At 48.6% G+C, this 57,671-nt stretch carries 43 protein-coding genes and 1 pseudogene (1 of these 44 running past the window's edge); 25 read left to right on the top strand and 19 right to left on the bottom strand.

Features of this window, described 5'->3' with window-relative positions; translation table 11 throughout:
• The 4 genes in view from AAHB90_RS25820 to AAHB90_RS25805 are tightly spaced (at most 38 nt apart) and all read left to right on the top strand, a layout consistent with a single transcriptional unit that may run on beyond the window.
• Positions 1-1,300, top strand: partial view of a SusD/RagB family nutrient-binding outer membrane lipoprotein gene (locus AAHB90_RS25820; RefSeq protein ID WP_342088118.1) — the 3' portion only. The gene continues 302 nt to the left of window position 1, outside the view; the window shows 1,300 of its 1,602 coding nt (coding positions 303-1,602); its start codon lies off the left edge, out of view; the stop codon is at positions 1,298-1,300.
• A gap of 38 nt (positions 1,301-1,338) precedes the next feature.
• Positions 1,339-1,962, top strand: a complete 624-nt coding sequence (locus AAHB90_RS25815; protein WP_342088117.1) for a hypothetical protein — start codon at positions 1,339-1,341, stop codon at positions 1,960-1,962.
• A 24-nt stretch (positions 1,963-1,986) separates the two neighbouring features.
• A complete protein-coding gene (locus AAHB90_RS25810) occupies positions 1,987-4,770 on the top strand; it encodes a M14 family metallopeptidase (RefSeq protein WP_342088116.1) in 2,784 nt (927 codons plus the stop codon).
• Complete coding sequence (locus tag AAHB90_RS25805; protein WP_342088115.1) at positions 4,767-7,520, top strand: M14 family metallopeptidase; 2,754 nt, start codon at positions 4,767-4,769, stop codon at positions 7,518-7,520. The genes AAHB90_RS25810 and AAHB90_RS25805 overlap by 4 nt, the downstream gene beginning before the upstream one ends.
• Before the next feature lie 178 nt (positions 7,521-7,698).
• Here the strand turns inward: AAHB90_RS25805 and AAHB90_RS25800 are convergent, their stop codons facing one another.
• The 3 genes from AAHB90_RS25800 to AAHB90_RS25790 all read right to left on the bottom strand — a co-directional run bounded on the left by AAHB90_RS25800 (position 7,699) and on the right by AAHB90_RS25790 (position 11,155).
• Positions 7,699-8,535 carry a helix-turn-helix domain-containing protein gene (locus AAHB90_RS25800; protein WP_342088114.1) on the bottom strand — a complete coding sequence of 279 codons (837 nt, stop codon included), beginning with the start codon at positions 8,533-8,535 and terminating at the stop codon, positions 7,699-7,701.
• Between the two features lie 203 nt (positions 8,536-8,738).
• Positions 8,739-9,731 (bottom strand): SDR family NAD(P)-dependent oxidoreductase, encoded by a 993-nt coding sequence (locus AAHB90_RS25795; protein WP_342088113.1) that lies wholly within the window; start codon positions 9,729-9,731, stop codon positions 8,739-8,741.
• A gap of 164 nt (positions 9,732-9,895) precedes the next feature.
• Positions 9,896-11,155: an amidohydrolase family protein gene (locus AAHB90_RS25790; RefSeq protein ID WP_342088112.1), complete on the bottom strand. Its 1,260-nt coding sequence runs from the start codon at positions 11,153-11,155 to the stop codon at positions 9,896-9,898.
• Between the two features lie 10 nt (positions 11,156-11,165).
• On the opposite strand from AAHB90_RS25790, the gene AAHB90_RS25785 reads away from it, so the two are divergent.
• From AAHB90_RS25785 to AAHB90_RS25770, 4 genes are all read left to right on the top strand, one after another.
• Complete coding sequence (locus AAHB90_RS25785; protein WP_342088111.1) at positions 11,166-12,299, top strand: helix-turn-helix domain-containing protein; 1,134 nt, start codon at positions 11,166-11,168, stop codon at positions 12,297-12,299.
• A gap of 201 nt (positions 12,300-12,500) precedes the next feature.
• A complete protein-coding gene (locus AAHB90_RS25780) occupies positions 12,501-12,674 on the top strand; it encodes a hypothetical protein (RefSeq protein WP_342088110.1) in 174 nt (57 codons plus the stop codon).
• A gap of 8 nt (positions 12,675-12,682) precedes the next feature.
• Entirely contained in the window at positions 12,683-13,555 is an 873-nt protein-coding gene (locus AAHB90_RS25775) for a helix-turn-helix domain-containing protein (protein WP_342088109.1), read from the top strand.
• 74 nt (positions 13,556-13,629) lie between these two features.
• Positions 13,630-14,046 carry an ester cyclase gene (locus AAHB90_RS25770; RefSeq protein WP_342088108.1) on the top strand — a complete coding sequence of 139 codons (417 nt, stop codon included), beginning with the start codon at positions 13,630-13,632 and terminating at the stop codon, positions 14,044-14,046.
• Positions 14,047-14,142: 96 nt separating this feature from the next.
• Here the strand turns inward: AAHB90_RS25770 and AAHB90_RS25765 are convergent, their stop codons facing one another.
• Together AAHB90_RS25765 and AAHB90_RS25760 are read right to left on the bottom strand one after the other, a co-directional pair.
• Positions 14,143-15,060 carry a helix-turn-helix domain-containing protein gene (locus AAHB90_RS25765; protein WP_342088107.1) on the bottom strand — a complete coding sequence of 306 codons (918 nt, stop codon included), beginning with the start codon at positions 15,058-15,060 and terminating at the stop codon, positions 14,143-14,145.
• Between the two features lie 60 nt (positions 15,061-15,120).
• On the bottom strand, positions 15,121-15,921 hold the full coding sequence (locus tag AAHB90_RS25760; RefSeq protein WP_342088106.1) for an SDR family oxidoreductase: 801 nt from the start codon (positions 15,919-15,921) through the stop codon (positions 15,121-15,123).
• Positions 15,922-16,487: 566 nt separating this feature from the next.
• Between AAHB90_RS25760 and AAHB90_RS25755 the strand changes: the two genes are divergently transcribed.
• The 4 genes from AAHB90_RS25755 to AAHB90_RS25740 all read left to right on the top strand — a co-directional run bounded on the left by AAHB90_RS25755 (position 16,488) and on the right by AAHB90_RS25740 (position 22,682).
• Complete coding sequence (locus AAHB90_RS25755; protein ID WP_342088105.1) at positions 16,488-19,028, top strand: tetratricopeptide repeat-containing sensor histidine kinase; 2,541 nt, start codon at positions 16,488-16,490, stop codon at positions 19,026-19,028.
• Between the two features lie 219 nt (positions 19,029-19,247).
• Positions 19,248-19,802, top strand: a complete 555-nt coding sequence (locus AAHB90_RS25750; protein WP_342088104.1) for a TetR/AcrR family transcriptional regulator — start codon at positions 19,248-19,250, stop codon at positions 19,800-19,802.
• Between the two features lie 24 nt (positions 19,803-19,826).
• Positions 19,827-20,237 carry a nuclear transport factor 2 family protein gene (locus tag AAHB90_RS25745; protein ID WP_342088103.1) on the top strand — a complete coding sequence of 137 codons (411 nt, stop codon included), beginning with the start codon at positions 19,827-19,829 and terminating at the stop codon, positions 20,235-20,237.
• A gap of 1,641 nt (positions 20,238-21,878) precedes the next feature.
• Positions 21,879-22,682 carry a recombinase family protein gene (locus AAHB90_RS25740; RefSeq protein WP_342088102.1) on the top strand — a complete coding sequence of 268 codons (804 nt, stop codon included), beginning with the start codon at positions 21,879-21,881 and terminating at the stop codon, positions 22,680-22,682.
• A gap of 521 nt (positions 22,683-23,203) precedes the next feature.
• Here the strand turns inward: AAHB90_RS25740 and AAHB90_RS25735 are convergent.
• Complete coding sequence (locus tag AAHB90_RS25735) at positions 23,204-23,599, bottom strand: winged helix-turn-helix transcriptional regulator (protein WP_342088101.1); 396 nt, start codon at positions 23,597-23,599, stop codon at positions 23,204-23,206.
• A 102-nt stretch (positions 23,600-23,701) separates the two neighbouring features.
• On the opposite strand from AAHB90_RS25735, the gene AAHB90_RS25730 reads away from it, so the two are divergent.
• From AAHB90_RS25730 to AAHB90_RS25710, 5 genes are all read left to right on the top strand, one after another.
• Positions 23,702-24,454 carry an SDR family NAD(P)-dependent oxidoreductase gene (locus tag AAHB90_RS25730; protein WP_342088100.1) on the top strand — a complete coding sequence of 251 codons (753 nt, stop codon included), beginning with the start codon at positions 23,702-23,704 and terminating at the stop codon, positions 24,452-24,454.
• 161 nt (positions 24,455-24,615) lie between these two features.
• A complete protein-coding gene (locus AAHB90_RS25725; RefSeq protein WP_342088099.1) occupies positions 24,616-25,425 on the top strand; it encodes an SDR family NAD(P)-dependent oxidoreductase in 810 nt (269 codons plus the stop codon).
• A 15-nt stretch (positions 25,426-25,440) separates the two neighbouring features.
• Positions 25,441-26,358, top strand: coding sequence for a helix-turn-helix domain-containing protein (locus AAHB90_RS25720; RefSeq protein ID WP_342088098.1), 918 nt, complete (start codon positions 25,441-25,443; stop codon positions 26,356-26,358).
• 252 nt (positions 26,359-26,610) lie between these two features.
• Positions 26,611-27,453 carry an SDR family NAD(P)-dependent oxidoreductase gene (locus AAHB90_RS25715; RefSeq protein ID WP_342088097.1) on the top strand — a complete coding sequence of 281 codons (843 nt, stop codon included), beginning with the start codon at positions 26,611-26,613 and terminating at the stop codon, positions 27,451-27,453.
• A gap of 206 nt (positions 27,454-27,659) precedes the next feature.
• A complete protein-coding gene (locus AAHB90_RS25710; RefSeq protein WP_342088096.1) occupies positions 27,660-28,577 on the top strand; it encodes a helix-turn-helix domain-containing protein in 918 nt (305 codons plus the stop codon).
• Positions 28,578-28,970: 393 nt separating this feature from the next.
• Here the strand turns inward: AAHB90_RS25710 and AAHB90_RS25705 are convergent, their stop codons facing one another.
• The 3 genes from AAHB90_RS25705 to AAHB90_RS25695 form a co-directional block, all read right to left on the bottom strand.
• Positions 28,971-29,279: a hypothetical protein gene (locus AAHB90_RS25705; protein WP_342088095.1), complete on the bottom strand. Its 309-nt coding sequence runs from the start codon at positions 29,277-29,279 to the stop codon at positions 28,971-28,973.
• A 56-nt stretch (positions 29,280-29,335) separates the two neighbouring features.
• The gene (locus AAHB90_RS25700) at positions 29,336-29,746 is read right to left on the bottom strand and encodes a hypothetical protein (RefSeq protein ID WP_342088094.1); all 411 of its coding nucleotides are present in this window, start codon (positions 29,744-29,746) and stop codon (positions 29,336-29,338) included.
• Positions 29,747-30,073: 327 nt separating this feature from the next.
• Positions 30,074-30,625, bottom strand: coding sequence for a hypothetical protein (locus tag AAHB90_RS25695; RefSeq protein WP_342088093.1), 552 nt, complete (start codon positions 30,623-30,625; stop codon positions 30,074-30,076).
• A gap of 110 nt (positions 30,626-30,735) precedes the next feature.
• Here AAHB90_RS25695 and AAHB90_RS25690 point away from each other — a divergent pair, with 110 nt between their 5' ends.
• A complete protein-coding gene (locus tag AAHB90_RS25690) occupies positions 30,736-31,626 on the top strand; it encodes a LysR substrate-binding domain-containing protein (protein WP_342088092.1) in 891 nt (296 codons plus the stop codon).
• 107 nt (positions 31,627-31,733) lie between these two features.
• Here the strand turns inward: AAHB90_RS25690 and AAHB90_RS32870 are convergent.
• The 7 genes and pseudogenes from AAHB90_RS32870 to AAHB90_RS25660 all read right to left on the bottom strand — a co-directional run.
• Positions 31,734-31,886 (bottom strand): annotated as a pseudogene (locus AAHB90_RS32870) (zinc-binding dehydrogenase); the annotation flags it as partial.
• A gap of 440 nt (positions 31,887-32,326) precedes the next feature.
• A complete protein-coding gene (locus AAHB90_RS25685; RefSeq protein ID WP_342088091.1) occupies positions 32,327-36,997 on the bottom strand; it encodes a LamG-like jellyroll fold domain-containing protein in 4,671 nt (1,556 codons plus the stop codon).
• A 96-nt stretch (positions 36,998-37,093) separates the two neighbouring features.
• Positions 37,094-37,816, bottom strand: a complete 723-nt coding sequence (locus AAHB90_RS25680) for a DUF3823 domain-containing protein (RefSeq protein ID WP_342088090.1) — start codon at positions 37,814-37,816, stop codon at positions 37,094-37,096.
• A gap of 10 nt (positions 37,817-37,826) precedes the next feature.
• On the bottom strand, positions 37,827-39,674 hold the full coding sequence (locus tag AAHB90_RS25675; protein ID WP_342088089.1) for a RagB/SusD family nutrient uptake outer membrane protein: 1,848 nt from the start codon (positions 39,672-39,674) through the stop codon (positions 37,827-37,829).
• Positions 39,675-39,694: 20 nt separating this feature from the next.
• Positions 39,695-43,162, bottom strand: a complete 3,468-nt coding sequence (locus AAHB90_RS25670) for a SusC/RagA family TonB-linked outer membrane protein (RefSeq protein WP_342088088.1) — start codon at positions 43,160-43,162, stop codon at positions 39,695-39,697.
• Positions 43,163-43,350: 188 nt separating this feature from the next.
• The gene (locus AAHB90_RS25665) at positions 43,351-44,475 is read right to left on the bottom strand and encodes a FecR family protein (RefSeq protein ID WP_342088087.1); all 1,125 of its coding nucleotides are present in this window, start codon (positions 44,473-44,475) and stop codon (positions 43,351-43,353) included.
• A 150-nt stretch (positions 44,476-44,625) separates the two neighbouring features.
• Positions 44,626-45,228, bottom strand: coding sequence for an RNA polymerase sigma factor (locus AAHB90_RS25660; protein ID WP_342088086.1), 603 nt, complete (start codon positions 45,226-45,228; stop codon positions 44,626-44,628).
• Positions 45,229-45,782: 554 nt separating this feature from the next.
• Here AAHB90_RS25660 and AAHB90_RS25655 point away from each other — a divergent pair.
• The 6 genes from AAHB90_RS25655 to AAHB90_RS25630 all read left to right on the top strand — a co-directional run bounded on the left by AAHB90_RS25655 (position 45,783) and on the right by AAHB90_RS25630 (position 54,824).
• Positions 45,783-46,820 (top strand): efflux RND transporter periplasmic adaptor subunit, encoded by a 1,038-nt coding sequence (locus tag AAHB90_RS25655; RefSeq protein ID WP_342088085.1) that lies wholly within the window; start codon positions 45,783-45,785, stop codon positions 46,818-46,820.
• A gap of 62 nt (positions 46,821-46,882) precedes the next feature.
• Complete coding sequence (locus tag AAHB90_RS25650; RefSeq protein ID WP_342088084.1) at positions 46,883-50,005, top strand: efflux RND transporter permease subunit; 3,123 nt, start codon at positions 46,883-46,885, stop codon at positions 50,003-50,005.
• A gap of 74 nt (positions 50,006-50,079) precedes the next feature.
• On the top strand, positions 50,080-51,360 hold the full coding sequence (locus AAHB90_RS25645; protein WP_342088083.1) for a TolC family protein: 1,281 nt from the start codon (positions 50,080-50,082) through the stop codon (positions 51,358-51,360).
• Positions 51,361-52,014, top strand: a complete 654-nt coding sequence (locus AAHB90_RS25640; protein WP_342088082.1) for a TetR/AcrR family transcriptional regulator — start codon at positions 51,361-51,363, stop codon at positions 52,012-52,014.
• Positions 52,011-54,350: a hypothetical protein gene (locus AAHB90_RS25635; RefSeq protein ID WP_342088081.1), complete on the top strand. Its 2,340-nt coding sequence runs from the start codon at positions 52,011-52,013 to the stop codon at positions 54,348-54,350. The genes AAHB90_RS25640 and AAHB90_RS25635 overlap by 4 nt, the downstream gene beginning before the upstream one ends.
• Before the next feature lie 18 nt (positions 54,351-54,368).
• Positions 54,369-54,824, top strand: a complete 456-nt coding sequence (locus tag AAHB90_RS25630; RefSeq protein ID WP_342088080.1) for a MarR family winged helix-turn-helix transcriptional regulator — start codon at positions 54,369-54,371, stop codon at positions 54,822-54,824.
• Between the two features lie 81 nt (positions 54,825-54,905).
• On the opposite strand, the gene AAHB90_RS25625 is transcribed toward AAHB90_RS25630, so the two are convergent.
• Positions 54,906-55,826, bottom strand: coding sequence for an AraC family transcriptional regulator (locus tag AAHB90_RS25625; protein WP_342088079.1), 921 nt, complete (start codon positions 55,824-55,826; stop codon positions 54,906-54,908).
• An 818-nt stretch (positions 55,827-56,644) separates the two neighbouring features.
• On the opposite strand from AAHB90_RS25625, the gene AAHB90_RS25620 reads away from it, so the two are divergent.
• A complete protein-coding gene (locus AAHB90_RS25620; protein WP_342088078.1) occupies positions 56,645-57,181 on the top strand; it encodes a class I SAM-dependent methyltransferase in 537 nt (178 codons plus the stop codon).
• Positions 57,182-57,220: 39 nt separating this feature from the next.
• Here AAHB90_RS25620 and AAHB90_RS25615 read toward each other — a convergent pair whose 3' ends face one another.
• Both AAHB90_RS25615 and AAHB90_RS25610 read right to left on the bottom strand, forming a co-directional pair.
• Entirely contained in the window at positions 57,221-57,376 is a 156-nt protein-coding gene (locus tag AAHB90_RS25615; RefSeq protein ID WP_342088077.1) for a helix-turn-helix domain-containing protein, read from the bottom strand.
• The gene (locus AAHB90_RS25610; protein WP_342088076.1) at positions 57,373-57,654 is read right to left on the bottom strand and encodes an alcohol dehydrogenase catalytic domain-containing protein; all 282 of its coding nucleotides are present in this window, start codon (positions 57,652-57,654) and stop codon (positions 57,373-57,375) included. Before AAHB90_RS25610 ends, AAHB90_RS25615 begins: the two co-directional genes overlap by 4 nt.
• Between the last annotated feature and the right edge of the window lie 17 nt (positions 57,655-57,671).

Below are 57,671 nucleotides of genomic sequence, written 5' to 3'. Positions count from 1 at the left end.
AATTATCCGCGAGGGGACCAAGCAGCAAGCCTGGGGCTATGTCGCTATCGCCAAACTGGAAAAGGCCTATTTGTACAGCATCATGGTGGATTTATGGGGTGATATCCCCTATTCGCAGGCAGTGGGCGATTTTACCGATCCAAGCCTGGACAAAGGGGCTGAAATCTATAACAGTCTTTTTACATTAATCGATGAGGCCTTGGCTGATATGGACAAAAGTTTCTCGGTCTCGTCGAGTTCCGACCTGTTTTATCAAGGATCAAAAATCGGCTGGACGCGCATGGCCAATTCATTGAAACTGAAAATGTTCATCCAGATACGATTGGCAGACCCGGAGCGATCAACGACGGGAATCAAAAAGTTGCTCACCACCAATGCGCCATTGATCACCGAAAACGCGCACGACTTTACCTTCAAATATGGCACAAACGTCACGCCGAATGCCCGCCACCCGTGGTTCACTTCCTGGTACAGCTCGGGCCGGGGAGGTTATGTGAGCATGCCATTGGTGAATTATCTGAAAGACAACGACGATCCCAGGCTGCGCTATTACATTTTCCGTCAGAATGCCAATGCAGGGCTGGCCAATTCGATGAACGGCGAGGGGTACTACGGCCGTGAACCCGGCGATGGGACTGCCTCCCCTGCGGACGCTAACACAAGGGCGCTGGTGGGCATTTATCCTGCCGCGGGACTCTACGACAACGGCACCATTAAAACGTTAACGGCCGGTAATGTTTACCTGAACAATACCGGTGCAGTTTCTACCACTACCTCCAACTCCTTCAAGATCCCGCTCGCTACGTCCGGCGACGGAACGGGCGCGGGGATCCTTCCGCTGATCACGAATTCCATGGTCAAGTTTATGCGCGCCGAAGCAGCATTGACGCTGGGAACAGGCGAGGATGCAGCACAGCTGACGACAGACGGCGTGATCGCCCAGCTCACGGCCGTAAGTGAACTGGCCGGCAGCAACAAGGGAACCGTGATACCAGCCGCGACGATTTCCGGGTTTTCGGATCGGGTAAAAGCAAAGTTTACGGCGGCGACCGAAGCTGGGAAAATGGAGCTTCTAATGACTCAGAAGTGGGTCGCATTGTTCGGCAACGGGATCGAGTCATACAATGACTACCGCAGAACAGGTTTGCCCAAACTGGCTGACCTGGTATCTCCGCTGGACGTGTTCCCGATGCGTTTCTATTACTCGGAAACGGAGCTTACTTCGAATGAATTGCTCATCGCAGACCGGGAAGCCATCCAACGGGCACAACAGACTACTCCGGTGTTCTGGGACAAATAATTTATCAAAACATGTCTGAATTTTTTAAACCTGCTGATATGAAAAAGTTGTTTGCGTACACCATACTAATCGCGGCCATCGCGATGGATTCGTGCAAAAACGTGGAATATGACTGGGAAAAATACACGACCGCTGCTACGCCGGATGTGACGGTCAATATTGCCAAATCAGCACTACCGACCGTGCAAACCGGAAATGTTTCTTTTTTCAATATGAAGGACCCCAACTATGCGACGGACCAGGAGTTTGAATGGACGCTGAGCTATCATGATTTCGGGAGAACAACTGTGCAGTCAATCGAAGTTTACCTGAGCTATAACCGGAAAGAATCGAGCCCGCCTGCGTATCCGATCACATTCTCGCTTGCCGGAGAATTCCCGAATATTCGTCAGTTCCCGCTGCCGAGTACGGTACAGGCTACGGATAAGCTGTTTGAAACGGTGACCACCTTTCCAAAAACATTTACGCATACGCCCGCGCAGTTAGCCGAATTTACCGGGACCAACCTGGCCAATGTGAGCGTAAACGACTATTTCCTGTTCAAATTCATATTGACGATGGGCGATGGGAGAAGGATCGTGCAATACCAGGATAACGGATGTGACGAATCCCGGGGTGAGCCTTGCGACTGCCGTGTAGGTGTCCGTTTTAAAAATCAGTAAAATTGTGAATGTCAACTGTCGATTATGATACGAAAACATCTTTATCTGCTCTTGTTTATCTTCTCTGTGTCTGTTTCCCCGGCACAGAAAATCCCTACGCCAAAAGAGCATTTTGGCTTTGATATCGGCGACGATTACGCCCTTGCCACTTTTACACAGGCAGAGGCCTATTTTAAAAAAGTCGCGGCAGCCTCGGACCGTGTGAAGTTTGTAGATATCGGCCCGACTGAGGAAGGCCGCCGCCAGCCGATGATGATCGTCACCTCCCCGGAAAATTTGAAAAAAATTGATCGGTATAAAGAGATTTCCCAAAAACTGGCACAGGCCGAAATATCCGGAGAAGAAGCACAGGCCCTGGTTTCGGAAGGAAAGCCGGTAGTGTGGATAGACGGAGGCCTGCACGCCACAGAAACCGTTGGTTCACATCAGCTTATAGAAACACTTTATCAGCTGGCCAGTCGCACGGACCCCGAAACAATGAAGATCCTCGACAATGTAATCGTCCTTCTTTCGCAGGTAAACCCCGACGGCCAGGAGCTCGTGGCAAGCTGGTATATGGGCGAAAAAGATCCCAAAAAACGGAATATGAACATTCCGAGGTTATATCAGAAATACATCGGCCATGACAATAACCGGGACTTTTTCATGATGAATATGAAAGAGACCACTAACACATCCATGCAGCAATACGTGGAATGGCTCCCGCAGATCATTTACAACCACCACCAGACGTCTCCCGCCGGCGCTGTCGTGGCAGGGCCTCCGTACCGCGACCCATTCAACCATGTCCTTGACCCATTGATCATTACCGGCATAGAGGGCGTTGCCGCTTCCATGATCAACCGCTTGCATGTCGAAAACAAACCCGGATATACCCGTCTCGCAGGTTCCGTGTTTTCTACCTGGTGGAACGGTGGGCTGCGTACCACGCCTTATTTTCACAATATCATCGGCATTCTCACGGAAATCACGGGAAACCCTACCCCTGCCACAATTCCGCTGGTTCCCGACAGGCTGATTCCGAACAATGCGAATCCGTTCCCGGTAATGCCGCAAAAATGGCCATACCGACGCTCCATTGAATATTCCGTTTCGTTGAACTATGGAATCCTCAACTACGCCCGGCGCAATGGCGACGAGCTTTTGTACAATATTTACAAAATGGGCCGCAACTCGATCGAGCGCGGCGAAAAGGATACGTGGACGCTTTATCCCAAATATGCCGAGGCCGTAAAGTCCGGTTTCGAGGCTTCGAAAAAAGCCTCACCTCCTGCTCCCCGGCCCGGGCCGGATAGCGCGGCCACCGCTCTGGTTTCAGGAGCGCCGGAATCGAACGCAAACACGATCCCGCAGAAGTTTTTTGATACAGTATATACTAATCCGGTATTGAGGGACCCGAGAGGTTTCATCATCCCGGCAGACCAGGCTGATTTTCCGACAGCCGTCAAATTTATCAACGCATTGATCAAATCGGGCATTCTGGTCCATAAAGCAAGTTCAGCCTTTACAGTGGAAGGCAAAAGTTACCCTGCCGGATCATACGTTGTCAAATCCGCCCAGGCATTTCGTCCGCACGTGCTTGATATGTTTGAGCCGCAAAACCACCCGAACGATTTCGCGTATCCCGGCGGCCCTCCTATTCGTCCGTACGATTCTGCCGGCTGGACTCTGGCGTTCCAGATGGGTATAAAATTCGACCGTGTCCTGAATGGCTTCGACGGGCCTTTCGAACGCATCCCTTATGGACAGATCCAGTTGCCTCCTGCCGTGAGCAGTCCCGCTTCCAAAGGCGGCTATCTGCTAGATCCGCGCGTCAACAACGCATTTATGGCCATCAACGACCTGCTCAAAGGCGGCGTGGACGTGTACCGGATCAAGGATAGCTCAGCAACTGCGCCCGCCGGTTCTTTTTTTGTTTCTGCAAAAGGTAAATCGATCCTGGAAAAAGCGGGAAAAGATTATGGGGTGAAAGGAACACCCATTTCTGCCCGTCCGGTCGGTTCTGTGAAGATTACTCCCGCACGTATCGCATTGTTCGACAATTATGGCGGTTCTATGCCCTCGGGCTGGGTGCGCTGGATGATGGAACAATACAATTTCCCGTTCGAGGTGATCTATCCTCAGGACATCGACAGGGGAGATTTGCAGTCCAGGTATGACGTGGTACTGTTTATCAGCGGCGGCATTCCCGGCTTGTCGGCAGGCGGCGGAGAGGGGTTCCGTGGTGGACGCCAACCGAAACCGGAAGAAGTTGCCGAAGAATTCCGCCCATGGCTGGGCAGCGTGACCACCGCCAAATCGATTCCCGAACTTAGGAAATTCATGGAAGCCGGAGGACAGGTTGTTACCGTCGGCAGCAGCACTGCGCTGGCGTACCATTTATCACTTCCTGTAACCAATGCATTGGTGGAAATCAACGGGAAAGGCGAAATTAAAAACCTCTCGGGCGAGCGGTATTATATTCCCGGCAGCATCTTGAAAGTCGCATTCGACACCAGCGTGCCTGCCAACTGGGGTATGGCCAAAGAAGCCGACGTGGTTTTCAGCAATAGCCCGGTATTCCGTCTCGGACCTGACGCTGCAATGAAAGGCGTGAAGCCGCTCGCCTGGTTTGCCACCGAGAAACCGCTCGTGAGTGGCTGGGCCTGGGGGGAAACCTACCTGAAAAATGGTGTTGTAGCGTTTGAAGCGCAAATTGGGAAAGGTAAACTCTACGCTTTTGGTCCGGAGATCACTTTCCGCGGTCAGGCTCACGGAACATTCAAGCTATTATTCAATGAACTTTATAAAACAAACCTAGCGCAATGAGAAATAACTTTAAACGATTACTTTTTGCATTATTGTTCTTAACCGGCGCAGCCCGGGCCCAGGTACCGACCCCAAAAGAACATTTTGGCTTCAACATCGGGGATGACTATATGCTGGCCAATTTCACCCAGACGGAAGCATATCTGAAAAAACTCGAAAAAGCGACCGATCGAATGAAACTGACCGTGATCGGCAAAACCGAAGAGGGCCGTGATCAGTACATGGCCATCGTATCATCCCCCGAAAATCTCAAAAAGCTCGATCGTTACAAGGAAATTTCGACAAAAATGGCGCGGGCCGAAGGGGTTACCGAGGAACAGGCCCGTGCAATGGCCGCCGAAGGGAAAGCGGTAGTGTGGATAGACGGCGGGCTTCATGCTACCGAGGTAGTGGGCATTCACCAGCTCGTTGAAACATTATACCAGGTGCTCACTCGCAATGATGCAGAAACAAAACGTATTCTTGATAACGTGATTATTCTCTTCACCCATGCCAACCCCGACGGCCAGGAGCTGACTTCCAACTGGTACATGCGGGAACAAGACCCCGCAAAACGGAAAAACGAAGGCTTACCCCGATTGTATCAGAAGTACATCGGCCATGATAACAACCGGGACTTCTACATTCAGAACATGAAGGAAAGTCGGAACATGGGTTATCAGCTTTTTGTAGAATGGATCCCGCAGATTATGTACAACCACCACCAGCGCGGTCCCGCTGGTTCTGTTCTGGCAGGCCCACCTTACCGCGACCCGTTCAACTACGTCTTTGATCCGATGATGGTTACCGGTATCGACGCCGTCGGGGCGGCGATGTACAATCGCCTGAATGCCGAGAACAAACCGGGGTTCACCCGTTTGAACGGTTCCAGTTTTTCGACCTGGTACAATGGTGGCCTGCGCACCACGACGCACTTTCATAACATGATCGGTCTTCTGACGGAGATCATTGGCAGTCCCACCCCTGAGGAAATCCCGCTTGTACCTGAGCGGCTCATCCCGAATAATGCTACGCCTTTTCCTGTAACACCACAGAAGAAGTGGCATTTCAGGCAGTCGATCGATTACTCCGTTTCCCTGAACTTTTCGGTGCTTGATTATGCCGCGCGCAACAGCGACCATTTGCTTTATAATATTTACACCATGGGCAAAAATTCTATCCGGCGAGGAAGCGAAGATTACTGGACCCCGTCACCAAAACGTGTCGAAGAAATCAACAAGGCCTATAAAGCGGATCAGGCCAAATCCAGGAAGCCCGAAGCAAACAACTCATTCAATGCGGCTTATGGAGGCAGTTTCCGCGGCGGAAGCGTTCCCGTAAAATACTATGACTCAATTTTCCAGGCTCCGTCTCGCCGCGATCCGAGGGGATACATTATCCCTTCCGACCAGCCCGATTTCCCGACTGCCGTGAAATACATCAACGCACTGGTCCGCACGGGTATCCAAATCGAAAAAGCGACCGCGGCATTTACCGTAGCAGGCAAGGCGTATCCGGCAGGCTCCTATGTGGTAAAGACCGCTCAGGCGTTCCGCCCGCATATTCTGGACATGTTCGAGCCACAGGATTACCCGAACGATTTTCAATATCCCGGTGGTCCTCCTATCCGACCTTACGATGCAGCGGGCTGGACGTTGGCTTTCCAAATGGGCGTAAAATTCGATCGGATACTGGACGCATTCGATGGCCCGTTCGAAAAGTTGCCTTACGGACAATTGCAGGTACCCATTGGTAAAGTGGCTTCCGGCGGTGCCGGCTATCAGATCAAAGCAGCGGTCAATGATGCGTTCATCGTGGTAAACGACTTGTTGAAAAATGGCGCGGAAGTGTACAGGTTGGCCGATGGCACATTTTATATCCCACAAAGTGCGAAAGCCAAAACCACCATTTCCGCCGCCGCAAAGGAATTTGGAATCGAGATCTCCGCCGTCAGTAAAAAACCGGCAGGTAGTATGCAGAAAGTTGCCCCACTGAAGATTGCACTTTGGGACACATATGGAGGTTCGATGCCATCGGGATGGGTACGCTGGATGCTGGAACAATATCGTTTTCCATTCAGCCTGACCTTCGCAAAAGAGATCGACGCAGGGGAGTTGCGTAAAAAATACGATGTGATCGTATTCGTAACGCGCGCTATTTCCGCGCCGTCCGCACGAGACTCGGCGATGGCCGCCGCGTTCCGTGGCAGAGGTCCGAAAGAAGAAGAAGTTCCGGAAGAGTATCGTCAGACCATGGGTTCAATGACTGCCGCCAAATCGTATCCCGAACTCAAAAAATTCATGGAGGCAGGTGGTAAGATTGTTACCATCGGAAGCAGCACTGCATTAGCTTATCATTTGAAACTACCCGTGCGCGATGCGATGACAGAACTTACCGAAGATGGGGACAGTCAACCACTACCAAACGGAAAATTCTTCATTCCCGGCAGCATACTGAATGTTGCGGTAGATACGACCGCAAAAGCCAATTGGGGAATGCCGGCAAACGCGGACATCTATTTTGACAATAGCCCGGTATTTACACTATCGCCGGAAGCTATCGCGAACGGCAGTATTAAACCGCTTGCATGGTTCCCGACCAACGCTCCGCTTCGCAGCGGATGGGCTTGGGGTCAGGCGTATCTTCAAGGTGGCGTCGCCGCATTTGAGGCAAAAGTTGGACGTGGAATGTTGTACGCATTCGGTCCGGAAATTACTTTCCGTGCGCAATCGCACGGCACTTTCAAATGGCTAATGAATCAGTTGTACTGACGGATGTATATTGATAAACCTGTTTGGACATTTAAAACCTGTCAAAACGAGAAACGAAGCTGTCCGAAAAGGCAGCTTCGTTTCTTATTTGTACAAGGCCTTTCTCTACCTTGAGCGGGGACGGGCTTTTTTTCAAAAATCATATTGCTTATTTCCCATCGCAAATTAATCCCCCTTGTTACATAAATTTCTTTTCGGTTACGGCAGTGGAAATAGCCAATTGGCTGGGTGCGATTCCGAACTGTTTTTTAAAGGCAAAAGAAAAATGCGACAGGTTTTCAAAGCCAACTTCATAGCATACATCCAATGGCTTTTTTCCCTTTTCTGTAAGCTGGTAATGCGCCAGCTCCAGCCGCTTTATTGTCAGCCAACGCTGCGGAGTGGTGGTGAAGGCTTTTTTAAAATCCCGCTTGAAGGTGGTAAGGCTTCTGCCGGTGAGATAACCGAATTTCTCCACGGGCAGGTTGAACATAAAGTTCTTTTCCATATAAGCCACCAGGTCTATTTTACCAGGCTCTTCAAAATTGGCAAGCACATCATCAATGTCCCCGTCGAGTGTTCTGAGGATGCTGATCGCCTCTGTTATTTTTATAGAAGCTATATCCTCCGGTATATCCTTCATATCAAAATAAGGGATGAGTGATGCCAGACAGCTTTCCAATAGAGGGTGATTGCTAAAACTGTAGATTTTGGGCGATTGCAAAGGCTTGCTTCTTACATTCCTGTTGCTATAAAAACTTCTGAGCCTGTCTACCGACAGGTGCATCACTACCGTTTTATGCGGCTGTCCGTCTTTGGGATAGTTAATAATGGTGGCCAGCTGATTTCTTGGGATCAGGAATATATCGCCTTTCTTAAAAAAGTAAGTGGCATCCGCCTGAACGATCTTGGTTTCTCCGGAAAGGAACCATACCAGCATGTGCTGGTCAAACATAAAATCCGACTTGAAAAATTTATCCTCATAACTCGACAGCTTTATGTCATCAGTAATGTACCGTGCTTTGTATTCCATCATTTAGTTTTTTAAGGAAATCAGTAAAGCAAAGATATGGCATTGCACATAGTCTACTTTGTTTAAAAGGCCATATTTTGAAAGAATTGACTGCCCGCCATCTACCAAAAAGTTTGCATCTGTTGAAAAGGGTGCTTCCTCACTCGCCAGGTATTAGACCATACTTGCCACTTCTTCGGCTTTCCCCATGATGTTTAATGGAGATGTTATAGCGTGAATTTTATCCCCGTCATTTGTTCAGTAAGCGCCCACAGCTTTTTTGCACTGGCTTCATCCAGCGAATAAGGGTTTACGCCTTGGGGTTTGGAAATATCGGCAGCCAACGGAGCGATGTCCGCATCTTCGCAATACACACCGCCAATATTGTTTAATAAAGGGGAAGTGGCACACCAAACAGTTGTGGCAGCGCCTTGCGGAATTGTTTTTAGTGCGGCGGCTACTTCGGGTAGCATATTGCCGTTCGCATCCATAAAACCCATTCTCTGAAACAGCTCTAATGGCGCTTCCCTTCCCAATTCCGTCCCGCCAATAGAGCCGGGATGCAGCGAATAAGCCCTCACATTACTGCCGCGGGCACGATTGTCCAGTTCCATTGAAAAAAGATTGACGGCTGTTTTGGATTGGCCGTAGCCCAATAATGTTTCGTATTCCCTGTGCAGGAAATTAGGGTCTTCGAAGTTAAAAGGGGCAAAATGATGCCCATGAGAGGATACATTGATCACCCTGGCACCATTGGCTTTTTTAAGCGCCGGCCATAACCTTGCGATAAGTTGAAACTGTGCCAGGTAATTGGTAGCCAATTGCGACTCGATGCCGCGCTCGTCCCAACGGAGTGGCACCCACATAATCCCGGCGTTGTTGATGAGCAAATGCAGCGGTCTGCCCGATGCCAGAAAACGGTTGGCAAAACCGTCAACGGATGCTGGGTCCATTAAATCCATCGGCATTATTTCCACATTATGAATGCCCCGCAGATTTTTTTCGGCCTTTTCTATATCCCTTGCAGGCACTATGACCGTTGCGCCTGCCGCTGCCAGTACTTTCGTTGTTTCCAGGCCAATGCCTGTATTGCCGCCGGTTACAATGGCAACTTTTCCTGTAAGATCAATGCCCTTGATTACATCGCCGGCCGTTGATTTTGCGTTGAAGCCGGAGCCTGCTGGCTGTTGTAAAGCTCCCTGATAATTGTTCTGTTCCATTTTTTAATTGTTTTGTTGGAACAAAAGTAGCACGACCCAAAAGCAACGACTTTGTTCAAAAGTCCTAAGTTGCTTTGTTTAAAAGTCCGGTTATGCTCCATTGTAGGAATTGATGAGAACCCCGCAGGTACGCCAGGATCACATGATGCTGCACGTCTATCATTTTATCTGCCCGTTGTAAACTCATTACCTTCTTTCCAAACGTGAACCAGTGAAAGTGTATCTGAGATATGCTGCGTAGGATCACCTGCCACCAGGATCAGGTCAGCTCTCTTGCCGACTTCAATCGTGCCTCGGTCCAAAAGGCCGAATCTTCTCGCTGTGACCGAAGTGGCTGCCCTAAGGGCTTCAATGGGTGTAAGACCAGCCTCAACCAACAATTGTAGCTCGTGATGCACGCTTACTCCATGTGCCAAACCACCCAGGTGCGGCACAGGTACAGATACATCCGTACCCACCAGGATATCGACACCGGCCCGGTGCAGATCCAATACGTTTTGAAAGTTATCTTCCATCTTACCTTCGGGGAAGGTGTGGAAGCAGGAGCACATGGTTTTGGCCCATTGTTCGTCAAGCTTGGGAGCAACCCGTTTATCGTGTGCGATATCACAGGCGCTTTTTCCGATTATCGAAGAGTTCAACACCAGACAGGGGGTGACAAAAATGTTGTTGTCCGCTATCGCGTTAACCAGCTCAGGTGTCCAATCAGGCCTGTCGATGAATAAGTGCGCAAGACCGTCAACACCGATCGACACAGCTGTCCTGGCAGCTTCGGCCGTAAGAACGTGAGCTATGGCCAAGAGATTATGCTGGTGCGCTTCGGTGACAGCCGCCTCCATCACCTCTTCTCCGATCATCGGAAGGCCTGGCGCGTTCATCACCGTTCCTTCTTCGATCATCACTTTGAAGTAATCCGCTCCGTTTTCTACCTGCCTCCGCACGAACTGTATTGCCCCAGTAACCGTGGTTACATCGGTCTCGCTCTGGTCCGCATGTTCTTTTTCATGAGCGGCGATGAATGCGGCTTTTTCTTCTTCGCTCATTTTCTCCATCTCTTTCAACACGAAGTCAGGAATGCCTTCACCCTTCGGTATCAACTCATCGGGGTGGCCACCGGGAGCCGTCAGCCCCATACCTGCGGAACGTACATCGGCAATATCAAAGACGTCGGCGAGCTGCGCCTCCCGGCCTTTTTTGGTAAAACCTCCCATCATTTCCAATTCGGTAGTAACGCCAAAAGAAAGCGCGCACCGCAGGCTGTCGACCGACGTATGTGTATGCGCGTCGATCAGGCCTGGTAGCAGCGTACTGCCTTTGCCGTCAATCACTTCCGCACCCATCGGCACCGGACCACCTATACCGGTTATTATGCCATCCGAAAAAGTGACAGTAGTAATTCCCAGTTGTTTGACGCCATCGAACACATTGGCATTTATGACGGCTGTAATTTTGTTTTTCACACGTTCCATTATTATTGTATTTTATACTGAATTACTGATTTGGTTTCAAACTTCTGGCAAAATTGGGTGCATAAACACGATTAAAATATCTACCTTCGAGCATAAAATAGTCCGATCCAACACAATGGTCTTTGAATATGCTGCCGGCTTGGGCAACCGGTCTCTGTTAGACGAGTTCGCCACGTTCTTAGGAAGCCCCTGTGTAAATAGTAGTATTAAGCTCCCGGAAAAACTAGGACACGGTTTGATAAAGGGTTATCGGCTAGGCAATTCGCTGAAGTTGATGACTCACAAGACAATACTGAAAGAAGATCTGGTTCTCAGGCGCATTGCAGACCGGTGGGAAGACCACGATATAGCCCTCACATTTCATTGGTACCTGAAAAGACCAGGAGAAGAAAATGAAGCAGCCGGTCCAAAGGCTTCCTATGAGGCCCCACATGTACAAATTACTTCGGCAAATATTGACTATGAAACAGTCTTTAAAGCAGACTGCGTAAATAGGGCAGTAATTATTGTGCTTCATCCCAAAGAACTCGTCAGTTGGCTTGGTCCAGCCTCTGATGGTCTACATATTCAACATCTTCTGCCTGAAAATGCGACTTATTATTACGATGAAGTATTAACTTCAAAAATGCAGGAAGTAGCAACTGAGCTGATTGACGTAGCCGAGCCAACCGGGATACGCGACCTATTACTCGAAGTAAAGTCGAAGGAGTTAATATATCTGGTACTTTCTTCTTTGTTGAAACGCAAGAACCAAAAAGCATACCCCATAAATGGTTCTGACGTAAAATCTGTCTATTTAGTACGCGATATCATAATAGCAGACCTGGCTGTCAGACCCAACCTGAGCGAACTCGCGACATTGGCAAACATGAGTGGAACAAAGTTGAGCCGGCTATTTAGACAAATCTTTGGCTATTCTATTTACGATTATTACTTGTGTATGAAGGTTAAGCAAGCCGCTGACTTGATTAGACAAAAGAAATTTTCTGTATCCGAAGCAGGGTATAGCGTGGGCTTTACTAATCTTAGCCACTTCTCTAGAATATTTGAACGTTACCTGGGAATGAAACCCAAAAAGTATTCCATGACATCTGGATAACAATTACAAAAGGAGATATCGACAAGTGTAGGCTTACCCGAAATTGTAGGCTAAACGCAGTTCGATGAACGAGGAGGCCCGCGGCCAATCACTGGATGCTACAAAATGACGGCGATTTGCATGGCAGATATATTGAGGTTATCGTAGGAAAGATGCTAGTGTGGCCTTTATTTGCCGAATGGAAACCCGGCGCCCGGACCGATGTTCGATTATAAGATGGCGTGCTTTAAGCGGTTGAAGAAACATGTGAAATACTTACTGTCGGAGGAAGTGCCCGTTCTGCTGGCGGGCGTGGATACACATATTCGCGGCTGGGAAAAATCCAGCGATCATGCACCGGCAAGGATTATCTTAGCACATGAAGATGAAACATAACCTTGGAAATGAATACTTACTATTTGCCTGATGACCTTTTAGGTAATTCTGCGCCGCGGCCGGACGAGGTTGTCATTCGGTATTACAATTCGGATCAGGATTCAGTAAAAAACAGGATCGTGTTGAATCAAAACATGATCAATCTGCTCGTCAGTGGAAAGAAAACGATCATTTATCCCGATGCCACTGCCGTAGTTAATGCGGGCGAGCTTGTCGTGCTGTCAACCGGTAACGTCCTTACTTCTGAGCTGCTGGCTGGTACGGATCAGTTTACAAGCATCCTGTTTTATTTTAGCAATGAGGTGTTCAGCCGGTTCCTGATCAAGTATGAGCATTTACTCAAACAAAACACGCCGAAGGCCCACAAGCAGCCATTTCTGATTTTCAGGCAAAACAGTTTCATTAAGCACTTTATCGCCTCATTACAAACAATGCTCGGCAGTGGCGGGACGTTACCGGCAGAAATCCGATTGCTTCGAATTGAAGAACTGTTACTTTACCTCTTCCAGTCCGATCCGGAAAGGTTTCACGCGATCGAAATCCTGACCCGAGACAAGCAACAATTGCAAATTAAGAAAGTTGTCGAAAGCCAGATCGGTCAGCCGACGACTGTGGACGACCTGGCGTTTTTATGCCACATGAGTACGTCCACCTTCAAGAGGAAATTCAGCAAGATTTACAATACATCCCCACAGAAATGGCTACTCTCTCGCAGACTCGAATTGGCGGCAGATCTGCTTAAATCATTCGATGAAAGTCCCTCCGGTATTTATATGAAGGTGGGCTATCAGAACCATTCGAGTTTTTCAGAAGCATTCCGAAACTACTTCGGAAGCACGCCAAGCGATTTCCAGCAAAAGCATTTGAACGTTACACCGTAGCTCTTGACCGTCTATCCCTAACTCCACAGCCGAGCTTGCAGGTACTTTTGAGTCATTAAATAAACATAGCAGTTATGGAAACAATGACCGAAATGAACAAAGCAGTGGTACGCCGCTTCAACCAGGAAGTAATTGGCGAGGGTAATCTCGAAAGTTTTAAGGAGCTAATGCACGAGCAGTTTGTGAACCGCTCTGCACCCGACGGCATGAGCAATGGTGCAGATGGAATGCTCTACTTCTTTAATGAAATTCTCCGTCCCGCGATGCCCGACGTTCATGTTACAATCCACCAGCAGGTTGCCCAGGGAGATTTAGTTACCACACGCAAAACGATCAGCGGTACGCACACCGGCACATTGCTGGGCATTCCGGCAACCGGACGGGTAGTTAACATCGATGTGATTGATATCGTCAGGGTAAAGGATGGCAAGTATTTTGAACATTGGGGAATCACTTCGCTGCCGGAAGTATTGTCGCAATTACAAAATTAGCGCGCTTGCAACAACAGCGTATCGGCTGAATAAGAGTCCCGCGCCATGCTGGTTTAGCAAGGTGCGGGACTTTTGTATGCGACAACTCTTAGTGCCTCAGTTAAAGCTCGCCCTGAATTCCACGGGGGAAAAGTTTGTCTTTGATTTAAATAACTTACTAAAAGACTGCGGATGCTCAAAACCGAGCTGGTAGGCGATTTCCCCTACCGTCAGATCACTGAACGTCAACACTTCCTTTGCTTTTTCGATAAGCTTATTGTGAATGTGCTGCTGCGTATTCTGGCCGGTCAATGCGCGGAGCATGTCGCCCAGGTAGCGGGGCGAAACGTGTAATTCGTCCGAAAGATACTGGACGCTCGGCAGCCCTTTGAGCAGGGCGGTTTCGTCGTTGAAATAATTATTCAGTAATTGGTCAAGTTTTTCCAGCAATGCATTGTTGATCGTCTTGCGGGTAATAAACTGGCGTTTGTAAAACCGCTGACTGTAATTCAGCATCAGTTCCAACTGCGAAATCAGCACATCCTGGCTCAGGTCGTCGATCGCCGTTTCGAGCTCGTCGCCGATGTTGCCGGCAATGCCCTCGATGATCACCTTTTCCTTGTCCGACAAATGCAGCGACTCGGTCACCGAGTAGGAAAAAAAGCCATAATGCTTGATTTTGGCGTCCAGTGAATAGTTTCGCAGAAAATCAGGGTGGATCAGCAATGTAAATCCGCGGGTCGATTCGGCCACTTGAATGCCCGTCAGCGGCTGGCCTGGCGATGAAAAAAACATTCCGCCTACCTGAAAATCGTAGGTCGTTTGCCCATATCGCATCCGGCAGCCCGCCGATTCATTGTAGGTGATATTATAAAAATCCATGGCGAAGGTGTCGGCCAGCATTTCGGCGGTAATCCGTACCTTATCGAAATCGAGCAGGCTGATCAGCGGGTGCAAAGGTTGCGGCAGGCCAAATGCACGCTGCATTTCGGCAATGGAGCGGTACACGCGCGGTTTGAGATGTTCCCTTTTCATAATCACATAATGGGCTGCCGGCGCAAATCGTTCCGGCCTGCACCGGCAGCCTTTTTGATTTTAAACAGCGGCTAACAATTGTTTGATCCCGTCCCGAAAAGCCTCGTCGCCCTTGGCCAGGCGCTGCGCGTACCATTCTTTGGCATCGTCGCCACAGACGTATCTTAATGTGTTGGTACCATCGGTAGCAGCGCCGTACACCACTTCGGCGATTTGTTCGGAAGTCGTCGCGGCTTTTTCGGGCACCAACATCGCCGTGAATTTGTTCATCAATGCTTCATAAGCCGGGTGTGTGGCAAACACCGACTTCGCACCGATTTCCGTCGCCACCAATCCGGGTTCAATGGTTTTAATCCCAATTCCAAATTCATTCAGCTCATAAGACAAGCTTTCCGCCCAGCCCTCCAGCGCAAATTTACTGGCATCGTACATCGAGCTTACCGGGAAAGCCATCAGCCCTGCCGAGGAGCCGGTCGTGATAAAAAGTCCCGCTTTCCGCTCGCGGAAGTGGGGAATAAAGGCCTGCGTCACCCGCACGACACCGAAAAAATTGGTTTCCATTTGCTGTACCAGCTGCTCGTCGGTCATCGCTTCCAATGCGCCGAACAATCCGTAACCCGCATTGTTAAATACCACGTCAACATCGCCCAAAGCCAGCGCCTGCTGTGTGGTTTCGCCGATTTGAGATGGGTTCGTAACGTCGAGCGGCAGCACGGTTACATTAGCTAACGCATGGAATTCTGTCTCATTTTCAGGCTTGCGCATGGTCGCGATCACCTTCCAGCCCTTGGCAGCAAATAATTTGGCCGTAGCCCTTCCGATACCTGTTGAAGCGCCGGTAATAAAAATCGTCTTTGTCATTTGTCTAACTTGTTATTTTCGTAAGACAAATTTCTGCGACGCGCGGCTTGCGCTTGGAGCGGATGTGGAAAATGTTGTAGCCGAAATGGTCTTGCTGAGCACGGCCAAAGTTCAGCTCAGCGATTTTACCGCTAAATGCGACCAATCATTTGACGAGATCACCAAGCGATAAAATGATGTTACGCCCATTAAACAACTAATTATTAATTAGTTAAACACATATCAAATACGACTCTAATACGATATATCGCCATTTCTTGAGAGCAGAGAAAATTTGCTTCTGATCTGTTTGAGCGACTATGAAAAGATTGTAAATTAGGATAATGAACTGCTGCGGTGTAATTGCAAGTCACCTCTTAGCCATTGTCAGTTATGATATCAAGCCTTTCCCGACGTCGAATCGAGAGCTCCGTAAGATTGTTATTATCTGCTATTTTTTTAACGTTGTTTAATGTCGCTGCTGCCCAGCCGACAATTTGACTACAAATTGGTCATGGGAAGAAACCAGGAGGAGCCCGTGAAAGTCGAACTTTAGATCAAAAATATTCAGCATAACGCATCGGCATATGACGCTCAAAGCAACACTGCTATTCGGCATTTTTCTCCTCCTGATCAAAGGGGTTGCCGCCCAGCCAACACCTGCCAAGGTTGGAGCCCGACGGGACCCGGTTTATCATCTTGCTTCCTATCTGGACCAGCTAAAAAAAGCAAAGGAGGATACGTCAAAAGTCGATTTGCTTTTGGGAGCCAGCGCTATATATCATAGGAACGAATCAAAAGGCTCTATCGACAGCGCACTGTTATTTGCTCATTCGGCGATCGCCCTCAGTAAATCACTGAAATATGCGAACGGATATAACAATGCAACTTATTTGGCTTTCGTGTCTTACTTTAAAAAGAAAGACTTCGCCGCTGCTCAACGGATGCTTAATGATGTATATGGAGAAATGAAAGTCTGTCTGCTTGCGGCGTTTGGTGAGTGTTATCTCGATAACAGAGACGCCAAGCCGGAAGAGTTGCGCAAGGCATATCCATACTTGCAAATGGCAAGCCGTTTAAGCACGCAACTCAAATCAAGGCAATGGATGAATGAAGTTTCCATTGCCGAGGGTAAATATCATTTTCGATTGGGTGAAATGACCCTGGGCAAGAATTGCTTTTACCGCGTTATCCAATACTATCAGCAAATTGGCGACAAAGCTGGTTTGGCACATTGGTGGGATGAATTAGGCCGAAATTTACCTGACTCAGATAGCACTTACGCATTAGAAATTTACAGTTACAATCAGGCAACCAAACTTTACAAAGAGATTGGAGACTACAAAACAGCGGGAGATTGCGAGTCAAATATCGCATACGTCCATTCTCACCATAACAGATTTGACCTGACTGAAAAGTTTTACCTCGCTGCCTTGGAAACCTTTAAGTCTGCTCATATTACCAAAAGATTGCCCGGGGCATATCGTAAACTTTCTAAATTTTACCAGAAGCAGGGTGATCTGGATAAGGCGTTGCAATATGCTTTGCTGGATCTAAAAGCCTCAAAAACGATGGGAGACAGTACTCAGATTGATTTCACTTATGCGGCAATTGGAAGTTTGTATTATAGCCTGGGCGACCTTCCTTCCAGCATCAGGTATTTTAAATTGTCGTTATCAAAAATGTATGTAAATGACGCTGAAATTTACACGACGCTAAAATCCTTGACTAATGCTCAAATCAGCGTTGGAAATGCAAAAGAGGCACTTCATTTTCTCCAATCCTTTCTGAAAAACAAGCATTCCCCGAAGATGGCACAAAGCAGGCAGCTGGTGGCAGCGATGTTTGGAGATTGCTTTGCCGCGTTAAAGGATTTCAAGTTGGCTGAAAGGTACTACCTTGAAATGATTCGGCTAAACAATGACGTCGAATATTCCGAAAAGTATACCACAAGAAAAACTTGGACAATTGCAGGTGCCGAAGCCTATTTAACGATCGGGAGATTCTATACTGAAAGAGGAAAATTTGGACAGGCAGATCGTTATCTCAAAAACGGGCTGGCTTCAAGACGACTAAGTCCGGCATTTGAAATTGAGAGTAGACTGCTCCTTTTTAAAGTGGATTCTGCTGCTGGTAATTACCTTTCATCTATCAGTAATTACCAACGCTATGTATCTCTTAGGGACTCAATCGCAAAAAATACCAAGGATAAGGAGTTCTCCATTTTAAAGGCCAATTTCAATGCTGCCCAAAAAGAAAAGGATTTCAAAATCTTGCAAAAGGAGGCGACGCTGCAAAAGCAGAAACTGGAGTTATCGGCTCGAACAGCAAAATTCGCTTATGCCGGACTTGTCGCCCTGTTTTGTCTGCTTGGTCTGTTATACAACCGGTACCGGCTCAAGCAAAACAAAAACCTTCAACTGGAAGAACAGCAGAAAACAATCAACATTAAAAATTCTTCCCTTATCCGGTTGGTCAATGAAAAGGAATGGCTGCTCAAAGAAGTGCATCATCGCGTTAAAAATAACTTGCAGATCGTCATCAGCCTTTTGAATTCCCAATCCGCATACCTTAAGGAAGACGTGGCCGTCAATGCTATATTAGAAAGCCGTCACCGGATCCAGGCGATGTCCATGCTGCACCAAAGAATTTATCAATCCCAAAATATGAGCGGCATTGCTATGCCCAGTTATATTCATGAGCTGGTGTACTACCTCGAAAACAGCTTTCATTTAGGTAAGCGCATTATTTTCAATGTCAGCGTTGAGGATATCGAACTGGACCTTGTTCAGGCGGTACCAGTGGGTTTGATCTTAAATGAAGCCATTACAAATTCACTTAAATATGCTTTCCCCAATCAGCGGGAAGGAGAAATTAAGGTCAGTTTAACAAAAGTCCATGAAGGAAACCTGCTGCTCTCCATTGCGGATGACGGAATTGGGCTCCCTCAGGATTTTAGTATTGACGAAATCAAGTCTTTTGGCCTGAAACTGATCAAGGGCCTTACCGAAGACCTGGAAGGAGATTTTACCATCAGGGGATTCCCTGGAACAACGCTGCTGATCGAATTTGACTACAAATCGGTCATGGGGCCGCACCAGGAAGCGTTGCAGGAAATAGCCATTTAGGTTTGCATTATCCGGAAACAAAGCTTCAGTGGATCCCCAGTTTTTCATTTTTGAAACCAGTGTCGCGGCAGGCAGGTTCAGGATCTCTGCCGCTCCGCCTTTGCCGGAAACCTTCCCATTGCTTTTGGTAAGCTCCCTGATATTGTAAGTACCCCAAAATTCCTGCAATGCGATCGTAGAAAAAAAATAATAGACAGACTTGTATGTCTACAACTAGCTATGTACCTTTGTATCGCAACAACAACGATCATGAACTCACCAAAAGAAAGAATACTTGACACAGCCTCGAACTTGTTTCACCGGCAGGGCTACAATAGCACAGGCATTAATCAGATCATTAGTGAAGCCGCAGTGGCCAAAGCAAGTTTTTATCATCACTTTAAGTCGAAGGATGATCTTTGTCTTGCGTTCCTGAATGCGAGACATGAATATTGGTTTTCAGAGTTGAACACGTTTTGTTCAAAATCAACAGGAACTAAGCAACGCCTGTTAGCTGCATTTAACTTCATAATATACATGAATGAAAAGGAAGATTTCAGGGGATGCAGTTTCCTGAATATTTTATCAGAAATATCAAAAGATCAGGCTTCAATACTTTCTCTTATACAATCACACAAAAACGACCTAAGAAAATTTTTCAAAAACGAGGATGTAAGCGAGTCGATATCCGACCACATATATCTATTATTTGAGAGTTCAATCATTGAAAGTCAACTATTTAGATCAAATGAGTTGGTCCATAAATCAAGAGAAATTGTAGAAAGTTTAATATAGTTTTCACTTAAATTGTTAAAAAAAATGGAACAGAAATTCCCTTTGCCCCCATTCACATTAGAAACTGCGCTACAAAAGATCCAATTGGCAGAAGATGCCTGGAACAGCCAAAACCCGGAAAAAGTCTCAATGGCTTACACCGTCGACAGCGAGTGGCGGAATAGAAATGTATTTGTTAATGGCCGGGACGAAATTGTAAAATTTTTGACTAAAAAATGGGAGAAAGAGCTAGACTATAAACTTAAAAAAGAGTATTGGGCGCATACTGACGACAGAATTGCTGTGAGGTTTGAGTATGAGTATAGGAACAAAGATGGCAAATGGTTCAGAGCGTACGGTAATGAAAATTGGGAGTTTGATGAAAATGGACTCATGGCAAAACGATATGCGAGTATCAATGATCTCGAAATCAACGAGGCAGACAGGCATGTATAATCTCTTTAGAGACTTCCATTATATTCAGGAGAACTTACACGGTCAATATCAGTAAATGCTAAAACGGTCAGTCCGGTTATAAACCAGGCTTATAGTGTTACCGAGCATCAGATATCTAACTTATCGAATCCCTTTTGCAAGCGTTAAAATACAATTGGCAGTAGATTTCAGCCGAATCCCTCAGTGCTCTGTAGTCCGGATTATTGAAGGATATTCGGCTGAAAACGGAGATCACAGTACCAATCCAGATCAATATCTCATAGAAGAAAGTAAGTTTGGTACTTAAAATGAACTAAAATACATCTCCAAACAGTACACGGGAATGTTTTGGCAGAGTCTTCAATTTACACTTTAGCGATGGTATTCATGTACCAGAGAACAAGCTTAATAAATCGAACCGGCGGGCGTCTTACCGCTTTACGGACGATGCTCCGGTGCCAGGCATCAACTACTAACTAAACAGGATAAAGACATCCTCCGGGAACACATGCTTAATGTGTAGAACGATTATTTGACGGGTGCTTTGACAGCGATGCACTGTAAAAATTCGATCAAGCACTTTCCAAATATTTATAGAAAGAATTTTACAATTATCCAACTATTCAATTTAGTCGTCAGTTATATGTCGAATAGTTGTAAGTTTTAAAACGCAGTAAAAAGCGCTGTACCCATCAATCATCTCCTTGAAAAAATGGAAAACACCAACAGACCAAAACCAATAATGGCCGTCACTATGCTGGCAAAGACAAGTCTCTCGTTGATTATTATGTTGCCAAAGTCCTGCACGAATGCAAAAACCAATATTACAGGGGCCACAAAAATTATGACGAGCGAAATTAATATTCTGTCTGTTTTACTGATTTTTGGCATATCGTTCCCCTGATTAGTTAATTAGCAATTGAATGGTAACAATGCCAGCATACGCTGCGCCAAGCTAGTAAATGTCCCCTTTGGGAGTTATTCAAAGCCATTCCAGGCGCTATTTTCCTTGTTTTCATCCAAATAGCCATCAACACTTGCCTAAGAAGGTAAAAGCAATTATGCATCGATTTAACCTCCGTTGTTTTCGGCCCACATCGAGCTGCACAAGCGCTTCCGGCAACTTGAACCAGTTCCTTTTTATTATTGAAAACCAACATCTTATACTTTAAAAAGACCAGTATATGGAGCTCCGTTCGACGAGATCCAATTCCATGAGTCTGAATCCGCTGACTTGAAATTAAACGATTGTCTTTGAAACAGAATTGTGTCTTCTTTTACGTTCATCACTGTAAATGTATGCACTTCAACCACATGTCCGTTAAAAATGCGGGGAAGCTTACACAATTGCGTCGTATGGAAGTAAGATGCTACATGGACGATGCGCTTGCTTTCCGAAACGCTGTCCGCCATATGTTTGAATAAATCTGAAAGTTTAACGTTAGGATCAGCGGTGGCATAGAAGGGTTTACCATTATAAATCTCGAAAGCTTTGTTTCGGGTTTTCCATCTACCACATTGACCCATTCGAAAATCGAAAGGGTATTTGATCCCCCTCTTCTCAGGTCTATATTATGGCTGTGAGAAAAGAACGAAGGGGATGGGAAAACAAAGCGAACTGAACAATGAGCAGATATTGCGTGTCGTCAAACACCTAAAGGCATGAGGCGTGCCAAAAAAGAAGGAAGGTGGATGGCAACAGCATCAATGGGTTACCGAAACGTGACAACCTCCGCTGGCCGTAAAACGATAATCCCTGATGAAAGCAAAGCATCTATTCTTAAGTGGGTCTTCGAAGAATTAGCTATTGATAGATCTAACTCCGAACAAGTTTGGAAAATGGCAGTCAAACGAGGCCTAAAGTGTAGCAAAAACAATTTCTGGCTGGCGATAAGAAATCCGGTGTATTGTGGCAAAATATTAATACCACAGTTTGAAGACGAGAAGGCCTACTGTGTCCGAGGGCTCCACGAACCTATCATAACCTCAACAATCTTCGATAGAGTGCAGGACGTACTCGATGGAAGGAAAAGGAATCCTTTTAACAGACCCAAAATCGTTTCAAGAGAGGAGTTGCCGCTGCGAGGATTTCTTATTTGTCCGGAATGTAATCGCAAGCTTTCCGGCAGCGCTTCCAAGGGAAAGAAGTATTACTATCACTATTACCACTGCAAAGCGCCATGTGGCGTGCGATATAAAGCTGAGGAAGTAAACGAAAAATTTAAAGTGCAGCTCAGAAAGTTGATTCCTCGCCCAGGGAGAATGAAAATCTATGAAAACCTGGTCCTGGCAAGGTTCAAGGAAGAGGCTCAAAGAAGAAACAAAGATCGGCGCGATCTACTTCAAGAGCTGGATAAGATTAACGAGCGAATGCAAAGTGCCCGCATTAAAATGGTTGATGGCGTTTTGAGCACGGAAGATTTTCAACAGGTAAAAGAAATTTGCACTAAGCAAGCTTCCGATTAGAAAAAGGCTTAACAATTTCTCTTCTGGCCAAGAGGAAGTTACGAACTTATTGAAGAAAACCCTTACGGGGCTCGAACACCTTACAGCCATTTATGAATCAGGCACTTTGGAGGAAAAAAGACAACTGGTGGGTTCGATCTTTCCCGAAAATTTGGTGTTTGACGGAATCGAAGTTCGAACACCTCGAATAAACGAAGGCATCGATCTTATATATCAGATTTCCAACAAATTACAGAACAAAAAAACGGGACAAATCCCTTTAAATTGGACTTGTCCCGTGAGGTGCGCCCGAAGATACAAAAGTCGAACCATTTGCTGGAAGATTTGAGGAAATTGGCTGCGTTGTTTGAAACGCGTTAACAGACCCGGTAGGCAATCTTCTATTACTTTTAGCGATCACTCACTGCGGACCAAGATAAATTATGCACTGCCATAAACAGTGCCAACGCTGGTTATGGACAGCATCACAATGGCCGATGATGTTATCGAGCGGCTACCTGTTAATAATTGTTATGATAGGTTCAAGCTAAGTTCTGGCTATTACTAACTTCTCCGTTGAATGTTGCTTTTACTTTTACCCTGTGATGTTGCCCCCAGTTAGCCATTTCCCACAGGATAGGCCTCAAGGTCTCACCATAAGCGGTAAGCGCGTACTCCACCGTAACCGGTTTGGTAGGCTGCACCGTGCGGCTGATTAAACCGTTGATTTCCAGTTCACGCAACTCTTTGGACAGCATTTTGGAGCCAATCCCTTTTACTTCCCGCATTAAGTCCATGAACCGTTTGTCGCCGAAGGCAAGGCACCCAATGATTGTGATTTTCCATTTGCCGCTTAAAATATCCATCGTGTCATGGATAGCCCTGAGCTGACTTGGACAGTGCAGGGGCTTTTGATCAATAAAAACTTTCTTTTTCATCTGTCTTGGCGCAACTTAGTTTCTCTAGGGAAACTACTTTCTAAAGGGAAACTCATTCCCAGGGTAAAGTTCGTTCATTTAGCTTTGTCAAAAAAAGATATCATGAAAATAGATTTGACACAGAAGATTGCCATCGTTACCGGCAGCTCAAAGGGTATTGGTGCTGCCATCGCTAAGGAACTTGCCGCCTGTGGCGCGATTGTCATTGTTACCTATCATTCGGCGGCAAGTGATGCGGAAGGCGTGGTTACCGGCATTCGGGAGACAGGCGGACAGGCCATTGCCCTTCAGGCCGATATGGCCCGGCATACCGATATTATTGATTTGTTCACACACGTGAAGGAGCGGTTTGGCAAGCTGGATGTTCTGGTGAATAACGCTGGCATCGCCCGGTTCGGCCCTATCGAAGCCGTTACGGAGGAGGATTTCCTGGACCAGTACCGGGTCAATGTATTAGGTCCCATGCTGACGATCCGGGAGTCTTTGAAGTATTTTCCCCCAACAGGAGGTAGCATTGTCAATATCAGTTCAGTAGGCGGACAGAACCCCGGGCCATACACGAGTATTTATACGTCATCGAAGGCGGCCCTGAACGCGTTAACCGTTTCTTTATCAAGAGAACTGGTGAACCGGCACATCCGGGTCAACACGGTGGCACCGGGCCCGACTGATACCGAAGGGTCAAAGGCGCTGGGCCTGGCGGGTAGCGCCATCGAAAAGGGCATGATTGCAGCCATACCGATGGGTAGATTCGGCCAACCAAATGAAATAGCCCCGGCAGTCGCTTTCCTGGCTTCGGACAATGCGGGCTGGATCACTGGTCAAAAATTAGTTGTTTCAGGAGGAATGCGCTAAGACGGATGCTAATCTAGCAGGTATTTACATCGCGTTGTTTGCCGGCATCTTGAATCCTGATAGGCACATTAGCTCGTTGGAAAAACGAACACGCCAATCCGCCTTTTGAACACTTCTATGTCTGGGTAAGTCACCATCTTTGTTCCCTAAACAATGAAAAAATGAATGTATCATTGATAACGGGAGCCACGAGTGGAATTGGAGAATCACTGGCACGAGGCTTAGCCGAACGAAAACACAACCTGCTGCTGGTGGCCCGTAACGAACAGAAATTGCAGCAACTATGCAGGCACTTGTCCGGTAAAAACGGAATCGTTGCACAGTACATTGCCGCTGATCTCAGCCAGCCCGGCGCAGCCGAACAAGTTTTTGAAGAAAGCCTTAAAAGGCGGCTGGTGGTCAATTTACTGGTGAATAATGCGGCGATCGGATCGAGTGGAGAGTTTGCAAAGAACGATTTGCACGGGGACCTGAAAATGCTCCAACTCAACAATGACTCGTTAGTCACGCTATGCAGGCTCTTTCTGCCCGAAATGATCGGTCGTAGAAATGGAAGCATTGTGAATGTGGGCTCGCTGGCTTCGTTCTTTCCCAGCCCGTACATGGCTGTGTATGCCGCGTCAAAGATGTTTGTCCGGTCATTTACACAGTCATTGACCGAAGAATACAAACCGTATGGCGTCCACGTAATGTTGTTTTGCCCCGGCCTGACCACCACCAATTTTATGAGTACTACGGCCAACGACAACGATTGGGGGAAAATACTTGTTAAAGGGGCTTACACGCAAACGTCAGATCAGGTGGCCCTGGAAATGATTCAGGCGCTGGATAGGAAGAAAACAATTCATATTTCCGGAAAAAGAAATGCACTGCTCGTGAAAATGGGCTCGCTCTTTTCCTATGCCATGATCACAAAAATATTCGCTGAGCGCAAACGCAAACAAATGGGATTCGCAGTTTCCAATCAATAAGTATTCAGGATTGCCATGAGCAAGCAAGAAATTACCACCGTGCATATCCATTCCATTACCCAACTACATCAATTGCTGGGAATAGCCAAACCGAAACATCCGCTATTCAGCCTGGTTCGGTTTGAAGATTTTTCGAGGAACGAAGTGACGCAGCGTGTCAGGCTGATTTCAGATTGCTATCAGATTACCCTGAAGAAGGATTGCCCCTGCAAATTGCAATATGGCCAGACCACCTACGACTTTGATGAGGGCGTAATGTCCTTTTTTTCGCCCAAACAGATCAATATCGTGGAACCAGGCGGCTTTCTTCCAACGGCTGGTTGGCTGCTGACCATCCATCCCGACTTTTTGAATGGGTCTCTCCTGGCTAATAAGATCAAATGCTATGGCTTTTTCAATTATTCGGTGAATGAAGCCTTGATTCTATCAGATGATGAGCAAAACTCGCTTGAAACTATTTTTGGGCAGCTGCAAAAGGAGATTGACCTACCGATCGATACTTTCAGCCAGGACGTCATCCTCTCCCATCTGGATTTGCTCTTAACCTACTGCAATCGGTATTACAACCGGCAATTCATAACCCGAAAAACAACCAGCAACGATCTATTAAACCGGATGGAACGTCTGCTGGACGAACACTTTTCAAAAGAAACCACGGAGAAAGGGATCCCCACGGTAAGTCAGCTTGCATCGCTGCTTAACCTGTCGCCAAAGTATTTAAGCGATTGCCTCAAACAACTCACCGGGCAAACGGCGCTACAACATATCCATGAAAAGCTCATCGACAAAGCGAAAGAGAAATTGGCGAGTACAGAGCTATCAGTGAGCGAAATAGCTTACCATTTTGGTTTTGAATTTCCCCAGTCGTTCAGCAAGCTCTTTAAAAGTAAGACCAGTCAGACCCCGCTGGAGTATCGGCAATCGGTCAACTAGTGAAGACCCGCGCCCGGGCTAATGTCTCGAAATTAGCGCGCTCATGTCCTGTCGCTTTGCCTCGGATGATATACCATTGCGACTCCGCCCGTATAGATTTTGCCGCGGTCTTTTCTTCTTTGATCAGGCTATTTTCTGAATTTTTAATCAATCGTTGTTTTAGCTACAACAACCGTTGTTTTGATTATTTGGCCGGGTAGATGTACAGCCATCTTTGTAGTGTAATTATTTAACAACTAAAATCTTAAAAAAATGGACACAAAGAAAGTATGGTTCGTAACAGGAGCATCAAAAGGCTTAGGCTTATCCCTGATAAAAAGATTATTGAAAGAAGGCTACAAAGTAGCCGCTACTTCCAGAACTATCGAGAGCCTGGAAAAGGAAATAGGTGCTTCGGCATCCTTTCTTCCCCTGGAGGTAAATATTACAGATGAGAAGAGTGTAAGCACCGCCATTGCTAAAACCATTGAAACATTTGGCGGCATTGATGTAGTGGTAAATAATGCTGGCTATGGACAGCTAGGCACTTTAGAAGAATTGAGTGATCGCGAAGCGCGCGAAAATTTCGAAACCAATGTATTCGGCCTGTTGAATGTAATGAGAAATGTAATGCCGCATTTGCGCGAAAGAAAGTCCGGACATATAATCAATCTCTCATCCATCGCGGGTTTTCTGGGGGCATTTCCTGGCTGGGGCATTTATAACGCTACTAAATTTGCAGTCGCGGGATTGACCGAAGCCTTTTCGGCGGAGGCAGCATCACTGGGTATCAAAGCCACTATTGTCTACCCCGGTTATTTCAAGACCAATTTCTTACTGCAAGGATCGCTTCGCCTGGCTGAACATCCGATTGCCGATTACATAGAAGCAAGGAATCTCGAAGAAATTCATGATACCCAGATTATCGGCAATCAACCTGGGGATCCTGAAAAAGCGGCGCTAGCTTTTATACAACTAGCAGAAAACGAGCAGCCTCCTCTTCATTTCTTTATGGGTAGTGATTCATTCGGAATGGCAGGCAACAAAATTCAGTTGCTCCAAAATGCCCTGAATGAGAATGAAGCTCTAAGCAAATCAACCGACTTCGAAAAATAATTCAGTCGACCATTAAACTGCGAAAACTCAGTCCGGAATTCGATTGCCGGATTGAGTTTCCTGTTAGTCAGATAACGAATTGAAAATTAAAATTACCTTTGGGCGAATGCCTTGCATGAGGGCCTTTATGCTAATCATCTGCCTGATTTATCTAAATATGCTACATTTATGAATCCTTCGGGGTTCACCAAAAACAGAAACGGTTCATGCAGCAAAAACATGTTTATACATTTAACACTCTGAGTGAGTTTCACAAAATGAGTGGACTGCCCAGGCCGGAACATCCGCTGGTTAGCCTGGTGGATTACAGTTTGGTGGAATACCAGACTGACGAAAAGGAAATAAGTTGGTTGCAGAATTTCTATACTATCGGACTTAAGCGGAACATCCAAGGAAAGTTCCGTTATGGCCAGCAACAATACGACTTCGATGAGGGCCTCATGGCCTTTGTATCGCCGGGGCAATTGGTGCACCTTTCAACCGAGAAACCCGAAGTGAAGCCTAGTGGTTTTTTACTGCTTATTCATCCGGATTTTATCTGGAATACGACCTTGGCTAAAAGTGTGAAGCAATATGAGTTCTTTGGCTACGCAGTAAACGAAGCTTTATTTTTGTCGGAGAAGGAAGAAAGTACCGTCACGGCAATATTCGAGAATATTCAGAAAGAATATCATTCCAATATTGACAAATTCAGTCAGAATATTATCATTGCGCAAATTGAGCTCCTGCTGAACTACTGCGAACGTTTTTATCAACGGCAATTCATTACGAGAAAAAAAGGAAATCATCAGATACTGGAACGGCTGGAACAAATACTGGACGGTTATTTTTCTGACGGCAGCCTGATCAACAAAGGTTTGCCTACGGCACAATACATTTCCGGGCTACTACATGTGTCTCCAAATTATCTGGGCAGCCTGCTGAAAGCTCTGACCGGACATACTACACAGCAGCATATTCACAACAAGCTCATTGAGGAAGCGAAGGAAAAACTGTCGACAACAAGTTTGTCCGTAAGTGAAATCGCCTATGATTTGGGCTTCGAGCATCCCCAATCTTTCAGCAAGCTGTTTAAGACCAAAACCAAAGTGTCCCCTTTGGAATTTAGAGCTTCGTTCAATTGACCGTGTCGTTTTCATCCATATGAAAACCCCTGTCATACGCGAATGCCAGACAGGACGCTAAGAGCGCCATAGAAGAGTTCATACTCGGACGTGACAGAGCTTAACAAGCTACCTGGTCGAGTGCCGTCATACTGCTTAAGTATAGCCAAAATCCGAGTGGCTGAATTCTCAGCCCGAGTATACAGGCATGGGCCTACGACATCCAAAGTATCGAGGGCTTTACCGCCAGTTCTTAATGCCGTACTCTATAATAAACAACAAACCTTGTACGCCAGGTTGGGTCAAAGCGCTTCCTTAGCGAGATTTCCCTTCGATGCACTCAGCGACACGAGCATTCCTTCGGGACGGGTGGCCGCACCATTCCATTGGTATTTGTCAATGTTTAATGCGCACTTATATCGTGGTCACTTCATGGTATCGCATCATAATTTCATCCTGATGTAGCAGCTTTTGAAGCCTCAATTTTTGTGCTTTCCAATAAGCTAAGTCCACGTCCTGCATCATGATTTCGTAAATGATCATTTCATCTGCTACAAGAGAGCTGCCAGATTCCTTCCAGAGACCTTTAACGGGTGAGCGGCTATAAATTGTTATCCCACCGAACTTTATCGCCAGTGCGTCACGAAGGTCTGTGAAGTAGTGTTCAGGGAAAAGACCGCCGTTCTCATCCTTGATCGGCAACAGCATTTGGAGTAGTTTCATGTCAGTTCTCTAAATGTGAATGTCTGTGAGGATATGTGACCCGATGACGATCACCCCTAGTTAAGGTTTAAGCCGACAGTGAGCCCCAGGTATGGCTTTTCCTGGTATATCCAGTATTTTCTATTACTATCCAGTAAATGATCAATGCCCAGTGCGAGCCCGAAATTCAGCTTCTCTACTGCCATCAGTATGCAAACCGCCTTCGACCAGATAAAGCCATCATATTCCACATTGATGTTGTTATCTGTAACCCATGGATTGAGCGGTGTCACCCCTATGCCCGTTGCCAGCCCGGCTGAAAAACCAAGATGCGTTACGCGTTGTTGGAGCCTACCGATCGGGTTGCTTTTGTAAGACAATTCGTAGGTGTCATTTCGGTATCCTACATACAACGCGCCATTAAGGTGGTTGCTCAGTTGCGGTATAAACCTGTGTTTTCTGCCCACCCATCTTTGTATTGTAGACACCGTCAGTCATGTTATACTTTGGACTGTTTTTCAGGGCGCTGCAGGAGGCTGTCATCACCGATACTGCAAAAACAAGTATAATCCTGGTCATAAAGTCACGCGATTGTTTATGAGTAGTTGAATCAATTTGCAATCGAAACGATATATCCAAGTCTGTTACATGAAGTCCGATTGGTCCACTTGTTGCATCGCAACAAAGATGTGCCAGTGTTAGGCCGGGCAGGCATTACTAATATAATTCTCGGATCTAACAAAACTACTACCTTAACTTTCTTTCGTTGGCGCGCGACAAATACGCAGTTGTCGAAGCCGCCCAGGGAATGGCCGTCAGATCACATAGCTCCCTGTAAGGGCTTTGCGTTCAATACTTTTGGCAAAGAGAGGGGTCTCTTCTTCATTGTGCAGTCCGGACGCCAATTGCCTGGCAGCCGCCGCCTGCCCGAGTGTAATCCCATTTGCTGCAATGAATTCCAGGAACTCAGGTGTTGCAGTGGCATGGATCTCGTTGGTATACTCGCATGTATCGTCGTCGATCCGGGTAGCTTTCAACTCCCAGAGCACCTGGACTTTAGTGCGGCCATTCTTTCCTATCACATCCGATTGCGACAACATACGGCAATAGTCAGGCCTGAGCTGCGTAGCGACATAATGCTGTACAACGAGTGCATCACCGATCATTTCTACATTGATGGACATCGGCTGGCCGTCGTAGGTGCTGGTTATGCCTGCAGCAATATGGTTGACGGAGCATTTCTGGTATTCGGCATCGGGAAGATTCAATAGCCAATCGGCAATATCGACTTTTTCAAATGGCGCGTTAATAATTGCTTTGGCCACTACATGGGATAAAGCGTTGGCGGGAGTTTGTCGGATTTCCATGATCTGTTCTTTTTTTGTTGTTTGACAGGTCAAAGGTCGAACAGATATATTAATTGTCTAAACTCATTTTTTCAATAAACTTCATCGATAAAAACGATTAACTTGCCACCATGGAACTCCGACAGCTGAAATATTTTATCAAGGCAGCCGAGCTGCAAAACTTTACCAACGCGGCAGAGGTACTGTTCATAACGCAGAGCACACTCTCACAGCAGATCAAGCAATTGGAGGATGAGCTCGGCATCCCTTTGTTCGACAGGATTGCGAAGCGCGTAAGGCTAACCGAAGCGGGCACCGCCTTTCTGCCTTATGCGAAAAAGACGATAAAGGACGCCAAGGATGGTCGCGATGTGCTAACCGACTTAATGAACCTGAATACCGGAGCTCTGAATATTGGCCTGACCTATGGATTAAGCGAACTGCTTGCCAGAGCGATTACAGGCTTCAGTGCCGAGTATCCCGGCATCAAGCTCAACATCAGCTTCGGCACCACAACCGAGCTCCTCGCGCAGATGGAAGCAGGCGGCTTGGACATGATCCTTTCGTTTTATGAAAAAAACAGCAACGATCGATTGACGACCGACCGGCTTTTCGTTTCCCACCTTTCGCTGATCGTGGGGAGCAAGCACGCCATCGCCAAAAGGAAATCGGTAAGTATACAGGAGCTCTCTGCGCTTCCGCTGATCTTGCCATCAAACGGTTACAGCATCCGCAACCATCTCAACAAAGTGCTCGGCGAGCATGACCTGACCCCGGCACCGGTTATGGAGATCAACGATATCCACACCCTGCTGAAACTGGTGGACCTCGGCGGATGGGCCACCGTATTGATGAGCTCTACGATTGCCGATCAGCCGCAGCTTAGGGCGGTAAAACTTACCGGAGCCGACATGGTCAGGCGGGCGACTATCACCTGGCCCAAAGATGCGTACCGAAAAAAAGCCGCTACCCTATTGGCCGGTTTTTTGTTACTGCATGCCGCAGCCTATGAACTACCTTGATACTCCCGTCATCCAGTAATCTGGCCAGTTGCGCCAGTTGTGTCCCGCTTGATCTTACCTGCACGGATGATACGTTGATCCCAAGTTTTTCGGCTTCTGCCCCACCCTCAAAACCCAAAGGATAAAACCGGGAATAATGCGCCACCACGCTTCAGCGTCTTTAGAAAACGCCCGGTTGATGCACCACCGACCGTGTCCACGACCAGGTCAAAGTCCCGGACAACATCCTCTGCCGCTGTTTTCGTGTAATCAATGAATTCATCTGCTCCGAGTTCCCGTCCGGCGAGATAATGTTAGCTGACATAATAAGGTAAAATTGACCGAGGTGATTTCCTCGGTCAAAGTGAACTATCACATCTAACTATCCTCGCCTGAAAAGGTAAGTACATTTGCCAAGCTACGGTTACTACAAAGAATTCGTTTCGGATAAATCAGCGTACGATTAGAATTAGGCCATTGAGCTACACCCAAGAAACGAAATCATAGTGAGTGCGATATTAGAATTAATTGATACCTATCTGATACAGGTAGAAGATAGATATCTTGTATGTAATTCTGTTCAATTCATCCCGTCAAAGCAACTACTGGCCGGAAAACAAAATGACTTACCTATAAGTACAACTTCAAATAACGTCCCGATAGAGAAATGAGGCCGCCCAATCAGGATATGATGAGCGGCCCTGTTGCATACTTCGCCTTGCTATTTCTTGACAACTTTGACGTGATAATTGCCGGTCGGCGATATAATATTTAACTGGTACAAGCCAGTCGGTAAGGCCTTCATATTGAAATCCAACCTGCCCTCGTTTGACCCTGTTAATCGATCTTCAAGCACGAGCCGTCCACCGGTAGTGAATACCCGAACATGAACCGTCGACGAGGCCGTTTCAGGCAACTCGATTACCACACGCTCGGAGGTTGGGTTCGGATAAGCATTCAATGAATGACTGATGCGATTGTCGATCGCAATAATCCGACTGAAAGTAGCCTGACCACCGATGTCAACCTGTTTAAGCCGGTAGTACGATATACCATTCAAAGACTCGCTATCCAGCCAATCATATCTATTTTCAACAGATGTTGTTCCATTTCCTTTGATTTTGCCAATCACCTGAAAGTTTACCGGCCTGCCCGACGCTCGCTCAACGGCGAAGTAATCATTGTCTATTTCTTCGGCCGTCCGCCAGCTAACACGGTTGCCTTCATTGGTGGCCTTACCTTCAAAGGATATTAGCTTAACAGGCAATGGGCTTTCCTGCACCAGGGCTGTGATCTGCTGATCGGAAAGCGCGTAATTATAAATGCTGAAATCCTCATAGGCCATATCGCTGTACGGGTCGTGGCCCCATTGGGAGCGGCCAAGATAGTTTTGATTGGTCACGCCCAGGTCGCTCGGTTTAAGATTAGCCTGCTGATCTGTGAAAATCAACGCCCCGTTCAGATAGACTTTGAAAGTGGTGCCGTTCTGACTGATCGCCAGGTGTACCCATTTGTTCAAAGGGACGGTGTGAGGAATAAACAGCGTGTAGTCGGCTGAGGAATTCCTGATCTGGTAGAAGATGTTGCTATCCGCCTTCGGAGCGAATGCCATGTATGCCCCCGTGCCGGTGCCGAAGTCAAACAGCCGCGCGTAGTCGTCCAGATTCTCGGGCAATTTTACCCATGTCGCAATCGTGAAATCAGAAAGTGTACTCACCAATCCGGGTTCAAGTTCAACATAGGATCGGTCCGTTCTGGATAAAATCACGCCGCCGCTTCCTGGTTTGGAAGCTGCCGTTCTGCCGTTGCCGGCATTGCCGCCTGTCCATGCACCCCCGTTCTTCAGCTGTCCGTGATAAGCGCCCCAGTCGTCGTACGCTCTGGTGCCCTGGTTTTCATCGAAAGCATAATGTGCCTGTTGACCCTGCATTGCCTTTCCTGATAGCACGCCGGACTCGACAACGCTACCCACTTCGTTATGGCCCACGATCTTGTAATAATTGGCATTTCCGTTAGGCACGGCATCTGCATGCCGGGTAGCAGATAAATTGCTGGCAATGCTTTCAAAATTTCCATCCGCCGTCTGCGCACGCAGCACATCGTAAGTTACGCCAAAGGCGGGATCCCAGGTCAGCGTGATTTTGCCGTCGCCATTGGCCACATGCGGATTTCGCACCTCCGCTGGATCGACTACCAGGTACTGGAATGATTCGACTTGCCCGGCCGACAAAAGCAGCCACCGCTGCGCCTTGGCAGCATCGGTAAAATCGAATGCCTGCGTTCCGGTTGTTCCGTCTGCTTTCGCCGCAAGTGTAGGCGGCGACATGTTGCGTTCAGGACTGACAATCCAGTACGCTTTGGCGGAAACGCTGTTTCCTTCGTCACCCAAGCTTGTGTTATACCGGGCACCCATCAACTGGAAAGATTGCGCTGGCGAAGCGGGATTAGAGGCGCCGAGACCAATGCCATTTTCCATTGTCCCCTGATAGGTGAAGAACTTGCCCGTTGCCGCGTTTTTGATCTGGTAGTAGCCTGTCGCCGGATTGAACTGGAAATACCAGGCGGCGTGGTCGTCATTCAGTGCATTCGGCCCGGTCAAAGGTTTATTCACAAGTTGCCCTGCCTCATTTTCTACCAGAAAGGAGGTATAAAGCCCCATCTTGTCGTCTTCCACTTTGATGTAATATTTGGTATTGTCAGCGTAGTCAAAGGTGTAGGCCGGACTGGCAAAACCGCCGGTGGGCGGCAGCCCGTCCTCTCCGAGGCCCTGCGTGATCAATGCATTGGCCGTGTAAAGGAATTCGCTACCATTGTCCTCGTGGGCACCGTTGATGCCGTAAGGCCACATATGTACCCCGTCCCCGGTCATGAATGCATCAGGATTGTTATCTAGGAATTGAAGTACCTTGTTGGCCCTTTCTCCTAACCATCTGCCTCCCGATCCTCCTTCCCGCAACGGGGAAGATGGTCCGTACCATATCCAATGCTGTCCTACGCCCACGGTGTGGTTCATTTCGTGCAGCGTCGTGCCTGTCCTTTGATAACTTGGGTTAGCGCCGAACTGCATGTAGCCGCCATAGCTCGCTTCGGCGGTTGGCGTGCCGGCGTTGTAGTTCACCGACAAATGGTGCCCGGTGATGCTGGTCAGGTGGTTATAGTAGAAAACACCGGATTCGACGGCGCTTGCGATGCGCGGATAATTTTCGCCGCTATTGGTGACACTTCCCTCCAATTGGTAGGTGACATTGCCCTGGGGGATCGTGATGACCTTGACCGCATCGCCATAGCCTACCGCATAATCCGGGCCAATGGCATATGCGCGGATGTAATACACGGTTGCAGGCTGCAAATTCTCGATCCGGTAGATCAGGCCATTATTCCAAAAGCTCTTGGTTGTTTTTTGATCGAAAATCGTCGGGTCTGGGTTGGTACCGTAGCAAAAGCCGTGTTCGCGCAGGTCATCCATGCTGACACCGGAAATCGTGCTACGACCAAAGGCCATCGTAGCACCCCGCGCAAAGCGGGGATCCGTTGTCACGACAGGAGGCGTTCCCGCCGAATTGGCCACACGGAATGCGAGAATGGCCGCATAAACGGCTTCCGGTGCCGATTGCACATCAGAAAGCTCCGCATCGAGATTGTTCGCAAGAGCCTGGTTGATGTCAATGACATCCCGAAGCACCGCCGCTTGATTACCGCTTCCGTCGCCATAAACTGAGTTTGCACTATCGAGCGCCGCTTGAAGTTTACGGTATGCGTCGATGGATATGACAGCCGAAGCAATGGCTGTCTGTAATTGCACAATGCGCTGTGTCAGTACCTGGTCCGGATTGTCCTGTGGCAATGGCTGCTGCGCTGTGGCGACCGCGCTTTGCACCGCGTTACGGTCGGAATTCTTCATCTTTGCCGCGAGCAATATTTGAGCGGAATCCACCAAAGATTGCAATTTTTCCTGCATGACGGCCCTGGAATATCCCTTGAATTGCAGCCTGAAATTGTCCAAACCAGCCCAGTTTCCCTGAGAGTTTTCCGTTTTGAAGCCGATGGTTGCTTTGCCTTCGATCACCAGAAAGTCCACGGCATATTCACCCAATACGCCGACCTCTTTTTGCCCGTCATTGCCGAAAATGAAAGCGCCGGGTTGGCCGCCGACAGGGTTTTGAGTAATATTCTGCCCTGCTGCCATCAGCGTATACTTGCCGTTGGGCAGCCCGGTAACGACCTGCGAAACGCTCACATTCGGCAAAGGAGGAGCCCCTACCCATTTTTCTACGTAGAGGTTACCCTGTTTGTATGCTCCCAGCCCATCATTGCCCTGTACCTGCATGCCGTTGTTATTCCAACCGGAAAGCGAAGACTCGAAACTGGGATTGGCGATGTATTCGGTCATCTCCAAGGGAGCGTCATCGGAGGCATTGGCCCGCTTGTAGGCAAGAATGGCCGCATCGATTTGGCCGGGTGCCGCCAGAATCTCGGAAAGTTCCGCCTCGAAATTATTCGCAAGGGCCTCATTGACGTCGAGTACTGCAAGCAACGTGGCCGCCCCTTCGCCGTTCACACTCCCGTAGGCTTGCTTTGCGGCATCGACGGCCGCTTGCAGTTTCGCGTATGCCTCAACAGATATTTTTGCCGCTTCTCCGGCCGTTTGCAGTTGTACAATTCGCTGGGCCAGCGCATCGTCAGCACCCTGTTGCGGCAAGGGTTCCTGAGCTGCGGCAAGGGCAGCTTCAAGCGCGGCCCGATTGGTATTCTTCATTTTTCCCGCCAGAAGCACTTGGGCCGAGTCGATCAGAACCTGCAACCGTTCCTGCATCGCCGGGGCATCGAATCCTCTGTACAGCAAGCGGAAATGATCGCAGCCAGTCCAGTTTCCCAAGGAGTTTTTAGTTTTAAAGCCAATGGTCGCCGTCCCATCTACGACCAGGAAATCTACCGAATATTCGCCTTTCGCCTGCACTTCGGTCTGCGCGTTATTTCCAAAGATGAATGCACCGGGCTGCGGGCCGAATGGGTCCTGCGAGATATTTTGTGCGCCAGCCGTCAAGGTATATGTGCCGTTGGGCAGGTTAGCAATGGTTTGTGACACGCTCACATCGGGCAACGGCGGTGAACTTACCCATTTCTCAATGTAAGTATTTCCTTGCCGGTAAGGGTCCAGGCCGTCGTTACCTTGTGTGGCCATTCCATTGTTGGTCCAACCCTCAAACGAAGATTCAAAACTTGGATTAACGATCTGGTCAGTCATGTCGACCGGATCGGCATTCGAAGCATGATTTGCCGCCGTTCTTGCATTCAAGTTCGCAGCCGGTAGCTGCTGCGCTGCCGCCTGAAGACTCCCGATGCCTATAAGCCGGAATAGCACCAGTAGAGAGAATAATCTGATGTGTTTCATATGTATTAATTTGATGGTGAATGCATACCAATCCTGCCAGGACTGCGCAGTGCAGTCCTAACGGATTAGGATACTAACAAATAGATGGGTGGCCGGTTATTGCAGTTTGACCGTCTCCGAATAGATCATATCTGAAACGCCGGCTGTTTTCACACCGATTCTGGCGAACAAATGTCCCGTTCTTTGCAGGTTCGCTTTCTCGACGACGGACAATTCCTTCAAATTCAACGTCACCGTGTTGGTGCCGGGGGTGATGGTGGTGAATGACTTCTCGTAAGCTTTGGACAGATTATCTACGATCGCGGTCGTTCCGAGCTCGACTACAATGCGTTCCAGCTCCGCTGATGCCACAATCTGTTCGAGCTTGAAAGTCGCGGTCAGGGTAGAATCGGCAAAGGAATCTTTGAAATCCGAAATCCAGAAATAAGGCGTCACCTCGAAAGCCAAATCGCGCTTTTCCCCATTCAAAGAGAAACGAACCGTGTCCATATTGGGCTGCCACGGACCTCTTCCGGGGGTCAGCGTGAGGTAATAGTCTCCATCGAAGGCATTTACCGTGAAGGTTCCGTCTTCTTTGGCAAATACTTTTACAAAACCCTGTATCCAGTCGCCGCCGGTCTGGTGCAATTGAAGCATATTGGAGCCGGTAGCGTCGGAAGCCGTCGACATGAGTTGCATCGGTTGACCTTTGTAAACAAACCGACCGGAAACAATCGAACGAGGGTAATCCCAGTTATCGATCTCCGTGCTGCACCCGGGCAGCAGAACAGTGATCAGTAAAAGCACGAATATCGCTTTGAAGATTGATCGAATAGCCATAGAGGTTCGCTTATTGTAGTGGATTGTTGACCAATTTAGGGTTTTTGGCCCGCCAATCCGGCTGGATAGCGGCATAGTAGCTCATGAGCGGGAAATTGCGCGGGTTGGGCGCCATTTTGAAGGAAACCTGTTTGGTAAAAATCCATTTACCGTCATTCTGATCGCCTTGTGCCACCACTTTGTACGGAAACAAGCTGTACATCTGCGCAGTCGGATCATTGGGTATCCCATTCCAGAGCTTATGTGCGAGCCTCCAGCGTTTCAGATCCCAAAGCCGGTGGTCCTCGAATGCAAACTCGACCCGGTATTCGTTTACGATGTGGTCGAATGTGATCTTCTCCACGGTCAGTGGCTGGATGCCGCCCCGTTTGCGGGTCGCATTGAGGTAGGTAACGGCCTTAGCTTTATCGCCCAGCTCAAAAGCCGCTTCGGCGGCGATCAGGTACGCTTCGGCGATCCGCAGACGCGGCCACCACATTTCGCTGAACAAGGGATTTAGGCCCGCATTAGGCGTTTCATCGACGAACTTGCGAATCAGGAAGCCCGTCTTATTGACAAAATTGTCCGAATTCGCTACCGGGCCATTGATGGAGGTAATCAGGTTACCCTGGGCATCGCGGCCACCTGCGGAAGACGTGCGCAAGACGTATGCATTGCCTGATTTGTTTACTTGCCCGGCCTGCAAAATCACCGGTGACTGCCGGTACGGCGCATTGGGATATATAACGGTACCCCATAAACGCGCATCCTTTTTACTGAACGGGTCCTCCACGGAATTGTAAAACACATAGCTTCCATCCGCATTTGCGGTTTTGATAGCCGGATTACTTCCATCCTTGTTTTCAAATGCCTCTACAAGATTCAACACGACTCCTAATGCATTCCCGTCTGTGAAATCGCGATGGGAATAAGGCATTGTAAAGTTGGTAAACTGGGTGACCACATTAGGTCTCAGCCTATCCAATGCCCATATGACTTCCGTGTTGCCGGCCTTGACGCTGGTGGCCTTGTAAAATGAATCGCCCAGGTTTGCTTCGTTGATCTGCAAAGCATATGGACTTTGAGTAATCACCTGTTCCGCCGTTTGAAGCGCCAGCTGGTAGTATTTCGCCGCCTGGTCCGCAGGGATGCCCGCTTCCCAATTCTGGGTATGCAGCGCTGGCGTAAGCTTGTTGCCGTAGTTGGCAATGGAAGCTGCGTAAACCGCCGCCCGCGCTTTGAGCAAGAGTGCTGCCCATTTGTTGGCCACACCGCCATTGGTCGTTTTGGCGGATGTCAGGCCGGTGGCGGCCAGGTCACATTGTGCGATCACGTAGTCGTAAATTCCTGCTTCGGTGGAGCGGGCGACCTGAAAACGCTCGGGGTCAATCCCTGATTCATAAGTAAACACCGTATCGCCCAAGATTGGCATTCCACCGTAGGAGCGGGCCATGCAGAAATGATACCAGGCCCGTAAAAAGATGCATTGCGCCTCCATATTGCTTCTGTCGCTTTCCAGCAATGCCGAGCGGGCCGCATTGGAGCGAATTCCAACCAAAAACTGGTTCATTCTCCGGACGAGGCCGTAATCGTAAGCCTGGAACAGGTCGCGGGGAATGATTTTCTCCGCATCCGTAGTTGTGGCCGGCCCGTAGGAAAGATTGGCTTCGTCGAGCAAATGGTAGCTTCCGTAATCACCGTTATTCTGGCCGTAGTTCACAGAAGCGTAGAAATTGGCCAATACGGATTCAGCCAGCGCCTTGTCGGTAAAAACGGCGCTCTCGGGTAGTATGTTGGTAGGTTCTGTATCAAGGTCTGTTGAACATCCCAGGACACCAGCCATCAAGGCTATGGTAAGGAAACCAATTAAGATTCTCATGATTTGTAAAATAAAAGGGATCAAAATTTTACAGTCAGACCGGCATTGACAAGCCTGGGGTTCGGATAAGCGATCCCAGCATCATGCGTCATTTCCGGGTCCAGGCCACCGGGCATGTTGGTGAAGGTCAAAATGTTCTGGGCCGAAACATAGATGCGCAGACCGGCCAGTTTTGCTTTTTTAATGACATGATCGGGCAGGTTGTAGCCCAATTCGATATTCCGCAATTTCAGGTAGGTCACGTTGGTTTGCCAGTTGCTGTTCGGCCAATGCGTGTTCATCCAGTTGTTGACACCTTTGGTCAGCAGCGGATAACGGCCGATGTCGTAGCCGCTGTTTTTGTCCCAGATGTCCTTGTACCAGGTGGAATTGTCGGCCAGATACTGCGAGACGTTCGTATTACCATCGAAATAGCGCATAATCCATTGCTGCTCGTAGGTAAACTTGGAACCTCCGGCGAACTCAGCCCTGAAATCGATGCCCTTCCAACTGGCCCCGGCCTGGAAAGCAAAGTTGAGCCAGGGCGTGCCGTTATTGACACGGTAGGTCACGTTTTGCATGTCCAGGTCCGTAATATAGCCGTCGTGATTGGTATCCTTAAAAATGTAGTCGCCGGGACGGAGCGTCGTGTTGCCATAATGGTCCTGGTCGATCGGATGATTGGCAATCTGCTCCCAGCTTTGGAACTGTCCATCAGCTACGAGCTGGAAACTGCCATCCCTGAAACGGCCTTCGGTATTCCAAAGATCGCGGTACCGGTCGTAAGAATTGGCCCATCTGGGACGATAGCGTGTACCGGTAATCCAGCGGGAAAAAGTGAAGTTACCGCCCAGGAAGTACGTAAAATTGCGAATGTTATCTTTCCAGTTCAAATTCATCTCGATCCCGCGGGTATGGTCGCTGTTCAGGTTTTCACTCGGCAGGCTGAACCCGATTTCATTTGGCAGCAGCACGTCATAGCGACTCGCCAGCTCACCGGTCTGGTGGCGGTCAAACCAGTCGAAGCCGCCGGTAAGGCGATTACTCAGCAGCCCCACATCCACACCCAGGTCCAGCACGTACACCCGCCCCCAGGTAATGTTGTCGGTTGCAAGGCCGGTAATGCGGCTGGAAACCACCTCCCTTCCATCCAGGATGGCAGAGCCCTGGTTAAAGTTATAACCCGTCAAGTATGTGAGGGGATTTCCCAATTCTTTTCCCAGAATACCGTAGGAGCCGCGGAACTTTACTTCATCAATGTTTCTGTTCAAAAATGCATTGTCCTTCCAGAAATTTTCCTGCGAAAGGCGGTAAGCGACCGATGCGGACGGGAAAAAGCCGAAACGTTTGCCTTTCTTGTAGAAGTATGACCCGTCGTACCGCCCCGACAGTTCGAGAATGTATTTGCTGTCGTAGTCGTAGTTGAACCGGCCGAGAACGCCTAACCGGTTTTGGTTAAATGGAATTTCGTCCCGCATGTAAGTGACCGTTTTGGTGGTCAGAAACGGTATGCCATTCGCCTCCGGGCTTCCTAAGAAATACACGCCGGGATAATTGGCCGATTTGGTTTCCATACCCGTTACCAAATGCACGTGGTGCTTTTGGAAGGTCTTTTCGTAATCCAGCTGCACGTTACTGGTCATCTCCTCCGAATTCTGCACATACCGCTCGGTGTATCTCGCATTACCCTGATAGGCAATGTCATAAGCCGAGGCCGCCTCATTGTATTTGTATAAAATCGGAGATTTCTCCCGCAGGTCCGTCCGGTAGTTTTTGAACCAATAACTTAGCAGGACCCGGGCTTTCAAATTATTGGTGATATTGTATTCACCCGTTCCGTTCAGCTGCATGATCCGGACCTCGGATTTGTACACCCCAGACATTTCTTCATTGATCCAGCCATAACTGAACTGCGGATCGATCGCCGAGATGCCCGGATAGCGCGAATCGTCATTGACAAAGGGGCGCTTGGTCGGCAGATTTCGGAATGCCGACTGCAATGCAAAATCGTAGTCGTCGCCGGGGAGCCCGGGCTGCCTGTTCCGCTCCAAGCGCCCGGTGACGTTCAGGCCGACTTTCAGTTTCTTGCTGAGATTGATGTTCACATTGCTCTGAAAATTGGTACGGTCAAAGCCGTGGAAATTCCGGAGCATACTTTTCTGCTCGATCCGGTTAAAGCTGATGTAATAATCGGTGTTATCGCTACCGCCGGAAACATTCAGGCTGCCATAGGTCTGCGGCCTTGTCTGCCAGATGTAGTTGAACCAGTCAAACGACTGGTAGCCGGGTTCCTTTCCCTCCACCCATTTGTTATACTCCTCGCGGGTGACCGTTCTTGCGGATTCCGGGACATTATTGTAAGTCTCGTCCTGAATGATCGCTTTCAGGTAGGTGGCCGCGTCGGCTGGTTTGTTGTAACCGGCCGGCATTTGCAATCCATAATAACCATTGAGCGTAATCACCGGCTTCTGATTGCGCTTGCCTTTTTTGGTCGTTACAACCAGTACGCCGTTTGCAGCTTGCATTCCGTAAATGGAAGCTGAGGCATCTTTCAGTACCGAAATGTTTTCAATGTCATTGAAATCCAGCTGTGCAAAGCTGCCATAATCCTTTTGGATTCCGTCGATAATCACCAGCGGCGATCCGTAGTTACGAATTTCAATGTCGGGCGCGCTGCCAGGCCTGCCTGTGCTTTGCCGGAATGCGATTCCAGGCATTTTGCCCACCAACGCCCCGGCGGCTGTAACCGTGCTGGCATGGGACAATTCATCAGCGTGGACCGTGGAAATGGCTCCGGATATTGTTTCTTTTTTGTTTTTCAAACCGAAACCAACGACTACTATTTCTTCCAACGAATTGTCGCTGAGGCTCATCGAGACATCCAGGATCGTCCGGTTGCCAACTTCTTTCTCGATGGTTTTATAACCCAGGAAACTAAAAACCAACACACCGGCACTATCGGGGATATTTAACGCATATTTGCCTTTGGCATCGGTATTCGTGCCGAACGGGGTTCCTTTCAGGATGACATTAACACCGGGCAACGCGTCGCCCTTTTCGTCTGTTACGGTACCCGAAACGGTCACGCTGGCTCTGGGGCCTCTCTGCGAAAGTTGTGACAGCTGGAAACTCAACGGCGAGCGTGAGGGTGCCAGGTTCAAGATGATCGTCCGTTTATTGACCTCGTAGGTGAGCCGGAGCGGCGAAAGGAACGATTGCAAAACCTGCTCCAGACGCTCATTGGTCACATCGAGCTTCACTTTCCGGCTGGCCTGGATTACCTCGGGGCTGTACATGAATTTCACTTTGGCAATACCCTCGATTTTGGCGAGAATAGTGCTGATTTCGCCTTCCTCTATTTTTAATGTGATCCTTTGTTCGAGAATTTCCTGTCCCAGGGAATCGTGCGCAAACACGAGCCCGGTGAACATGATTAACAGGCAGAATTGAATCAAGGTCACCTTCATAAAATTCAGCAGTAACGGTTGTGGGACTAAATTTCGCTTCATATATTTGACTTGGTTTTGTATCAACTAGTGAGATTTTTGGACAAAACATTCCCTTCTGGTTCTTCATGAAGAACCAGGCTTTTGACTAAGGAAAGGGATCGAAGGACCGGTAGTGGCGCAAACACTACTGGTCTTTTTTTGTTTAGGTAGCTATGTTATCATAGAGCTTGATCAGTTAGGTTAGACATTTATTGCATCGCCGCCCGGCAGCTTTTCACATTCATCACGATCCGGCCATCCACCGTTTCGTAGCTGGCATCCATTGTTTTGCAGATCATCTTCAATTTTTCAAGTAATGGTTCGTCCGAAAGCGAGGCCGTGAGTGAGCAGTCGCGCACCTGGTCCTCATCGTAAATAATGGGGATACCGTATGCTTTTTCAAGTTTTTCGAGCACGTCGCTAAGCGGTGTCCGGGCAAATTCAAAATCCGCTTCGGAGATTTCGGGGTTCACAATCTGACTGTTGATAGCGACGGCGCGCTCAAACCGATCTCCGCCTTTTTTGTAGAAGATTTCCTGGTTAGCCGTCAGCGTTACTGCGCGCGGCGCCTTCGTCAGCAGCCTTTCCCCGAAGTCTGCCTTGTCCGGAAGCACTGCGACCTTGCCCGTCCTCACCGTTACTCTTACGCTCCCCTCACTTGGAAATGAGCGGATATTAAAGCTTGTGCCTAGAACCTTTACGATCAGATTGTTAAAATGCACCAGGAATGGCTGCTTCGGATTCCTTTTTACCTCAAAAAACGCCTCTCCTTGCAACTGTACATTCCGCTCGGTCCCGTCGAAAACTTCGGGATAAGTGACCGAGCTATTGGGTTGCAAGGTAATCTTGCTCCCGTCTTGCAGGGTTATGATCTCCGCATGGGTTGACCCATTGCTTTTATTGACAAGTTTGTCCTCCGGTCCAAGCCAGGCCAGCATCCCGGACTGCTCAGAAGCATTCCTGTTTGTAGACAGCAGAAAGTACCAACCCAGGCCGAAAGCAAGGAAAATCGTGGCTGCCATATACAAAAGGCGGACCGGGTTCTTATACCAGCGTATCGGAAACTGTCTGGCCTCCGGAGAAGTCTTTTCGTTGTGTTTGCGAATAATATGATCGCCAAAGTTTTGAATGTAAGCGTCGGACACGTCGGGCTGCTCGTCGGACACGCTTTCCAAAAACAGCCTGGCCGCGTCCATTTCCTGCACGAGCGAGGGCTGCGCATCACCAAGTTGCTGCCAATCGACCGCAGTATCTTGGGGCCTGCCGTACACCCAGTCCCGGAAGCCGGGATCGTCGATAAAATCGGCAGCCTTGAAATTGTAATATTTATTCATAAAATCGAATAATTGCCTTCCCAATACGATTAGAAAAAACCGCACTGCCAATACTCAATTTCGCGAATGTTTTTTTGGGATATTTTCTATGGGAGCAATAACTAACTGTGCGTCAGAGTACTTTTAGTAGAATCCTTTAGCGCATCACGCCTATTTGATCTGCGTTGGTAGCAACAAAAACAGGATATGCACCCAGTTCTCACGAAGAACGACCAGGCATTGTGCAAGCAGGTTTGACACCGATTGCTTGTTGATATCCATGATCTCTGCGATTTCGTCGTTGCTGCGGTTCTCGTAGTACCGGAGAAACATGACTTCCTTTTGGCGTTTGGTGAGCGAGCGAAAAAGGATGGAAATTCGCTGCGACATCTCGTGCGAACTTTCGGTCCCCATAATGACATCCTGGATGTTTGTGGGTTCCGTAAAGAGGGCGTCGTCCTCTTCGATTGGCATCAACCGCGCCTTTTCCTTGACCTGTCTGATCAGGTTATTGCGCAGACATTTGAAGAGATAATTTTTCAGGTTGGCGGGGCTCCCCAAATCCTGCCTTTTTTCGAGAAACCCTAAAAACAAATCCTGAATGGTATCTTCTACAAGCGACCGGTCTGCTGAGAATTTGCTGCCGTAATGCAGAAGAGGGCGGAAATAACGCTGCAGTATCACATTCATCGCCTGGTCGTCCCCTTCTCGGAACATTTTCCAGGCCAGGTTGTCCGGTAAATCGTCACCATGATGTACATGCAGGTCTTCCATGTCGTAGAATGTACGAAGAAGGTTAGTAATTCAATGCAAAGAAAGCTGAGTATGACAAATATCAGTATTATTTTAATAAAAAATAGAAACTGCTTAATCGTCGATTGAGCCTCTCCAGACCGTCAGTGTCGAAAAACTGCCCAGGCTGATCTATACAGCGCTTCTGGGAAATAAATACGCAGGAAAAAGTTGCAGCGGTATCATCCGGTCGTTAAGCTATCCTTCAAGTGTTGAATATAATATGGCAATATGTTCAATACCTTCGCGATCTTCTGTACAGTCGGCAGCCCTGTTTGCGCATCCACAAACCGGTTAAGGACGTTTGCGAGGTGGACCAGGATCTCATCGGTGGCCACCTAGTGCTTATCAACCTCTCTGATCGAGCAAGAGCCATCAACTCACCTTTAAAAACAAAATCAACAGCGAGCAGCAACAAATCTTCAAAAACCGACTTTTAGACCAAACATGCCGAATAACGGACCTTTTTGACCAGACAAATATCTCCAACCTTTGCGGTGTTCATTATTCATTCATTCCAAGTTAAAAAACCTCTCATGGAGCCACTCCGGTTTACGATCCTGTCATCGCTGATGGCCGGTTTATGTTTGACGGCCTGCACCCCGCAGCCCAAACAAGAAGCAGAAAATCACCCAAAATCTATCAAGGTTACCACCTGGCAAATCACCCAGACCAGCGGGCCACAGCAACTTGCCTACACGGCCAGTATTGAAGCTGAAAACACTGCAAGAGTCGGTTTTGCGTTGCCTGGGGTCATCAAGACAATATCCGTGCAGGAAGGGGACTTTGTACGCCAGGGCCAGCTGTTGGCCACTATCGATGCGACCGAGTACGAAAATGCCTTTGCCATTGCGGATGCGAGCATGCAACAGGCCGAGGACCTTTACGGCAGGCTCAACGAGCTCTATCAGAAAGGCAGCCTGCCTGCCAAGGACTATATGGACATCAAAACAAAATTAGCACAGGCAAAAGCCAGCAAGAGCATCAACGCCAAGCATATCGCCGATAGTAAACTTTATGCGCCAATCTCGGGGATCATTACCGAAAAACTGGTCGAAAGAGGCAGCACTGCGGGGCCGGGCATTGCGGCCTTTACGATTATCAAGACCGACCGCGTTTATGCGCGGGTAACTGTGCCCGAAGCCGAGATAGGCTCGTTGCGCAAAGGCATGCAGGCATCGGTGTACGTGCCCACTATCGGGGACACGCTCAAGGGAACGATTAATATTATTAACCCGCAGGCCGACGCCAGTTCCAAGACTTATAGTGTGAAAATCGCTATCGCAAATCCCTCACAAAGGTTGCTGCCGGGCATGATGGCCACTGTGGCCTTACAAGCCGGGAAGGCACAGTCTCTTATCCTGATTCCAGCCACCGCCATTGTCCGCGACGAGGATGAAATCACCTACGTGTATGTAGTCGGTCAAAACCGGAAGGCCATACGCCGCAGGATTGCAGTTGGCGATATGACTGGCAGCGATCAACTCGCCGTTCTGAGCGGTCTTTCCGCGGGAGAGGCCATTGTCGTAGAAGGACAGAGCCACCTGCATGACGGCTCGCTTGTCAGTCTTTAACGCACCGTATACACAAAAGCGTTCGCGCCCGAGGTTGCGGATCACTTCAACTAATTGAAACAATGGATAAAAGGAAATTAAACTTCATCGAAGCAGCTATGAAGTACAGGCAGGTCACTCTGGTGATCACAACGCTGCTTGTGCTGTTCGGCTACTACTCGCTTCGCAACATGCCCCGGGCAGAAGACCCAAAAATCGATGCACCCGTAGCCCTGGTGTACGCCTTCTACCCCGGGGCCGACGAAATTCAGATGGAAAATCAGGTGACCAATAAGGTCGAGCAATACCTATTTTCGTTTGAAGAGGTCAATAAACAAAAGACCAGATCACAAACCAAGGAAGGTCAGGTTTTCATCACGGTCGAATTGCATCCGTCCGTGAAGGACCGCAAAAAATTCTGGTCGACCCTGCAGCATGGTCTCAATACGGTGGTCAGGGCAAACATACCCGCCGGGGTGATCGGCCCGGTGGTCAATAGCAATTTTGGGGACGTAACAGCCCAGATCATCGCGCTCTCGTCTTCATCGCGCAGTTATGCCGAACTGGACCAGTACCTGGACCGCATGGAAAGCGTGTTAAAGACGATCCCCGAGGTGTCCAAAATAAACCGCTCCGGTGGGCAGCGACAACAAATTTATGTGACCGTCGACGATGAAAAGATGCAGCGGCTGGGCTTTGATCTGTCCACCGTCGTTAGGGTCTTACAGTCACAGAACGTGACCGGATATTCCGGAGAGCTGTCCATAAGTTCCAATACCATCCCTGTATTCACCAACAGCCAGTTCAAAAATCAGCAGCAGATCGCCGATCAAATCGTCTACACAACCCCTGCGGGTGTCGTGGTCCGTTTAAAAGACGTGGCGCAAATAGAGCGTCGTTACGAGGAAGAGTCCTCCTACATCAGGATCGGAGACAATAAGGTAATGCTGGTTTCGACCGAAATGCAGCCAGGTAATAACATTGTTGCATTCGGTAAAAAGGTCGATGAGCAGCTCAGGGAATTGCAGAAAACCTTCCCGGACGATATTAAAATAGAAACGATTGTGAGCCAGCCGGATGTCGTCCAGGAAAGCATCAGCCATTTTATGGTTGAGTTTGGTATGGCGATCGCGTCCGTGATTATTGTCGTGATGCTGCTGATCCCGATCAGAATGGCGGCAGTGGCTTCTTTTGCCGCCCCGATATCGATCCTGATTACATTCGGGGTTATGAACATCATCGGCGTAGAGCTCCACCAGGTATCGCTGGCTGCGCTGATCATTGTGCTGGGTATGGTCGTGGACAATGCGATCGTTGTGGTGGACAACTATATTGAAAAGCTCGACGAAGGCATCACCCCCTGGACCGGCGCCTGGCAGGCGGCAACCCAGCTTGCCCTTCCAATCTTCACCGCAACCCTTGCCATCATCTTTGCGTTCGCGCCGCTGGCCCTGTTTATGAACGGCATTGCGAAGGATTTTATGGCATCGCTTCCTGTGACGGTTGCAGTGGCCCTGATCACTTCGATGCTGGTCGCCCTCTTCCTTACTCCTTACATGTGTTTTGTTTTTATCAAAAAAGGCCTCAAGCACAAAGTATCCGACAGGCCTCCCCGCAAGTCCATGCTCGACCGGCTGCAAAATGTGTTTAATGCCGGTGTGGAATTCTGTTTCCGTTGGCCGAAGCTAACCGTCACCTCGGCAGTGGCCGCAGTCGCCCTGGCATTCCTGGTGGCCGCCAATGTGGAACAGGAGTTCTTCCCTACCAGCGAACGCAACCAATTCAACATCGAAGTCTGGCTGCCGGAGGGTAGCTCCCTTCAGGCAACCGAAAAAGCTGTGCGTGGCGTGGAAACCATCCTTCGTAAAGATCCACGCGTGTTGAATATTTCCAGCTTCGTAGGCACCAGCTCACCGCGCTTTCAGACCTCTTATGCCCCCGAGCCGCCACGCCGGAATTTTGCCCAGTTATTCATCACCACAAAGGGAAATCAGGAAACCGATGAAATTGTCCGGGAATACCGGCCGAAATTTGAAGGTTTCCTCCGCGATGGATATATCCGCTTCCGGCAGCTGAGCTTTCAGGAAGGCTCGCCGATAGCGGTCAGGATTATCGGCGATAACCTGCGCGATCAAAAGCGTGTCGCCAGGCAGGTCGCGCAAATACTCGAAAAAACCAATGGCACCAATTGGGTCCGTTCCGACTATGAGAACGACTACCTGGGAATCAGCCTAAAAGTAAAAAAAGAACAAGCTGCACGGTTAGGGATCCCCAACCAGTTGATCACCCAGACCTTGGGTGCCGGTTTAAAGGGCTATGCGGTATCGCAAATCTGGGAAGGCGATAAGCCAGTCGATATTCTTTTGCGGCTCTCCGAGCAAAACCGGTCAGGGGCAAGCCAGCTTGCCGGTATCCATCTCACTTCGATGTACGGCAGTAAGGTAGCCCTCAAAGAGGTGGCGGATCTGTCGCCTTCCTGGCATACCGGCGTGATCGCACATCGAAACGGCCTGCGGACGCTGACGGTACTTGCAGAAGCCCAGAACGGGCTCAGGGCATCGGTGATCATGAAACATGCCATTCCGGAGATTGAGAAGATTGCCTTACCGGACGGAATCAGCATTCGCTACGGCGGGGACGCCGAATCCAGCAATGAAAACACGCCGGGCATGCTCACCTCGCTCTCGGTAAGCCTGATCCTGATCTTTGTCACCCTGCTGTTCCAATTCAAAAGCTTCGGCAAGACGCTGATCATCCTGGCAACGTTCCCACTGAGCCTGCTTGGCGCGTTCCTGGGGCTTTACCTTACCGGTAACCCGATTGGGATGACCGCTTTCATGGGTATCATTAGCCTGATCGGTATCGTGGTAAGAAATGGCATCATCCTGGTAGATTATGCGGACGAGCTGGTGCTGGAACATCAATACACGGTCAAAGCGGCGGCGCTGGCATCGGCCAAACGCAGGATGAGGCCCATATTTCTGACCTCTGCCGCTGCCGCTGTAGGCGTCGTACCGATGATCCTTGGGAAATCGCCCCTTTGGGCACCACTAGGCAGCGTATTGGCTTTCGGTTTGATCATTTCGATGGTATTGACCCTTTTTGTGGTCCCTGTCCTGTACTACATGTTCGTCAAGCCGCAGCCCGATCCCGCAGACGAAGCTGACGCGACCGTCCAGATCCAGTATAAACCCGACCATAATTAGAACGCTACACTCAGCGGGCAAGGCCGCCTACGGGGCTTTTGCCCGCAATTGCTCCACTTTAAATATCAAAGTACATGAATATCATAAAGCTAATAAAGTCGTCACTTTGGTTGACTGCCATTTTTACGGCTTTATCCTCACAAGCCCAGCCCAGCGTTTATAGCTTGCAAGATTACCGGCGCCTGGCCATGGAACACAACAAAAAGATCAAGGCGGCCCAGTCACAGGTACAGGCCTCCCAAGCGGCCTGGGAAGGCGCAAAACTAAATAACCGGCCATCGCTTGACGGCTCGGTCATGGGCATCTACGTCGGCAAGCCACTCGACAAGCTTCTTCCCCCTGTGATAGGAAGCGCATCGCTTTCAGCCACACAGCCCATTTACGCCGGGGGCAAAATCAGGCTCGGCGTTCAGGCAGCAGAAAAAGGTATACGGATTGCCGAAGGGCAAAAGACCATAGCCGAAGCGGACCTGATGCTGGCCGTGGAAACCGCCTACTGGCAGCTCTCCCAGGCGAAGGCACGCGTACAACTAACCGAGAAATACCGGCAGATGCTGCAAGGTCTCAGGGACGAACTGAAAAATGCCGTCGATGCGGGTTTGACCTACAAAAACGACCAGCTCAGGGCGGAGGTAAGTCTCAATGAAGCCGACTTGAATTATACCAGGGCCAGTGACGCGCTTACTCTTACCAGGCTTAATCTGGCGCAGTTGACCGGACTTCCCGCCGACGCGGATTTAAGCGTGCCCGATTCTGTAACCGTCGAACTTATACTGCCCTCCCACCTGGACACAACCTATGCGGACAACCGGCCGGAAGTGCAGGTGCTTAAAGACCTGATCGAAGTCCAGCAGATCCAGGCCGGCATGATCAGGGCCGATGCAAAGCCACAGATCGGGCTATCGGCTGGCGCATTTGGCTCGGCAGGCAAAAGGGTTAACTTTTCTAACAACGACAATTTACTGGGTTCCTACTTCGGGGTGGTTAGTCTATCGGTGCCGATCGTCGATTGGGGAAGAAACCACAAAAAGGTCACCGAGCAGCAGATGAAAGTACAGGCCAGCCGGTGGGAGCTGGACGATACCCGGGAACGCATCGGGATCGAGGTGCAGGGAGCCTTATTGCAGGTAAGGGAATCAGAAAAGAAGATCCAACTTTCCGACCTTTCCCTCTCCCAGGCCGAAGAAAACCTCAGGCTGGCGACCGACCGCTTTAAGGCAGGCACCATTACCGGCAAAGACGTGCTGGAAGCGCAGGCCGTCTGGCAACAGGCTTACGCGAGCACGATCGATGCGAGGGCAGAACTGCGTATCAACACCGCTTCTTACAAAAAGGCAATCGGGGAATTAAAATAAATGGCATTGAAAAATTTCGAGCTACAAATCATCCGGGTATCAGCACCCCTTTTCGCAAAGAATGGGGTAGCAAAGGTCTGCCCGGATGACGTTATCGGCCAAACGGGGTGCGATACGCGTCTGTTCTATAAGCACTTTCCAACCAAAGAGGACCTTCTCAGGGCTGTGGTCCAACACTACCTGGAAACCGCATCCCGGCGGCTGAAAGTTTGCGGCGCTGTATCTCCGAATGCAGTCTTTGAGCTGCAACACTTTTTTGACCAGATGCAAAGCGGGTTAGCAAATCTGTCACCCGTATTTGTGGCAGGACTTAAAACTGATTATCCCGATATCTATAAGCTGCTGCTGACAGGCAGAACACTGCTTCTTTCGTTTTTGGAAACCAATTATCAGCGCGGGGTTCGGGAGGGGTTTTACGCCGGACATGTCAAGGCCCAACATGTGATCAATTGGTATGTTTCACAAATACAGGCTATCCTCTTCGACCGATCAAATGAATACGCCGGTGGACAATCCGAGGCAGTTTCCTTTTCCAACCGTTTTTTTTTGCGGCTGTCAGTAAACGATGCGGGACAAAGAATGATTTCGTACCACCGGCCGCCTGGCTGCCAGGACGAAAGCCGGGTAGGCCCAAATACAATACTGCCGTCATGAAACAGTCGGTTATTGAAAATTTCTTTGGTCCAAACGAGCCAGCCGCGCCAATGGCGGAACTGTCCTGGGGCGCTCTTGCAGCGCGGCTTAGCGTAATTTCCAACGGCGCAGACCCGGTACAGGCATCGCGCTACCGCGCCCTTGCCGTTTATCTGAAAGACCAGGCGGTGCCTGGCGCAAACCTTTCCATTGACCAGGCAAAGTATTATCCAAAGCTGCTGGAAAAGTTGTTTCCGCTCATGTCAGCCACTTCACCAGCCGGGCAGCCCGTGGCCTGGGGGCTTTGTCCACCCCTGACACCTACCTTGCTTTATGGCACCGGGTTCCTTTTTGAGCTACTTGCTGACGTTTCCGGGCAAGGCCATCTCGAACTATACGGGGCTGCCGCCAACCTGATGCGGCAGATTGCCTACTCACTGATTTTACAGCGGTTGTATGACTTTAAGATTCCAGCAACCGCCGAGTATTTCTGCCGGGCCAAAACAGGCTCAACTTGCCGGTATCTCCAAATCGAAGTGAATACCGACTTCATTGAGGTCAGCTGTGTAAACCAGCAGCTGCCAGAACTCGATTTTGCAGGGCTATATAGCCAAATCCAGTCGGGACAGTTCTTCGCTGTGTTACAAAAACTTTTGCCCCTGCACGAGTTCATGTTTAGCGGAGTAATGGGCATCCAGTTCAGGGATGCGGCTGTGGCAGTAGCCAATGCAAGGCTCAAGGATATTTCCATCGATGTCAAATCAAGGAGCCTGCGCGATTTTTCAGAAGTTATTGAAATACTCCATTCGGTTGCGGCCGACACCAGCGTGGATTTTGACCTGCTGCCTTTTTTTAAGGTCAACAACCGGCTAGTCCACAGCCAGTCGATAGCGGGCTCTGGCATCATGCATCGAATCTGGGAGCAATCTGCTGGAGTCTCGGGCCAGATTCAGGAACTTGCCCAAGCCTATGCTTCGGCCCCTGAGTTCGTCTTCTGCCCGGACCTGGGCCAGCCGGCCGGCCAGCAGCAACCGGACCTGGAATTATTTCGGCACAATGGCGTGGGAGGAATAGCCTTGCTGCCAATTTACTATCACGGTGAGCCAGTCGGAATGCTATGCATCCATTCAGGACGCGGTCGAAAACTTGACCAGGGCGTCCTTGTCTTGGTCGCGCCTGTCCTGGAAGCACTGGGCCAGTTGCTATACTCAATCGTGCAGGCGCTATCGGCGGAGCTCGACCGGAGCGTCAAAGAACGGTTTACATTTATCCAACCGGCTGTCGAATGGAAATTCAACGAGGTGGCCTGGCAGGAGATGTCTGCTCAGCTATTGGAGCATGCTGCCATGCGGAAGAACCAGATTGTCTTCAACGGCCTGTTTCCTTTGTATGGGGCGATCGATGTCAGGGATTCCAGCATTCACCGCAGGAGTGCCGTGCAGGAAGACCTAAGGGAATATCTGGGCTTTGTTGATGATCTGTTAGACGAATTGCAGCGCGTGCCCGCTTTGGCAAATTCCCCGTCCCTGCGCCAACTCCGCCATAAGTGCCGCAATTGGTTGAAAGTAAGCCCGGCCGACCACCAGGGGACCGATATCGAATTTACCATCAAAGAATTTCTGCACTCAGAAGTAGATCAATACCTGCATTACTTGTGCGGCCAGGACACGGTGGCCAAAGGCCTTGTAGGCCCTTACATGGATCGCATGCAGCAAAAAGACCAGGCATTCAGCAGGAATTCGGCAGAACTCGATGATTCGATGCAAAGGATCAATGACCTGATCATCTGGCAACTGGAGGCAGATATCGCTGAATTGCAATTCCAGTTCCCCTTCTATTTCGAGAAGTTTCGCACCGATGGCTGTGAGTATGATATCTACATCGGTCAGGCCATAGCCCCTGAAAGGCGGTTCAGCGAGTTCCATTTACGGGATCTAAGACTCTGGCAACTTCATTCTATGATCAAGATCGGCAGGCTTGCAGGAGAGCTGGCTGCGGAGCTGCCCAAGCCCCTGCAAACCACCCAGTTGATTTTCGTTCATAATCAGCCGGTCGATATTTCCTTCCGGGAGGACGAAAAGCGATTCGATGTTGAAGGCGCATATAACATTCGCTACCAGATGATCAAGAAAAGGATTGACAAGATCCACATTCTCGGTACGCAGCATCGGCTGACCCAACCCGGTAAAGTGGCCATTATATATTCCCATGAGCGCGACATAAAGGACTATCTGCCCTTCATCGACTATTTAAAAGATGATGGTCAATTATTGGGGGAGACAGAGCACCTGCTGTTGGAAGAATTGCAGGGTGTATCCGGGCTTCGCGCCGTTAGACTGGCTTTTTCCAAAGAGTAACAAAATCTTACGATTGATATGAAAAGGGACGCACAAAACAATGCAAGCACTTCCGTACAGGCTTATCTGACGCTGAATAGTCTCAGTTTAATCCTTCATACTCTGCGCAACAGGGCCAACACCATACTCGATAAAGCCGGAATAGATCTCCGGGTAGACCAGTTACCCGTTTTTCTGCTCGTTTGTGAAAAGAAGATGCTTTGCCAGCAGGACATTGCCGACACCCTTTCACGGGATAAATCATCTGTTCAAAGGACGATTACGTGCCTGCAGCGCCTGCATTATGTAAAAGTTTCAACGCAACCCGGCGATCGAAGGAAAAGATCCATAAGCCTTACAGATCAGGGGAAAGCCTTGTTTGACAAATTACGCAATGATATCAATGAGGTCCAGGACAGCATTTTCGTCCCACTTCCGGAAACTGAGAAAAGATCTCTGCTTCATACGTTGTCAGCGCTCACTAAGAGCATATAAGGAGATGCGCTTAGTGCGTGCTGGAAGCTTGGGTATAGTGCCAGGGTTTTGTGTGTCCTCAAAAATATGGCGATTCTCTGATCATCCGGAGATTCGTCCGAACTGTCGCCGGTAAAGCTTGGGGGATACACCAGCATTCCGTTTAAAGAACTTCCCAAAATGGGACTGATCACTGAAATGTAGCAGGTCTGCAATTTCACCGATGCTAAGCTGCGGGTTGTCAAGTATCAACTTGGCTTCCTGCACCACGAAATCGTCTATGATTTGTCCCGCCGTTTTACCGGCTATTTCCTTAACGGTCTCGGTAAGATACTTAGGTGTTACATTCAACTTAGCAGCGTAACTTTGAAGATCTCGCTGCTCTATGAAGTGCAGCTGGACAAGGTTAACAAACCTAATCACCAGGTTTTCCTTTCTGGATAAGGCAGTACTAGCTGCCTGAACATATTTATTGCTAAGAGCGGCTAGTTCATAGACGAAATTATTGAAGGTATTATGAAGGATCTGCTTTCCAAAAGGGTGCTGCTCTAAAACCAGTTCCCGCTCATACAACAAACGGTACGCTACTTTTATCGCTTTTGCATCCTTATCGATCAACTTCCATACCGGAGAAAACCTTGTAGAAAAATAGCTGAACGCTTCCGGAGCGTTTGCGGAGATGCCCGTCTGGCCAAGAAAATTAGCTGTAAAGGCCACACCGCTCAATACACACGCTTTGTCAGCACTCAGAAATTGTCTGAGATCATTAGCACCGATTACCAGCAGATTATTTTTTTTCGCCGTGTAATCTTTCAAATTAATCTTAATCCTGAATGCACCTTTCAGGACCAGAAGAATCAGGAAAAAGTTGGAGCGGTATGGTCCGGTCATTAGGCTATCATCCAGGTGTTGAATATCAACCTGGATCGTAAACTCGTCCGACCTGAGCCTTAACGGAAGGTTTGAATCCCGGGCTACCTCTGAAAGATTGTATACCGGTGCATTGCTAGTCCTGGGTTTCATTAGCAGTTTTCCACTATCCAAATGTAGTGTATTTTGAGCCAAGTGTCAGTAGCACTTCAATACTAAGATTCAAACCAACCTATCTGTCATTTTGTTTTCGACTTGTCTCCAAAACCTGCAAGGACCTTGGCAATTACCCAAAAGGGGCCAGCAATACCAGAAAAATTTAAAGTAAAATGAGACCGCATGTAAACTTGAATTTCGAATCATTTTTCTCAACTTACCCATGCAAATCGTTGCAGTGGAGTTCCTGAACAGGACAATGATAATATCTGATAATGAGCCCCCCAGTGTGGCACTAACTACTGTAATGGTTTCCCTACATTTGGCCAAATTTTTTTAAAGAACAATTAAGCGGCCGCAAGTAGTGGCAAAAATAATTCAAAAATTGCTCTTACTATTAATTGGGTTGTCCCATATGTTCGGATGTAGGGAAAGGACTCCCGAACAACCCGGTGAAGTAATAGCGATTCCAGTAACATTTAAGGATGGTTTCGGCCCCTTTAATTCGGATTATGGCGGGCTTTCTCAGGAATACTCTCTAATTAACACTAGTTCAAGCATTTGGAGGAAGAATGATCTACTTCGCTACTACAAAGTAACCCACAAAATTGAGTACGATATCTACCAGAAGGGCCAAGTAGGTGACGGCATTAGGGTCGGCGAGTTTTTGGACATCGATTTCAGCGGAGAAACTTACAGATATCAGAATTTAGGTTTCGATGAGTACAACTGTTGGATGGCCCCGTTGATGCAAACCACTCATCCGCGGATACTGCAATCTGTGCGTGGCCCCCAAAAATTATCCATAGGACCCCATGACAAATCAAGAGGCCATAGAACTAATCGGTGGCGGTGCCAATGGCGAGCATGCGCAGTACTGGTTAGATTTGGGTTGTGGGACGGGGACTTTCACCGAAGCCTTGGCGACGATGCTGCCAGCGCACAGCAAGATTACCGGCGTCGACAAAAACAACCAACATCTTCCGCCTCAAATGGGCAACCAGGTTTCGATCAAATTTATCGAGGCCGATTTTGAAACAAAGGCGTTGGAAGTTGCGGGATTAGACGGGATACTGATGGCCAACTCCCTTCACTTCATCAAGGATAAAGAATCCTTAATCCGGCGCCTGGAAAAACATTTTAGTAAAGGTAGAAGGTTTTTGATTGTAGAATATGACACAACAGCATCCAACCCCTGGGTTCCATATCCAATTGACTTCAAAGCTTTAAAAATCCTTTTCGACCGTCTCGGGAATTATTCGATATCAAAACTTGGGGAGCGCAGCTCATTGTATGGTTCCGCGATGCTCTATGGTGCGCTAGTTACTTCCCCGGTTGAACCAATAAACTGATCGAAAACCGAGACCTTCAACAGATCAAAAAGCCACCGCCTAATTCAAGCTTTCACGGTACTGTATCGGAGACATGTTCGTCTTGTTCTTGAACAGCTTATGAAAAGATTGTGGATATTCAAAGCCCATTTGATAGGCAATTTTATTGACCTGTAAGTTCGTCGTCGCCAGTAGTTGTTTTGCCTTTTCGATCACCGGGGCTTGAATATGCTCACGCCACCCAGACCGCCGATGCTGAACTTTGTGGCATGGGCACCCAGGGCACTGATACGCCCCACGATCTCATGCCCTGGAACCATGGGGAAAATTCCTTCAAACCATTCGTTGCGGGTCAGGTGAATGTCGGTATGACAAACCCCGCAGTATAGAATTTCGATCTGTACATCGTGCGCGCCGAGCTCGCGTCTTTCAAATTGCCAGGGCGTTAGTGGACTCTCTGCCGTTTGCGCCGCATATCCTTTTGCTGTTATCATAATATCATTTTATGATG

Source organism: Dyadobacter sp. OTU695 (assembly GCF_038440355.1).
Taxonomy (GTDB): Bacteria; Bacteroidota; Bacteroidia; order Cytophagales; family Spirosomataceae; genus Dyadobacter.
This window is presented reverse-complemented; position numbering and strand designations above follow the sequence as displayed.

Bases quoted from the DNA above. Each gene is read 5' to 3' on its own strand.
- AAHB90_RS25815 (WP_342088117.1), top strand. From the start codon at position 1,339: ATGAAAAAGTTGTTTGCGTACACCATACTAATCGCGGCCATCGCGATG.
- AAHB90_RS25810 (WP_342088116.1), top strand. From the start codon at position 1,987: ATGATACGAAAACATCTTTATCTGCTCTTGTTTATCTTCTCTGTGTCT.
- AAHB90_RS25805 (WP_342088115.1), top strand. From the start codon at position 4,767: ATGAGAAATAACTTTAAACGATTACTTTTTGCATTATTGTTCTTAACC.
- AAHB90_RS25800 (WP_342088114.1), bottom strand. From the start codon at position 8,535: ATGATGGAATACAAAGCACGGTACATTACTGATGACATAAAGCTGTCG.
- AAHB90_RS25795 (WP_342088113.1), bottom strand. From the start codon at position 9,731: ATGGAACAGAACAATTATCAGGGAGCTTTACAACAGCCAGCAGGCTCC.
- AAHB90_RS25785 (WP_342088111.1), top strand. From the start codon at position 11,166: ATGACGGCTGTAATTTTGTTTTTCACACGTTCCATTATTATTGTATTT.
- AAHB90_RS25780 (WP_342088110.1), top strand. From the start codon at position 12,501: ATGTTCGATTATAAGATGGCGTGCTTTAAGCGGTTGAAGAAACATGTG.
- AAHB90_RS25775 (WP_342088109.1), top strand. From the start codon at position 12,683: ATGAATACTTACTATTTGCCTGATGACCTTTTAGGTAATTCTGCGCCG.
- AAHB90_RS25770 (WP_342088108.1), top strand. From the start codon at position 13,630: ATGGAAACAATGACCGAAATGAACAAAGCAGTGGTACGCCGCTTCAAC.
- AAHB90_RS25765 (WP_342088107.1), bottom strand. From the start codon at position 15,060: ATGAAAAGGGAACATCTCAAACCGCGCGTGTACCGCTCCATTGCCGAA.
- AAHB90_RS25760 (WP_342088106.1), bottom strand. From the start codon at position 15,921: ATGACAAAGACGATTTTTATTACCGGCGCTTCAACAGGTATCGGAAGG.
- AAHB90_RS25755 (WP_342088105.1), top strand. From the start codon at position 16,488: ATGACGCTCAAAGCAACACTGCTATTCGGCATTTTTCTCCTCCTGATC.
- AAHB90_RS25750 (WP_342088104.1), top strand. From the start codon at position 19,248: ATGTACCTTTGTATCGCAACAACAACGATCATGAACTCACCAAAAGAA.
- AAHB90_RS25745 (WP_342088103.1), top strand. From the start codon at position 19,827: ATGGAACAGAAATTCCCTTTGCCCCCATTCACATTAGAAACTGCGCTA.
- AAHB90_RS25740 (WP_342088102.1), top strand. From the start codon at position 21,879: ATGAGGCGTGCCAAAAAAGAAGGAAGGTGGATGGCAACAGCATCAATG.
- AAHB90_RS25735 (WP_342088101.1), bottom strand. From the start codon at position 23,599: ATGAAAAAGAAAGTTTTTATTGATCAAAAGCCCCTGCACTGTCCAAGT.
- AAHB90_RS25730 (WP_342088100.1), top strand. From the start codon at position 23,702: ATGAAAATAGATTTGACACAGAAGATTGCCATCGTTACCGGCAGCTCA.
- AAHB90_RS25725 (WP_342088099.1), top strand. From the start codon at position 24,616: ATGAATGTATCATTGATAACGGGAGCCACGAGTGGAATTGGAGAATCA.
- AAHB90_RS25720 (WP_342088098.1), top strand. From the start codon at position 25,441: ATGAGCAAGCAAGAAATTACCACCGTGCATATCCATTCCATTACCCAA.
- AAHB90_RS25715 (WP_342088097.1), top strand. From the start codon at position 26,611: ATGGACACAAAGAAAGTATGGTTCGTAACAGGAGCATCAAAAGGCTTA.
- AAHB90_RS25710 (WP_342088096.1), top strand. From the start codon at position 27,660: ATGCAGCAAAAACATGTTTATACATTTAACACTCTGAGTGAGTTTCAC.
- AAHB90_RS25705 (WP_342088095.1), bottom strand. From the start codon at position 29,279: ATGAAACTACTCCAAATGCTGTTGCCGATCAAGGATGAGAACGGCGGT.
- AAHB90_RS25695 (WP_342088093.1), bottom strand. From the start codon at position 30,625: ATGGAAATCCGACAAACTCCCGCCAACGCTTTATCCCATGTAGTGGCC.
- AAHB90_RS25690 (WP_342088092.1), top strand. From the start codon at position 30,736: ATGGAACTCCGACAGCTGAAATATTTTATCAAGGCAGCCGAGCTGCAA.
- AAHB90_RS25685 (WP_342088091.1), bottom strand. From the start codon at position 36,997: ATGAAACACATCAGATTATTCTCTCTACTGGTGCTATTCCGGCTTATA.
- AAHB90_RS25680 (WP_342088090.1), bottom strand. From the start codon at position 37,816: ATGGCTATTCGATCAATCTTCAAAGCGATATTCGTGCTTTTACTGATC.
- AAHB90_RS25675 (WP_342088089.1), bottom strand. From the start codon at position 39,674: ATGAGAATCTTAATTGGTTTCCTTACCATAGCCTTGATGGCTGGTGTC.
- AAHB90_RS25670 (WP_342088088.1), bottom strand. From the start codon at position 43,162: ATGAAGCGAAATTTAGTCCCACAACCGTTACTGCTGAATTTTATGAAG.
- AAHB90_RS25665 (WP_342088087.1), bottom strand. From the start codon at position 44,475: ATGAATAAATATTACAATTTCAAGGCTGCCGATTTTATCGACGATCCC.
- AAHB90_RS25660 (WP_342088086.1), bottom strand. From the start codon at position 45,228: ATGGAAGACCTGCATGTACATCATGGTGACGATTTACCGGACAACCTG.
- AAHB90_RS25655 (WP_342088085.1), top strand. From the start codon at position 45,783: ATGGAGCCACTCCGGTTTACGATCCTGTCATCGCTGATGGCCGGTTTA.
- AAHB90_RS25650 (WP_342088084.1), top strand. From the start codon at position 46,883: ATGGATAAAAGGAAATTAAACTTCATCGAAGCAGCTATGAAGTACAGG.
- AAHB90_RS25645 (WP_342088083.1), top strand. From the start codon at position 50,080: ATGAATATCATAAAGCTAATAAAGTCGTCACTTTGGTTGACTGCCATT.
- AAHB90_RS25640 (WP_342088082.1), top strand. From the start codon at position 51,361: ATGGCATTGAAAAATTTCGAGCTACAAATCATCCGGGTATCAGCACCC.
- AAHB90_RS25635 (WP_342088081.1), top strand. From the start codon at position 52,011: ATGAAACAGTCGGTTATTGAAAATTTCTTTGGTCCAAACGAGCCAGCC.
- AAHB90_RS25630 (WP_342088080.1), top strand. From the start codon at position 54,369: ATGAAAAGGGACGCACAAAACAATGCAAGCACTTCCGTACAGGCTTAT.
- AAHB90_RS25625 (WP_342088079.1), bottom strand. From the start codon at position 55,826: ATGAAACCCAGGACTAGCAATGCACCGGTATACAATCTTTCAGAGGTA.
- AAHB90_RS25620 (WP_342088078.1), top strand. From the start codon at position 56,645: ATGACAAATCAAGAGGCCATAGAACTAATCGGTGGCGGTGCCAATGGC.
- AAHB90_RS25610 (WP_342088076.1), bottom strand. From the start codon at position 57,654: ATGATAACAGCAAAAGGATATGCGGCGCAAACGGCAGAGAGTCCACTA.